This window comes from Mesobacillus selenatarsenatis SF-1, assembly GCF_000813125.1.
Taxonomy (GTDB): Bacteria; Bacillota; Bacilli; order Bacillales; family Cytobacillaceae; genus Mesobacillus; species Mesobacillus selenatarsenatis.
The window spans coordinates 1-47,769 of the sequence record NZ_BASE01000066.1; the positions used below are offsets into that span (position 1 = coordinate 1).

The 47,769-nt window shown below is 39.7% G+C and carries 52 protein-coding genes, 1 tRNA gene and 1 riboswitch; of the genes, 39 read left to right on the top strand and 14 right to left on the bottom strand.

Annotated elements, in window-relative coordinates; translation table 11 throughout:
* Positions 1-107: 107 nt before the first annotated feature.
* A complete protein-coding gene (locus tag TY49_RS13320) occupies positions 108-1,016 on the bottom strand; it encodes a nuclease-related domain-containing protein (protein ID WP_041966409.1) in 909 nt (302 codons plus the stop codon).
* Positions 1,017-1,152: 136 nt separating this feature from the next.
* On the opposite strand from TY49_RS13320, the gene TY49_RS13325 reads away from it, so the two are divergent.
* A complete protein-coding gene (locus TY49_RS13325) occupies positions 1,153-1,374 on the top strand; it encodes a hypothetical protein (RefSeq protein ID WP_041966410.1) in 222 nt (73 codons plus the stop codon).
* A gap of 27 nt (positions 1,375-1,401) precedes the next feature.
* On the opposite strand, the gene TY49_RS13330 is transcribed toward TY49_RS13325, so the two are convergent.
* Positions 1,402-1,692, bottom strand: a complete 291-nt coding sequence (locus TY49_RS13330) for a hypothetical protein (RefSeq protein ID WP_041966411.1) — start codon at positions 1,690-1,692, stop codon at positions 1,402-1,404.
* 86 nt (positions 1,693-1,778) lie between these two features.
* Here TY49_RS13330 and TY49_RS24685 point away from each other — a divergent pair, with 86 nt between their 5' ends.
* On the top strand, positions 1,779-1,955 hold the full coding sequence (locus TY49_RS24685; protein ID WP_156972683.1) for a hypothetical protein: 177 nt from the start codon (positions 1,779-1,781) through the stop codon (positions 1,953-1,955).
* Between the two features lie 18 nt (positions 1,956-1,973).
* Positions 1,974-2,498: a P-loop NTPase family protein gene (locus tag TY49_RS13335; RefSeq protein ID WP_041966412.1), complete on the top strand. Its 525-nt coding sequence runs from the start codon at positions 1,974-1,976 to the stop codon at positions 2,496-2,498.
* 30 nt (positions 2,499-2,528) lie between these two features.
* Here TY49_RS13335 and TY49_RS13340 read toward each other — a convergent pair whose 3' ends face one another.
* The gene (locus TY49_RS13340; protein ID WP_041966413.1) at positions 2,529-2,960 is read right to left on the bottom strand and encodes a DUF2621 domain-containing protein; all 432 of its coding nucleotides are present in this window, start codon (positions 2,958-2,960) and stop codon (positions 2,529-2,531) included.
* Positions 2,961-3,099: 139 nt separating this feature from the next.
* Between TY49_RS13340 and TY49_RS24690 the strand changes: the two genes are divergently transcribed.
* A tRNA-Sec gene (locus tag TY49_RS24690) sits at positions 3,100-3,196 on the top strand.
* Between the two features lie 519 nt (positions 3,197-3,715).
* Here TY49_RS24690 and TY49_RS13345 read toward each other — a convergent pair.
* Together TY49_RS13345 and TY49_RS13350 are read right to left on the bottom strand one after the other, a co-directional pair.
* Positions 3,716-4,126 (bottom strand): hypothetical protein, encoded by a 411-nt coding sequence (locus tag TY49_RS13345; protein WP_041966414.1) that lies wholly within the window; start codon positions 4,124-4,126, stop codon positions 3,716-3,718.
* The gene (locus TY49_RS13350; RefSeq protein ID WP_041966415.1) at positions 4,123-4,611 is read right to left on the bottom strand and encodes a hypothetical protein; all 489 of its coding nucleotides are present in this window, start codon (positions 4,609-4,611) and stop codon (positions 4,123-4,125) included. Before TY49_RS13350 ends, TY49_RS13345 begins: the two co-directional genes overlap by 4 nt.
* A 453-nt stretch (positions 4,612-5,064) precedes the next feature.
* Between TY49_RS13350 and TY49_RS13355 the strand changes: the two genes are divergently transcribed.
* From TY49_RS13355 to TY49_RS13370, 4 genes are all read left to right on the top strand, one after another.
* Complete coding sequence (locus tag TY49_RS13355; RefSeq protein WP_041966416.1) at positions 5,065-7,209, top strand: KAP family P-loop NTPase fold protein; 2,145 nt, start codon at positions 5,065-5,067, stop codon at positions 7,207-7,209.
* A 73-nt stretch (positions 7,210-7,282) separates the two neighbouring features.
* A complete protein-coding gene (locus tag TY49_RS13360) occupies positions 7,283-7,846 on the top strand; it encodes a hypothetical protein (protein ID WP_041966417.1) in 564 nt (187 codons plus the stop codon).
* A 55-nt stretch (positions 7,847-7,901) separates the two neighbouring features.
* Positions 7,902-8,597 (top strand): hypothetical protein, encoded by a 696-nt coding sequence (locus TY49_RS13365; protein ID WP_052442188.1) that lies wholly within the window; start codon positions 7,902-7,904, stop codon positions 8,595-8,597.
* Between the two features lie 807 nt (positions 8,598-9,404).
* Entirely contained in the window at positions 9,405-11,099 is a 1,695-nt protein-coding gene (locus TY49_RS13370; protein WP_041966418.1) for a M3 family oligoendopeptidase, read from the top strand.
* A 454-nt stretch (positions 11,100-11,553) separates the two neighbouring features.
* Here the strand turns inward: TY49_RS13370 and TY49_RS13375 are convergent, their stop codons facing one another.
* Positions 11,554-12,540 carry an L-lactate dehydrogenase gene (locus TY49_RS13375; RefSeq protein WP_041966419.1) on the bottom strand — a complete coding sequence of 329 codons (987 nt, stop codon included), beginning with the start codon at positions 12,538-12,540 and terminating at the stop codon, positions 11,554-11,556.
* A gap of 716 nt (positions 12,541-13,256) precedes the next feature.
* On the opposite strand from TY49_RS13375, the gene TY49_RS13380 reads away from it, so the two are divergent.
* Genes TY49_RS13380 through TY49_RS13390 form a run of 3 tightly spaced genes read left to right on the top strand, consistent with a single transcriptional unit; the run spans position 13,257 to position 16,931 of the window.
* Positions 13,257-14,342, top strand: a complete 1,086-nt coding sequence (locus tag TY49_RS13380) for a GerAB/ArcD/ProY family transporter (protein ID WP_041966420.1) — start codon at positions 13,257-13,259, stop codon at positions 14,340-14,342.
* A gap of 23 nt (positions 14,343-14,365) precedes the next feature.
* Positions 14,366-15,769 (top strand): spore germination protein, encoded by a 1,404-nt coding sequence (locus TY49_RS13385; RefSeq protein ID WP_232310454.1) that lies wholly within the window; start codon positions 14,366-14,368, stop codon positions 15,767-15,769.
* A gap of 1 nt (position 15,770) precedes the next feature.
* Positions 15,771-16,931, top strand: coding sequence for a Ger(x)C family spore germination protein (locus tag TY49_RS13390; RefSeq protein ID WP_041966422.1), 1,161 nt, complete (start codon positions 15,771-15,773; stop codon positions 16,929-16,931).
* A 161-nt stretch (positions 16,932-17,092) separates the two neighbouring features.
* Here the strand turns inward: TY49_RS13390 and TY49_RS13395 are convergent, their stop codons facing one another.
* A complete protein-coding gene (locus TY49_RS13395) occupies positions 17,093-18,022 on the bottom strand; it encodes an LCP family protein (RefSeq protein WP_232310455.1) in 930 nt (309 codons plus the stop codon).
* Positions 18,023-18,188: 166 nt separating this feature from the next.
* Positions 18,189-18,944 carry a DUF3891 family protein gene (locus TY49_RS13400; RefSeq protein ID WP_041966424.1) on the bottom strand — a complete coding sequence of 252 codons (756 nt, stop codon included), beginning with the start codon at positions 18,942-18,944 and terminating at the stop codon, positions 18,189-18,191.
* Positions 18,945-19,062: 118 nt separating this feature from the next.
* On the opposite strand from TY49_RS13400, the gene TY49_RS13405 reads away from it, so the two are divergent.
* On the top strand, positions 19,063-19,371 hold the full coding sequence (locus TY49_RS13405; RefSeq protein WP_041966425.1) for a DUF3817 domain-containing protein: 309 nt from the start codon (positions 19,063-19,065) through the stop codon (positions 19,369-19,371).
* Complete coding sequence (locus TY49_RS13410) at positions 19,372-19,638, top strand: DUF1450 domain-containing protein (protein WP_041966426.1); 267 nt, start codon at positions 19,372-19,374, stop codon at positions 19,636-19,638.
* 42 nt (positions 19,639-19,680) lie between these two features.
* Here the strand turns inward: TY49_RS13410 and TY49_RS13415 are convergent, their stop codons facing one another.
* Positions 19,681-19,866, bottom strand: a complete 186-nt coding sequence (locus tag TY49_RS13415; RefSeq protein ID WP_041966427.1) for a hypothetical protein — start codon at positions 19,864-19,866, stop codon at positions 19,681-19,683.
* 288 nt (positions 19,867-20,154) lie between these two features.
* Here TY49_RS13415 and TY49_RS13420 point away from each other — a divergent pair, with 288 nt between their 5' ends.
* The 7 genes from TY49_RS13420 (at position 20,155) to TY49_RS25030 (ending at position 24,824) form a co-directional block, all read left to right on the top strand.
* The gene (locus TY49_RS13420) at positions 20,155-20,508 is read left to right on the top strand and encodes a hypothetical protein (protein ID WP_041966428.1); all 354 of its coding nucleotides are present in this window, start codon (positions 20,155-20,157) and stop codon (positions 20,506-20,508) included.
* A gap of 210 nt (positions 20,509-20,718) precedes the next feature.
* On the top strand, positions 20,719-21,231 hold the full coding sequence (locus TY49_RS13425) for a cell wall hydrolase (RefSeq protein WP_041966429.1): 513 nt from the start codon (positions 20,719-20,721) through the stop codon (positions 21,229-21,231).
* 162 nt (positions 21,232-21,393) lie between these two features.
* Positions 21,394-22,173 (top strand): SGNH/GDSL hydrolase family protein, encoded by a 780-nt coding sequence (locus TY49_RS13430; RefSeq protein ID WP_041966430.1) that lies wholly within the window; start codon positions 21,394-21,396, stop codon positions 22,171-22,173.
* A gap of 12 nt (positions 22,174-22,185) precedes the next feature.
* Positions 22,186-23,097, top strand: coding sequence for an ABC transporter ATP-binding protein (locus TY49_RS13435; RefSeq protein ID WP_041966431.1), 912 nt, complete (start codon positions 22,186-22,188; stop codon positions 23,095-23,097).
* Entirely contained in the window at positions 23,090-24,070 is a 981-nt protein-coding gene (locus TY49_RS13440; RefSeq protein ID WP_041966432.1) for a DUF2705 family protein, read from the top strand. The genes TY49_RS13435 and TY49_RS13440 overlap by 8 nt, the downstream gene beginning before the upstream one ends.
* Positions 24,071-24,470: 400 nt before the next feature.
* Entirely contained in the window at positions 24,471-24,635 is a 165-nt protein-coding gene (locus tag TY49_RS13445; RefSeq protein ID WP_041966433.1) for a hypothetical protein, read from the top strand.
* A gap of 12 nt (positions 24,636-24,647) precedes the next feature.
* Positions 24,648-24,824, top strand: a complete 177-nt coding sequence (locus tag TY49_RS25030; RefSeq protein WP_198135622.1) for a hypothetical protein — start codon at positions 24,648-24,650, stop codon at positions 24,822-24,824.
* A 36-nt stretch (positions 24,825-24,860) separates the two neighbouring features.
* On the opposite strand, the gene TY49_RS13450 is transcribed toward TY49_RS25030, so the two are convergent.
* Positions 24,861-26,273: a glycoside hydrolase family 18 protein gene (locus TY49_RS13450; RefSeq protein ID WP_041966434.1), complete on the bottom strand. Its 1,413-nt coding sequence runs from the start codon at positions 26,271-26,273 to the stop codon at positions 24,861-24,863.
* Positions 26,274-26,437: 164 nt separating this feature from the next.
* Here TY49_RS13450 and TY49_RS13455 point away from each other — a divergent pair, with 164 nt between their 5' ends.
* From TY49_RS13455 to TY49_RS13525, 14 genes are all read left to right on the top strand, one after another.
* A complete protein-coding gene (locus TY49_RS13455) occupies positions 26,438-26,806 on the top strand; it encodes a hypothetical protein (protein ID WP_041966435.1) in 369 nt (122 codons plus the stop codon).
* Between the two features lie 103 nt (positions 26,807-26,909).
* Positions 26,910-27,248 carry a YolD-like family protein gene (locus TY49_RS24275; RefSeq protein ID WP_041966436.1) on the top strand — a complete coding sequence of 113 codons (339 nt, stop codon included), beginning with the start codon at positions 26,910-26,912 and terminating at the stop codon, positions 27,246-27,248.
* Between the two features lie 147 nt (positions 27,249-27,395).
* Entirely contained in the window at positions 27,396-28,061 is a 666-nt protein-coding gene (gene rpiA, locus TY49_RS13465) for a ribose-5-phosphate isomerase RpiA (protein ID WP_041966437.1), read from the top strand.
* Complete coding sequence (locus tag TY49_RS13470) at positions 28,045-28,851, top strand: AlkZ-related protein (protein WP_232310456.1); 807 nt, start codon at positions 28,045-28,047, stop codon at positions 28,849-28,851. Before rpiA ends, TY49_RS13470 begins: the two co-directional genes overlap by 17 nt.
* 2 nt (positions 28,852-28,853) lie before the next feature.
* Entirely contained in the window at positions 28,854-29,387 is a 534-nt protein-coding gene (locus TY49_RS13475; RefSeq protein WP_041966438.1) for a cysteine hydrolase family protein, read from the top strand.
* Between the two features lie 149 nt (positions 29,388-29,536).
* Positions 29,537-30,457 (top strand): DMT family transporter, encoded by a 921-nt coding sequence (locus TY49_RS13480; protein ID WP_269745745.1) that lies wholly within the window; start codon positions 29,537-29,539, stop codon positions 30,455-30,457.
* A gap of 413 nt (positions 30,458-30,870) precedes the next feature.
* Positions 30,871-31,560, top strand: coding sequence for a hypothetical protein (locus TY49_RS13490; RefSeq protein ID WP_041966440.1), 690 nt, complete (start codon positions 30,871-30,873; stop codon positions 31,558-31,560).
* Between the two features lie 112 nt (positions 31,561-31,672).
* On the top strand, positions 31,673-32,335 hold the full coding sequence (locus TY49_RS13495) for a sigma-70 family RNA polymerase sigma factor (protein WP_041966441.1): 663 nt from the start codon (positions 31,673-31,675) through the stop codon (positions 32,333-32,335).
* Between the two features lie 20 nt (positions 32,336-32,355).
* Positions 32,356-32,937: an ATP-dependent Clp endopeptidase proteolytic subunit ClpP gene (gene clpP, locus TY49_RS13500; RefSeq protein WP_041966442.1), complete on the top strand. Its 582-nt coding sequence runs from the start codon at positions 32,356-32,358 to the stop codon at positions 32,935-32,937.
* 313 nt (positions 32,938-33,250) lie between these two features.
* Entirely contained in the window at positions 33,251-34,522 is a 1,272-nt protein-coding gene (locus tag TY49_RS13505) for a YjiH family protein (protein WP_084135478.1), read from the top strand.
* 159 nt (positions 34,523-34,681) lie between these two features.
* Complete coding sequence (locus tag TY49_RS13510; protein ID WP_041966444.1) at positions 34,682-35,863, top strand: LL-diaminopimelate aminotransferase; 1,182 nt, start codon at positions 34,682-34,684, stop codon at positions 35,861-35,863.
* Between the two features lie 82 nt (positions 35,864-35,945).
* Positions 35,946-36,051: riboswitch (SAM riboswitch) on the top strand.
* Positions 36,052-36,193: 142 nt separating this feature from the next.
* Positions 36,194-37,243, top strand: coding sequence for an LLM class flavin-dependent oxidoreductase (locus TY49_RS13515; protein ID WP_041966445.1), 1,050 nt, complete (start codon positions 36,194-36,196; stop codon positions 37,241-37,243).
* 30 nt (positions 37,244-37,273) lie between these two features.
* Positions 37,274-38,227, top strand: a complete 954-nt coding sequence (locus tag TY49_RS13520) for an ATP-grasp domain-containing protein (protein WP_041966446.1) — start codon at positions 37,274-37,276, stop codon at positions 38,225-38,227.
* A gap of 70 nt (positions 38,228-38,297) precedes the next feature.
* The gene (locus TY49_RS13525) at positions 38,298-38,843 is read left to right on the top strand and encodes a hypothetical protein (RefSeq protein WP_041966447.1); all 546 of its coding nucleotides are present in this window, start codon (positions 38,298-38,300) and stop codon (positions 38,841-38,843) included.
* Positions 38,844-38,913: 70 nt separating this feature from the next.
* On the opposite strand, the gene TY49_RS13530 is transcribed toward TY49_RS13525, so the two are convergent.
* Positions 38,914-39,831, bottom strand: a complete 918-nt coding sequence (locus TY49_RS13530; protein WP_052442189.1) for a DUF2785 domain-containing protein — start codon at positions 39,829-39,831, stop codon at positions 38,914-38,916.
* 57 nt (positions 39,832-39,888) lie between these two features.
* Between TY49_RS13530 and TY49_RS13535 the strand changes: the two genes are divergently transcribed.
* Positions 39,889-40,182: a hypothetical protein gene (locus TY49_RS13535; RefSeq protein ID WP_041966448.1), complete on the top strand. Its 294-nt coding sequence runs from the start codon at positions 39,889-39,891 to the stop codon at positions 40,180-40,182.
* A 28-nt stretch (positions 40,183-40,210) separates the two neighbouring features.
* On the opposite strand, the gene TY49_RS13540 is transcribed toward TY49_RS13535, so the two are convergent.
* Complete coding sequence (locus tag TY49_RS13540) at positions 40,211-41,629, bottom strand: vWA domain-containing protein (RefSeq protein ID WP_041966449.1); 1,419 nt, start codon at positions 41,627-41,629, stop codon at positions 40,211-40,213.
* Between the two features lie 150 nt (positions 41,630-41,779).
* Between TY49_RS13540 and TY49_RS13545 the strand changes: the two genes are divergently transcribed.
* Entirely contained in the window at positions 41,780-42,352 is a 573-nt protein-coding gene (locus tag TY49_RS13545) for a cysteine hydrolase family protein (protein ID WP_041966450.1), read from the top strand.
* Between the two features lie 25 nt (positions 42,353-42,377).
* On the opposite strand, the gene TY49_RS13550 is transcribed toward TY49_RS13545, so the two are convergent.
* Positions 42,378-43,127 carry a YqcI/YcgG family protein gene (locus tag TY49_RS13550; RefSeq protein WP_041966451.1) on the bottom strand — a complete coding sequence of 250 codons (750 nt, stop codon included), beginning with the start codon at positions 43,125-43,127 and terminating at the stop codon, positions 42,378-42,380.
* 195 nt (positions 43,128-43,322) lie between these two features.
* On the opposite strand from TY49_RS13550, the gene TY49_RS13555 reads away from it, so the two are divergent.
* Together TY49_RS13555 and TY49_RS13560 are read left to right on the top strand one after the other, a co-directional pair.
* Positions 43,323-44,528 (top strand): NAD(P)/FAD-dependent oxidoreductase, encoded by a 1,206-nt coding sequence (locus tag TY49_RS13555; RefSeq protein ID WP_041966452.1) that lies wholly within the window; start codon positions 43,323-43,325, stop codon positions 44,526-44,528.
* Between the two features lie 130 nt (positions 44,529-44,658).
* Positions 44,659-45,048: a thiol-disulfide oxidoreductase DCC family protein gene (locus TY49_RS13560; protein ID WP_041966453.1), complete on the top strand. Its 390-nt coding sequence runs from the start codon at positions 44,659-44,661 to the stop codon at positions 45,046-45,048.
* 39 nt (positions 45,049-45,087) lie between these two features.
* Here the strand turns inward: TY49_RS13560 and TY49_RS13565 are convergent, their stop codons facing one another.
* A complete protein-coding gene (locus TY49_RS13565) occupies positions 45,088-46,410 on the bottom strand; it encodes a DUF3238 domain-containing protein (RefSeq protein WP_041966454.1) in 1,323 nt (440 codons plus the stop codon).
* 225 nt (positions 46,411-46,635) lie between these two features.
* Here TY49_RS13565 and TY49_RS13570 point away from each other — a divergent pair, with 225 nt between their 5' ends.
* Positions 46,636-47,565: a DMT family transporter gene (locus TY49_RS13570; RefSeq protein WP_041966455.1), complete on the top strand. Its 930-nt coding sequence runs from the start codon at positions 46,636-46,638 to the stop codon at positions 47,563-47,565.
* The last annotated feature ends 204 nt before the right edge of the window (positions 47,566-47,769 follow it).

A 47,769-nucleotide genomic window follows, 5' to 3' on the forward strand; every position in this document is an offset into this window, starting at 1 on the left:
AGGGTCATGACGGACAGAAATGGCTGAGAAAGCTAAAAAATGTCCGTCATAGAAGGATGAAATGCATAATTGTTAAGAAAGAAAGGTAGCAGGGCTTTATATCGAAGTTAGTGATATTTTGTCCATTGTTTACTACCTGTTGATTTTAAGTGCTTACTCAGGATCCTTCTAATACGTTTGTTTGAATCAATTATTGCACACCATTCATGAACCTCTGTTGATGTAATTGCTCGTTCCGGAAAAAGCAATCTAAACTCCTCCACCGTCCTCATTACTGCTGTTTCTACTAATTCTTTGCTCCCACATTCCCTACAAACTAAATACTTATGATTAACCTCTAACGAATATGATTCACACTCACTACAAGTGATGCCTTTCTTGAGTTCATCATAATTATACTTAGGCAGTTTATCGAATGAGGTGTCAATCCGATGGAGGGAGACTAGTTTGGTTGCAAGTTTTTTATGGTTGCTGGATACTTCTCCTGGCTGGTTATTGAGATTATCGAGGAGTCGTTTGATCTGGGTGGGGAATATAAATGGGAGATCTGGATCTGCGTGATACAGGGTAAACTGGGGGTTAACAAAAACGACTGAACCTTGTATTTTAAAATTGTAGCCTAGTTGATTTAATAGTTTCTTAAACAGCAGCTTAGTTCGGTTGAGTTGATCGAGTGGATTCTTGACTGTTACTCCAGTAGTTGTTGAGGTTAAACCTTCTTGTTTATATAGGTAATCCCCCTGGTTCGTCTTTATTTCAAATAGATATAATGTGCCGGCGAATATAATTAAAGTATCGATTTGGAAGGTTGTTTTTTCTACTTCGAGCAGTAGATCGTTCAGGATCAGACAGCTGCTTGTCAGTTTTTCCGTCATGGCATCGAATTGCAATTCGCCTTTATATCCCTTATCGAGGTATGAAAAATACCTTTTTTCCTCATCTGATAATTCAAGCCTTTTATTCAAGATTCTAAGCTTTGACAAAATAATAGGTTCCGTTCGTTCCTTAAAAGCCACAAGCATCTTCCTTCCGATTTTAGTCTACTTAATCATACTATTTTACCGAAATGAAAATATTGAATCTTTTGTGAATTTAGATGAGCCTGCTTGAATACAATGATAAAACCACTTGATTCAGTCAGGAGGAGTAGAAATGTCATTGAAGGTTTATGCGATTTTACTTAAAACTGCGGGCATTGCCGTTTTCCTTGTTCCAATGTTCATGAAGGGTATGGGATATATTGCGACCATTTCTCCAACGCTAATGTTTAGTTTGATCGGAATAGGAGTCGTTTTATTGATAGTCGGCAATGTGTTAGAAGCAAAGGCGATGCGGAACGGCGAATATTTTAGACGGAGAAGATTTAGGAAATGAGGAACGAGTTTCAGCATCTGAAACTCGTTATTTTTTTAACGAAAGAATGAACCAAACAAGTAGGTAGAGATACCCTGCAATGGTGAAAATCGCCCAAAGTGCGCCTTGCTTCAATTCCCTCGCTAGAAATTCGAATTCACTCATCTCCAAAGGCCTGTTGATACTATTCATCAGACTGACCATAGGCACCGAAATAATGACGAGGATCGCAATCATGGCCAGCGGAACTTGTTTTTTCTTAATGACACTATAAATAGCCCTTACAAAAATAATCATTAACAACAAATATAAGATAATCCAAATTACAACTTCAATCATAAAAATAACCTCCCTAAGGAATTCTATCATTTTTTTATCTCGGATGCCTGTTAGAATGTGGTAAAATTGCTTCAGAGGTGAGCAATTTGGTAGTAATCAATATTTGGTTAATCGTCATCCTGGCTATTACGTTTCTTATGGCAATTGGGGCTTGGTATAATACAAGAATCATCATAAAAGATTTGGCCGTATTAAAAGCGCAAATGGGGATTAAAGATGAAAAACCTCCTTCAGTTTTTGACAATGATCTCGATAAAGAATAATTAACAGGGTGGAAGACAGTGACGAGAATACATATTATTGGCGGACCCGGAAGCGGAAAATCTTACATAGCAGGAAAACTTTCAAAAATGCTTGGACTGCCTAAGCATGAATTGGACAACTTTTTTTGGGATCATGAGTCCGAGTATTTCGGTTCACAAACCCCTCCAGTAAAAAGGGCGGAAAAGCTGAATAAGGTGATAGGTCAGGAAAAGTGGATCATTGAAGGGGTGTACCATAGCTGGCTGGAAGAGAGTTTCCGCCAGTCAGATTATATTTTCATTCTAAAGACGAATGTCTATGTGCGTGACTGGAGAATTGTAAAGAGGTTCGTCCTCAGAAAGGTTAGACTGGTTTCTTCTCCACGAAAAGAGAATGTGAAGACGCTGACCGACTTGCTAAAATGGAACCATCAGTATGATGGGAACAATCTGGTAGAAGCTATCAAGCTGATGAAGCCGTACAAAGACAAGGTCATTATTCTCACTAAAAATGATGATGTATTCAAGCTTTTTAAAAAGCGGAAGAAGTCAGTGGGCAAGTAATGAAAAAAACTGCCTTATCACAAGGCAGTTTTAGAACAAGCTCTCATATGGTGCGGTGCTTATTTGCTTTTCAGCAAGCCGCTTTCGTAAAAATTTATGGTCACGCTTTGGTGTGGCGAGGATATAGCCACGGATGACAAGTTCCTGAGTGATCTTGTCTGCCTTTTCATTCAGCGCAATCTCACCAATTTTGCCTGCAATCTTGTGTCTCGCCACATCCCTGAACAATTCAGGAACTGGACTAACTAAATCCTCAAGCAAAGCCTTCTGCTCATCTGGCCACAAATGCCGCGTTTGATTCACATAATACTCTTCCCAGTCCATATCTGATTTCCCGTCGTTCTTAGGCAGCTTTTTCAAAAACTTGCGAAACATAAAATATCCACCGATCGCGAACAAACCAACCAATACAACGACCCAAAACATCATAAACCACAAAAACCAACCTTCAAGCTGATACATAACCCTTCACCCACGCATTTCTAATATCTTTCCTTATTATAGTACCAGCCCTTAAGGTAAGACAAGTCTTGTGACAATTTGAGTAACTCTCTTGTAAAATAGCCATCTTCTAAGTATAATAGACATTGTTCTTCAAAATGGGGCTGAATGGGGTACTGGTGTCCCCCACGGTCTTCAAAACCGCTTGTGACCTGCGTGCCAGGTTAGCTGGGTTCGATTCCCAGGCGGTCCCGCCAACCCAATGAAATCAAGGCTTTTTACTACCATACATAGAGCAGGAGATCGATAGAAATCGGTCTCTTTTTATTATGTGGTGCCATTGTAGCTGAAAAATGTCGACTCTTCACTTTATACCATGAGATCTATTTTCCTCTCTTTTAAATTGTTAATATAATTCTTTCTACAGCTAAAATATTTTCACCTTCGTTATATACATTGGCCAATTCGAAAGGTTACGAAGGTATAAATATTGCATGCCTTCTCACTTATTATCATGCAATCCTATAAGCTAAAGTTAAAGATATTACCAGTATATCCTTGAGCACCTTATTAAAGGCAAATCGAATGCAGTCGATGAATTTATCCCGGCTCTTTTTATGATTCGGAGAGTATAATTAATTAATCATGTGCAGAAAAAGTAGGGTTGTACTCTGAGTTTAGGATATAAAAAAAGAGGTTGCTTACCCAAAGGTTTGCAATCTCTTTTTGCAATAATTAAAGCTGCCAGAATTTTAAATCTGTCACAATGATTTACATTAATCGAACCAATTATCAATTTTTTCTTTTATCTTATTTGTTTTAATTTGTATTAACCTGTGTAACTTTCCTAACTCAATTTGAAAAGATAAACTAACCTCAGCCTGGTCAGAAAAGGTAGTAGGATAATTAAAAAAAGAGTCAGTAAAAGTTAGGAAGTAAATGTCATCATAATAATATTGATCTTCTTCATAATATACTTTTTTTTCTAGTTTCCCAACCACTACAACTTCACCCTGTTTGTTTTTACTGTAAAAAGGGTCTTTAATAGTTGTATAATTTGTGGAACGGTCTACCAGTTTCATTTGCTTATCTTTTAGAACTCTTTGCCATTTAACTTTGTCAGTATTTGTAGCATTTACTAATTTTTCCACGAATTCATTTAAGTCTAAATTTTCGTATACACTCACTTTGTCATCACCTCTAAATAATTTTCTTTTTCATCAAAATCACTTTCCAGCTTTTGAACTAATTCATAGATTAAAAATCCAATTTCTTCATCATAGTTTGTAAAATCAATAAAAGAGAGAAAACTTTTACTAGATGATCTTTTTAAAGTCTTCTTGAGTTTTTTTATTTTGACTTTTGTATCTTTGGATAATGCCTCGTTATATAAGCTTAAACTAATAATAGTCTCTTGAATACTCCAGATATCTATTACACGTTCTTCCTTAACCATCTTGTAGGATATACTTAAACTTTTAAGGATTGAACTCTTAGTTTTTTTATACTTTTCTTGAATGTGTCCCTTCATTAGGTTTTGTTTAATTTTATTAGCTGTCTTACTTATGTATATAGCAAAAATCAAACTAGCTATGCCAAATATGGTGCCAAGAAGTGTTAAGTAAAAACCGGCAACTGAATAAAAAACCATAATATCTTCAAATCCCAACATATTAATACCGCCATTTGAATAACTTTTTATTCCATTATAAATTATTTTAAAATATACCGGAAGACATTAATAAAGGGAGAATATAACTTTAACAATTTAGTGTTAAGATAAAAGGCTGCTGCGCAGCTGAATCAAGGTATAAAAGCTATTTATTTAATAATCAATAAACCGGATTACTTCCCGCATAAAGCAAATTGTAAAGAAGGAATTGGGAATATCGATTAATATACTTTCGCTGTACTTCCTTCCTTTTAATAGTAAGAATATCTGCTTTCATGAAATAGATATTTTCCTCTTTGCTGTAGCTATAGAAGGAGATTATGTTTGGCGAAGTAAATAGATTTGTCTTCGAAAATCATTTCGAATATGGTATGATTTTCCTGAATTATCAATTGAATTTTAATTTGAAAAGTGTTTTACTTATAAACACTTTAAATGAAAAGAGGATTTGAAATGACTTGTGAACACGAAATTTATTCTTCCGATTCCCCGGTACTAAATCACTCGCAAGATCAATTTAATAGATACCCATTTGCCAAACGGGTTGCAAGCGTAATATCTAAGAGGAAAGACCCTAGTAGTATTGTAATTGGAATTTATGGTGCATGGGGAGAAGGGAAAACTTCTGTTTTTAATTTTATAGATGGTGAACTTAATAAAGAAGAACATGTTGTGTGTATACGATTTAACCCGTGGCGTTACGGTGAGGAAGAGCAAATGCTAATAAACTTCTTTAATGAAATGGCCGCTTCAATAGATCGAACTATTGAAACAGGAAGTGAGAAGATAGGAGTATTTATAAACAAATTTGTAAAGCCAGCAGCTACCATCGTCGGTAAAGGGGATGTGGCAGAAGGAGTATCTTCTTTATTTACAAACGCAGATATAGAAAAACTAAGGGGAAGAATTGAAGCAGTTTTAGAAGAAGAAAAGAAGCGTGTTGTTATCTTAATAGATGATATAGATAGACTTGAAAAAAACGAAATTCACGCTGTCTTTAGATTAGTAAAGCTTACAGCAGATTTTAAATATACTGCGTATGTTTTAGCTTTTGATAAGGAAATGGTGTCATCAGCTCTTCAAGAAAGATATGGGGGAGGAAATCAAAATGCAGGAAAAGCATTTTTAGAGAAGATAATTCAAGTGCCTCTACAATTGCCAGCAATTGATAGTAACGATTTGCGAACTTTTTGCTTAAGGGGAGTAGATACTGCCCTGGAATTGGCTGAGATTAAATTGACTGAGGAACAGGTTCAATTATTTGTAAACAATTTTACCAGTATCGAAAAACAGCTAAAAACTCCCAGACAAGCAATGCTTTATTCAAATATACTTACTTTCTCTTTACCAATTCTTAAAGGAGAGGTTAGTCCAGTTGATTTAATGCTTATAGAAGGTCTTAGGGTGTTTTCGCCTGAGGTATATGAACTAATTAGAAATAATAAAGAAATATTCATCAATGAACCTTTATTTGGATATAGAAAAAGCGACGAAGAGGCACAAAGAAGAAAGCAAAAAATTGAAACAGTACTTAATGGATTCTCCTTGGAAATTGCAGAGGAAATTAAAAAGGTGTTATTGTTTCTTTTCCCAAGGCTAAACAATATATTTGGAAATACTCACTATGGAGCTGATTGGGAAAAATCTTGGAATAAAAATCAACGGATTTGTACAAATCAGTACTTCCAAAGATATTTTACCTACTCAATCCCTAGAAGGGATATATCAGACCAAGTAATAAGAGATTTAATGAGGTATACAGAAGATCTGAAATCTGAAGAGCTTGCTAAGGAATTAGATACTAAAATAACCCCTGATAATGTTGATATTCTCATTTTGAAAATTAGAAGCGAAGTTAGAACTTTAACAAAAGAACAAGCAGGTAATTTAGCCATAGCTGTTTCAAAGCTTGGTCATAAGTTCCCTAATCCTGTCACATTTCTTTCGGCTAATACATTTGTACAAGGGGCAATGTTAATTACTGACTGTATAGAATCAATTGATGGAAAAGAAGAACAAATTAATTTAGCAATAAAAATATGCAAAATAGGTGAACCTTTAAATTTTGCGGTGGAATGTTTTAGATGGCTAAGAAGAGACACAGAAAAACATCCCAATCCAAAAGGTTTCTCAGATCAGGAAATAGAGGTCATAGGTAAAGAGCTAGCTGGGCGGATATCAGAAGAATTTGAAGATAAAAGTCTGCTATTTGACGGAGATATTTCAATGAAATTCCCTCAAATATTCTATATTTGGAATAAGTTTGGAGAGCCAAGTCAACAGAGTGAATTTCTAAGAAAGCTATTAGAGGAAAATTCGAATTTCGCTCAGGATTTATTAGAGAGTTACTTAGGTACAACTTGGGGGTCAGATGGAATTCCAAAGAAGTCTAATTTTGAAAGAAGTGAGTATGAATCTATTATACAAGTGATTGACCCTGAATTTTTAGTATCAGCAATAAAAAAAGTTTATGGAGAATTACCAATAGAGAAAGATTACCCTGATTTTATTGATGTTCCGTTTAAAGAAAAGCTAGTTAAACAGTTTTTATGGATACATCATTTCGTAATAAATGAGGTAGAGAGAAAAAATATTTAAAAAATTATTTGATATTGTTAATCATTCAATAGAAATAGTTACTTGATTTTAAAATATATCTTGAGGTGTAAAAATGAAAAAAAATGAGAATAAAGCTTTACTGCCAACTGAGAATCTAAACAGTGCAATAAATTCCTCATTGCTATCTATGTCAACTGGTATAGCAATGATGCAATTCGATCAAAGTTTAAAAAATCTAACGTCTCTTCCAACTGAGAATCTAAACCGTGTAATGGAATCCTCATTGCTATCTATGTCAACAGGTTTAGCAATGAAGCAATTCGATCAAAGTTTAAAAAAACTAACGGCTTTTCCAACTGAGAATCTAAACAGTGTAATAAATTCCTCATTGCTATCTATGTCAACTGGTATAGTAATGAAGCAATTCGATCAAAGCTTAAAAAAACTAACGGCTCTTCCAACTAAGAATTTAAACCGTCTATTGAATTCCTCATTGCTATCTATGTCAACTGGTATAGCAATGAAGCAATTCGATCAAAGCTTAAAAAATCTGACGTCTCTTCCAACTGAGAATTTAAACAGTGTAATAAATTCCTCATTGCTATCTATGTCAACTGGTATAGCAATGAAAGAATTCAATCAAAGCTTAAAAAAATCTAACGTCTCTTCCAACTGAGAATTTAAACAGTGTTTTGAATTCTTCATTGTTATCTATGTCGTCTGGTAAAGCGATGAAACAGCTCAATCAAAGCTTAAAAAATCTAGGAGCACTGTCAACTGAGAATTTAAACAGTGTATTACATAGGTCTCTTGGAGAAGTTAACATACCAAATGATTTTATTGATAATTTAATAGGTCTTTCTACAATAGATATTTCTATAGGAAATATTTATTCTGATGATATCAATGATGTTATCGAACAAGAAGATACTGATCAACTTTATCAAGAAAATAATAGAGATAGTATATATGACTGGGTTAACAATTTGTGTGAAAAGATAATTAATTTTCCTACTAAACTAAAACAACAGCATCCAGCATTGTATATTTTATATTATATATTCGGTATTATTATAGTTTGGAATATCGTTATATTACCTATATTACAGGATTCAGTTAAAAATCAAGTTTTCAATGAGATACAGATAGATCAACAAAACCCAAAAAATAGCGTTAAAGAGTTAAAGAAATCTTTATCACAAAAGTTAGATTATGAATATAAAACCTTTAATGCTGTCCGGGTTACAACTAGACCAACTGTTGTGTATCGTTCTAATAAAAGAAAAAGTGGTTCTATTGATTTAATATCATCTAATAAACCTGTAATAATTTTAAATAAGAAAAAGAATTGGTCTTTAGTTCTATATACTAACTATAATAATGAAGAAGTAACAGGATGGGTTTTTACAGGTAATTTAGCAAAATAGTATATCCAATGGACAATTTAATAGGCAGTGACAGGGGAGTACAGACTCATATGTTGCCCAAAGGGGCTTATTACGGTGATGATAATAGAAATATTGGTGTCATACTTGGTGCCCAATGTTTACAAAACATAAGAAAGTATTAGATAGCAATTAACTTCAATTCCGCTTTAGTGCAGTATAGTATTTTGTTGTCGAGGTGAACACCACTACATAAAATGATTTGTCAATATTCCCAACACACGTGTGTTGGGAATATTATAACCCGAACTGTCATCACAGGAGGTATGCTAATCCGCAATCTCAATTCATGAAATGGATATAAATATTTTCTGGTTGGAGGTGGTGCCAAGCTTGGTGCTCATATTTTTAAAATTAGAATCATTTGGAAACATGAGAAAGCAAAAACCTTGATTTATCGAAACTTAGAGACACATCAAGGTACCAGAAAAACAAATGCTAGCAAAATTCAAAACCGCTTGTGACCTGCGTGCCAGGTCAGGTGGGTTCGATTCCCACGCAGTCCCGCCAACATACATAAATTAGTAACCGCTCAGCATGCTGGGCGGTTTTTTTGTGTATAGAAATGTTGATCCAGTGTAACTTGGTAATATGAGGTGCCTTTTTCTATTTAGGAGCATAAGGTACGTCCCTGTGCTTCTGTGCTTCTGCTTTAGATAGTACTTAAAAACACGGCAGAAATTATATTTCGAATAACGAAATTTTTTTATTGAATTAAAAGGAGATTGTCTTACTTTGTCGAAATAGGTAATTTACAAGAAATTTTTATTACATAAGGAGGATTCTTTCATGCAGTTTAACGATTATCCATATACGAGACCGAATATTGAAGAGGTGGAGGGGAACTTTAATCAATTACTAGAGAGGTTCCAATCTGCTGAGTCCTTTGAGGTTCAGGACGGAGTAATGAAAGAGATCAATGAGTTACGCTCTGAGTTTGAAAGCATGAGGCAGATTGTACAAATTCGTCAGACGGTTGATACAACGGATGAGTATTATAAGAAAGAAAAGGATTTTTTCAATGAAGTAGGACCGGCCTACAAGGGTCTAATTACAAAATATTACGAGGCACTTACAGGTTCTACATTCCGCTCTCAGTTAGAAGGAAAGTGGGGTAAACAATTATTCTTATTAGCTGACAGTCAATTAAAGACGTTCTCTCCTGATGTGTTGAAAGACATGCAGGAAGAAAACAAACTAGTTAGTGAGTATGTTGATTTACTTGCTTCAGCTAAAATCCCGTTTGATGGGGAAGTAAAAAATCTTGCACAGTTAGTTCCTTATCAGCAATCACCTGACCGTACCGTTAGGAAGGAATCAAATGAAGCGAAGTACAACTTTTTCGTTGAGCATGCCGATCAATTAGATGATTTATACGACAAGCTTGTAAAAGTACGTACTAATATTGCTAAGAAGCTAGGATTCTCTTCTTTTACAGAGTTAGCCTATGCTCGGCTTTCTCGTACTGATTATGATGCTGAAATGGTAGCAAAGTTCCGTGACCAAGTGAAAGAGTACATCGTTCCTTTAGCTACGAAACTAAAACAAAGACAGCAGGAACGTATTGGTGTCGATACATTTAAATATTACGATGACAGCTTCAGCTTTAAGACAGGAAATCCTGATCCTAAAGGAGATGCGGAGTGGATTGTACATCAAGCGAAGAAAATGTACGAGGAAATGTCTTCTGAAACGAATGAGTTCTACACTTATATGGTAGAAAACAACCTAATGGACCTATTAAGTAAAGCAGGTAAGGCTGGAGGTGGATACTGCACCTATATTAGCAAACATAAGTCACCATACATTTTCGCAAACTTTAATGGAACAAAAGGCGATGTTCGTGTATTAAAGCATGAAGTAGGACATGCGTTTCAAGTATTTGAAAGTCGTGTTTTTGAAGTACCTGAGTACGGGTTCCCTACACTAGAAGCTTGTGAAATCCACTCGATGAGTATGGAATTCTTTGCTTGGCCTTGGATGAATCTTTTCTTCGAGGAAGATACGGATAAGTACAAGTTCTCTCATTTAAGTGAAGCGGTCTTGTTCATTCCTTATGGTGTAGCAGTCGATGAATTCCAGCATTTTGTGTATGCCAACCCAGAAGCAACTCCAACTGAGCGCAAGCAAGCTTGGAGAGAAATCGAGAAGAAGTACCTGCCACATCGCAATTATGAAGGAAATGACTTCCTGGAAAACGGTGGTTTCTGGCAACAGCAGGGACATATTTACAAGGTTCCATTCTATTATATTGATTACACACTAGCTCAAATTTGTGCGTTGCAATTCTGGAAACGTACGCAGGAAAATACAGAGGATGCGTGGAAAGATTACCTGCACCTATGTAAGCAAGGTGGAAGCCAATCATTCACAGAGCTTGTCAAAGAAGCAAACTTAATATCTCCATTTGAAGATGGTTGTGTGAAATCTGTGATTGATGAGATTGAAGCTTATTTGAATACAGTTGATGATAAGGCTCTTTAATGCAGATGCTAGCAAACTTTAAAACCGCTTGTGACCTGCGTGCCAGGTCAAGTGGGTTCAATTCCCACGCAGTTCCGCCAAGTTAAGATTTTCAATCATTTACATTACTTCTCACCTACAACCTACACAGTTTTTATATTCGTTTTGAACGACACTGTGTGTTTTCAGAGCCTTCAAATTATTATATTTGGAGGTTTTTGTATGCGTAAAAGTGTGAGAAAACATTGAAGAGTTGTAACAACGAGTACGGTCACTTAAAGCTTTGAGTGGTTTATGTTTAACAGTCTGAGGGTTTAGTAACTCATACAACTAGGGAATACTTGATACTCTTTAAATGGCTACTGGATTATCTGAAGTGTCGTGGAGATTAACATTTATGCCGTAAGAATTTAAATAAAAAGACGAACAGTACAAATCCTGTTCGTCTAAAAGGAAAATGTAAGTTGTAATCACCCTAGATTTTAGAATTATGATTTCTGCCTGTCTTTGCAACTTTCATGGTTTCTTTAATATATTCCGCTGATTGATGTAGCCATTCAAGTTCTTGTGAGTCGAGAGTAATTTCTAATTGTTTTTCTACTCCATTCCTCCCGATAATACATGGAATACTTAATGCAACATCTCCATCATATCCATATTGTCCGTGTAATGATGTGGACACCGGATAAACACTGCGTTCATCCAGCATAACCGCCTTTGCTAGTGTAACAGCAGCTTGGGCTACACCTGCATTTGTCCACCCTTTCCCATTTAAAACATCAAAGGCTGCCTTTACAACTTGTTTTTTCAAACCGTCCCTACTTAAAGGTTCTTTTCCTTGAAAAACTAGGTCCAATTCTTTTTCACCAAATCCTTGCACACTTAAGCGACTTAATACTGGGAAAGCTGTGTGTCCGTGTTCGCCCATCATATAACCTGTTACACTTTTTGGATCGATATCATAATTAGTAGCAATTATTTTACGGAGACGTGCAGAATCAAGCATAGTGCCGGTTCCGAATATGCGACCCTTCGTATAGTCGAATTCATTTTCTGCTATGTACACCATGGTATCTAACGGATTTGTTATTAGAATAATGATTGCATCTTTCGTATAGTTAGTAATTCCAGTCATAACTTCACGAATTACCTCTGAATTGACAACAGCTAATTGTGCCCTGTCCGGCATAGCATCTTCATCACTCTTTATCATACTGGGACCAGCAGCACAGATAATCACATCAGCATTAGCACATTCGGAATAATCTCCAGCATGTACCGTTGTATTTGACATATATGTTAGAGCAGTTGCATGTTCTTGATCAAGAGCTTCGCCGTAAGCAACATCCTTATCTATGTCAATGACAGCTATTTCCGCAAAAAGTCCTAATTTCATGGCATCTGCCAGAACATAAGAACCAACATGGCCTACTCCTACAATCACTAACTTATTTCTTTTCATGGTTTCCCCCCCTAATCAATTGATATCTATACTTTAACATAATTTAGAAAATACTGAATATTTTTAATTATTTTTTTGACCCGTTGCTAGAAGCTGTAAAAAGGGTCTTGTCAGGGAAGATGAAATTTATGGGTTTTGTTTGAATATGTCGCTCTTTTCAGTAGGAAATAGGATTACGAATCGACATTCTTGTAAATCAAGAATGAAATTCGTAATGGTTGAGCGAAAACCGTATCAGAATTAATAAGAAATCTGATTTGGTAGGCTTAAGAATTTTGATTTAACGGAATTTTGTTCCTGAGCATTAGGGTACTGATGTCTTCCACCGTTTTCACAATCCGCTTGTGACCTGCGTGCCAGGTCAGGTGGGTTCGATGCCCACGCAGTCCCGCCATATATACATAGTCAACCATACAGGTGATTTTCACTTGTGCGGTTTTTGGTATCTACCATAAAATCAGTCTAGGTTTGTAAGTAGCAACTAACTATCTTTTTAGAGATTAATGGAACCCTTCAGCTGTCCTGGATCTTTTACTTGAAGGGGAACGGGATATCGTCTCTTAATAGAAAGTTTTTTTCTTTTTTGAGCTGTTTTCTCTTCCTTATATTGAAGCTTTTTTAAGAGCAACATATATCTTCTCATCCCCTTAACTATGCATATTTTGCCATAACCAGCAAAACCTAACTGTGGTGGGAAATTATTTGGTGGTGTTAGGATGCGCTTCTCTCGTGCTCAGTTAATGTTTGTATTGATTCTTTATATAGGAATTTCCAACCATGTTCTCATCATGCCTCATTTGTTATCGGTGGGTAAGCGAGATGCATGGATATCTGTATTGGTTGCCTATCCCATTTTATTGTTTTGGGGTTTTACTCTTTATTTGATTATGAGAAAAAACAAGCAGCGGCTATGTCTTTATGACTGGATCGAAGCACGGGCAGGGGGTGCGGTTTCCCAAGTGATAATGGCCATCCTAGCGATTTATGTTTTTTCAATCAGTGCGCTATCTTTTTATGATTTGATTCAATCGATTAATATTTATTTTCTGCCCCGTACACCATCTTTTGTAGTGATGCTCCCGTTCTTGTTGATTAGTGTGTGGTCAGCTTATAGCGGTTTAAAGTCGATTGTCTATGTTTCGGCGGTTTTATTGCCGATGGTATGGATGTTAGGGATATTTGTAGCATGGTTTACTTTACCAGAAAAAGATTATTCTTATCTTTTCCCGATCCTTGCAAATGGCTACCAGCCTATTATAAAAGGGACCACGATAATACTTGGTGGCAGTGCAGATTTGCTCGTACTTTTGCTTCTTCAGCACCATTTAAAGAAGCCATTGACATTGTTTAACCTTTTCCTGTTCATCACCATTTTAGTTGGTCTGATTCTCGGTCCGACCATGGGATCACTATCGTCATTTGGTCCATCGGTTGCATCTGATATGCGGTTCCCGGCTTTTGAACAGTGGCGCCTTATTACTCTCGGAGAATATATTTCCCATGTTGATTTTTTGGCGGTATTTCAGTTATTGAGCGGTGAAATCATCCGTGTTTCATTAGGCCTTTATTTAATCGGGAATATGCTTAAGGGTCAGTCACCTGCTTCAAAGAAAAAACGTATACTAGTTGTCGCTTCGCTTATCTTAGGTTCATTGACTGTAATTCCTTTGAGTGACATCTGGGTTCAGACGTTGGTCGGCAGATACTTTTATCCAGCTGCTTTTTTATTTGGAATCTTTATTTCATTGGCATTATTAATTATTAGCTACTTGCCTGTGAGGAAAGGAACACAAAACATATGAACACGGACAAGCTTGATCAGTTTTTGGCAAAAAGAAAGTTAACTAGCGATGAATTAAAAAGTTTCTTTCGGAATTATTCCGATATTGAATTTATTTCTATTGAGGAAAATAAGAATCTGCAGGCATTTTATTGCAAAGGGATGCTTGATTCGACTCAATTGAATAAGTATTTTAACCCTATTCTCATAAGTATCAGTAACAAAGAACCGCGAGACCATTTTGAAATGCTTCCGCCTGTCCAGCATATAAAAAGTATGAATGAAATTGTAAACCTTGTGTTTTCAGGTTCGCTGATTGTTTTTCGAGAAGGAACGCCGTTTTTTTATGTGTTTAATATCAGCAAGGTACCACAGCGAAGTCCGCAAGAATCGTCAACAGAAGTTTCAATTAAAGGACCGAAGGATAGCTTTACCGAAGAGATGAACATCAATATCTCCTTGATACGCAAAAGAATAAAGTCTGAACAGCTTTATTGTGAATCCTTTACCTTAGGGTCACTAAGTAAAACAGAGGTTTCACTGCTTTATTTGCATGATAAAGCCAATTGGGACATTATTCAAGAAGTCAGGCAGCGGCTTGCAGATTTTCAAGGCGAAAGTGTTGTCAGCAGTGGTCAATTAGAGCAATGGCTTTCAGAACGGTCGCTTTCTTTGTTTCCTTTATTTGATTATGTTACTCGATCAGATTATGTTATCGAATCCATGTTACGAGGAAGGTTTGTACTAATTGTCAATGGATCCCCTTCTGTATTAATTGGACCATCCAATATGTTTGAGCTGATTAAATCACCTGAAGATGTTCATTTTCCTTACTACCTTGTTCTTTTAGGACGTCTTATTCGTATTGTCGGTTTAGTGGTAGCAGTTTTCCTGCCGGGATTTTGGGTTTCTTTGTCTTCTGTCAATATCGACCAGCTGCCTTTTGCCTTATTGGCCACGGTCGTTGTCTCTCGTGAAGGATTACCGTTACCAATCGCACTAGAAGCAATTTTTATTCTGGGGTTGTTTGAGTTATTGAGAGAAGCGGGTGTTCGAATGCCGTCCGTTCTCGGACAAACGGTTTCGATTGTTGGTGGAATTATAATCGGTGATGCAGCGATTCGAGCGGGACTTGCTTCTCCAACTATGATTGTTATCATTGCATTAGCAGCGGTTGCGAGTTACACTCTTGTGAATCAATCACTAGTTGGTACAGTAAGTGTACTGCGAGTCTATACTTTACTCCTATCAATTTTTTTAGGAATTTACGGGCTTTTTATTGGGTTTTTTAGCATACTCATTTACCTTTCAATATTGGAATCATTTAAAGTGGCCTATCTCGAACCAATTGCCTCGTTAAAATTCAAAGAGTATTTAGCGGCATTGTTTGTGAACCCATTTGACAGGAAAAAGTATGGAATTTCTTTTATTCAGAGGCGGAGTAAATAGTATGAAAAGAAAATTGATGATAGCTTTTTCCACGATCTTTCTCTTTTTTATGACGGCTTGTGAGAACGACATCGGAGAAATCGAAAACCAAAACTTTGCAACCGCCATTGGTGTTGACTATAGGGATGGGAAATATCATGTTTATATTCAAATGCTGGGACTGGGCTCTGTTGCGAAAAGTGAGGGCGGTGCAAAAGCGCCGCCTGAGATTTTTGTATCCGAAACGAGCGGGGCAACGTTCATCGATGCATTCTTTAAAGCTTACCATACAGCCCAAGAACGGATTCTGTGGGCACATGTCACTGCTATTGTTTTGAGTGATGCTGCACTAGAACAAGGACTCGATAGTGTCTTTGATGGCTTGACTCGCTATTATGAGTTTCGGCCAACTCCTTGGATATTTGGAACAAAGAATTCGTTGGATGATATTTTATCAACAACCGGATTCTTCAATCAAACCTCCTTGAATACAATTTTGCACAGTCCAAAAAGTTCTTACGAGCAAAGCTCGACCATTAAGCCCGTAAAATTAAATCAATTTGCGCGGGAGTTTTTCGATCCAGGCCGTACTACTTATATTCCTTCACTTACGATTGATGATAATCAGTGGAAGAAAAATAAAAAAAATGAAGATAAATTAGCGATTGATGGAGCGTTCTTTCTGGATAATCAAAAGTATAAGGGCTTTTTTCCTTTTGAAGAGATAAAAGGTATACGCTGGATTACTCCAGAAACCGTGCGTGCTTCTCTATTATTGCCTAACGATAAAAATCCTGAATTTTTGGCGGTTCTCGAAGACCAAATGGTAAAGGTCCAGCCAGTAAAGGTTGATGGAAACTTCGGCTTTACAATCCATTATCTTGCCAATGGTGTTGTGAGTAATCGTATGAAAAATAACACGATTGAAGTAGAGGCCATGGAGGAGTTCGTAAAAAAAGGGATAATATCTGAGGTAAAACAATTGTATCAATTAGGTTTAGAACATGATATCGATTTCTTGAATTTGGAGCACCAACTCTACAGAAAACATCATGCTGATTGGAAAAAGCTGGAAAATCAGGCTTCATTGCTTCAGGAAGACAGCATAAAATCAATTGAAGTGAGTATCACACTAGAACACTCGGGGTCGTTTAAAAATCGGAAAATCAAGATTAAGGAATGATTGTCTATTAAGACTATATATAGTAAAAAACAATTTAAATCTGGCAAGATGGTGCTTCATTAATCTCTGGGTATTCGCCAGAATAGAGCTAAAGCATTAAAGGATTGGACCTTTAATGCTTTAACTTACCCTTAACTGAAATATTATGTTGTTAACCCATACTACTTTCGGTCTCCTTCTAGGAAATCCTTTAATGCATCTTTGTTTTCAGCTAAATCCACTTCCAACACTTCACCAATTCCGTCAAGGCGTGTGTTTTCGAAGCTGCCATCTTCTGGGATCCGGATTGTTTGTATTTCTCCTCCTTCATTAGTCAGAACGTCTTTTCCAATGGCTAAAAGGGTGGGGGAGTCGATATTCGTATCAATATGAGCATGTAAAAGGTCCAGCAGGTCAGGCAGCTTGGTCATGCTATTAAGACTTACCGCTTCTTCTTTTAATTTTGAAATCACTTCTTGCTGCCGCTGGACTCGTCCAAAATCACTTAGCCGGTCCTGGCGGAAACGTACGTATCCTAGCAGTTCTTCTCCATGCAGCTTTTGGGTTCCTTTTTCCAATGTCATACCTATTCCATCGGACATTTCATAAGGTATGTCTACTTCTATTCCTTCGGGAACAAGAATGTCGACTGCTTTTTCGAAGCCTTTAAAATCAACAATGGCATAATGATGGATGTCTAACCCGAAATTCATTTTTATCGTTTTCCTCAGTAATTCGGTTCCACCAATGGAGTATGCCGCATTTAATTTTTGCTTTCCGTGATCGGGGATAGAGACGTACATATCCCGCATTAGTGATATAAGTTTTACATTTTCAGATTGGGGGTTGTAATGTGCAACCATGATGGTATCCGTTCGGGCACCTTGTTCCCCTCGTGAATCACTTCCGAGTAAAAGAACGTTAACTTCTTCTGTGGTATCCTTCTCTCCATGAAAGGAATCTGCTTCAGCTTTTTTAAATGGTTGATTTATTGCTTTATAAGTTCCTTCTATGTACTGAAATATCGTATTTAGACCAACCATAAATATGCCAATTATCAAAAGGGCCAGAAATACTCGAGACCATCTAACTTTTTTTCTTTTTAATACCATTTTAACACCACCAACATCTATTCCACCCATATTGTGAAGTAGTCATTATCCCATAGTTAGATTTCAATCTTGGTATGATTTGATTACATTTGTTTAAAAATCTGCTGACAAATAGATTTGGTGATGTAATAAAAAATCCGCACGGCGATGTTCTCCGGGCGGATTTTCAGACAAATGTAACCTCTCTCCAACAAACTGAACTATCTTGATAAGCTGCAGTCAATCCAATTTCTTTGATGAGTTCCTTATCAACCGCTTTATATGGTAGTCTGACATGGAGTTTATTCTTGAAGGGTGAAACGGAAAGAGAAACTGTATGTTGATCAAGCCACTCTGCAAGGATGGTTTGGTCATTAGCGAACGAAAATTTCTGCGGAAAGCCATTACGGTAAAAATAATGTTCTTGTGATTTTGGTGTTCCGGGGGCATTCAGACAAATATACAATGATAGATTGTCGCAGAATTTTAATAGATTTAACTGGAAGGAGAGAACCTTATCATTATCAATCTCTAATTCCTTCAGCAACTTCTGCTGTCTTTGTTTTTCCGCGACCCAAAAATTCTTCCCGATCGTGCTTGTTGCATCCTTCAGGAATGAAGCGTAGTGAAGGCTGCACAGAAGTCTTGCGTATGGATCCATTTGGACGATCTCGTCGATTCCTTTTGTATAAAAGGCAAGCTTCGGCCGTCCTGGGTAATCCATAAAGGAGTAGGGTTGCTGAGTTTGTTCATTCCATAAAGGTTCCTCGTCTGGTTCAATCCAGCACCTGTCGTGTTCCCGAACGGCGAGGACCACCGAATATATCCTCTCTATTCCGAGAAAATAATCATCTCTCCAATTCTGTGCTGCATCCCGAGAAACCCCGGCATGGTCGTGCTGGGCAACCATGACAAATTCATTTTCCCGTTCATGGATAATCATTTCATATCACCCCTCTATACCTAGCATATTTTAATAGGTAGTCATATGCTAGAATTTAGTATTTCTAGTCATTGATAAAAAATGTTATAATTTCTTGGTTAGGAAGTAGGTGTTAAGTATGCAAAATACAGCTATCAGTCATTTTCGTCTGATGGGTTTGCTTGAGGGTGGATCATTGTTGGTGCTTGTGTTCATCGCGATGCCGCTTAAGTATGGGGCTGGTTTTCCCGAGGCTGTTCGATTCGTAGGTTCTTTGCACGGTTTTTTATTTGTTTTATATGTGCTTATGATTATATATACGACTTTTAAGGTCAGGTGGTCGTTTTTATGGGCCGTAAGTGCATTTGCCGTAGCGTTCATTCCTTTTGGAAACATGGTTTTGGATCGCTTTTTACAGAGGACTTTTCCAGTAAAGGAAGTCTCATAAATGAATGTAATCAAGAAGCTTTTTTCCAAACAAAAGAAAGCAAAAATTGAATTCTGTCAGCGGAATTTGGAACAGTTTTTACAGGAAGAGAATTATACTGCATATAATGAATTTTTAAGCCGGAAAAATGTGGTGTATAAGGAATTCGAATGCCAGAGCAGATGTAAGGAATGCAGGATGTCTCCATATGCAATGGTCAATGGCGATTTCGTAACTGCAGAGAATTCAGATGAGTTGCTTAAGAAAATGGCTGAATATATAGACTGAAAAAGCATCGGTTAGTTACGATGCTTTTTAACATGCTGTCGCTTATTGGTTATTCGGTGGTCCATCTCCGCCTGGAAAAATGAAAGACTTGTCGTGCAGGGCTTGGTCTTGTTCAATTCTGTGATTTTCAGAATCAAGTTTTGGGTCACCGGTCCCTTTTTTTCTATCCATATAAAAAGCAAGGGGAACCAATACAATTAACGGTGAAAACAGTGCTAACCAAAGCATTTTCATTTCTCCTTTCGTTTATAACCAGTCAATATACAGATTTAAAATAAAAACCACAATAACAACAAGAGAAATTATATTGATCAATAAAGAAAAGCGCTCTTGTTCGGTTTTCTTGCCGACTTCTTCCAGGTATTTCTATTGGATTTTTCTCTTTTGAAAATTTGATTTCATAAAGAACGACCCCTAGTGGTTTTCTTTATTTTAACATAAATATCCAAATGGCGGTTTGGAAGTTGTAAAATTCCTGACTGAAACATATTTGTTTTATAGAAGGAGTTGGTGAGAGTGAATTTTGAGATGCAAAAAGCCAACCTGCTGGCGGAAAATATCAAGGGTTTTGCGGATTTCGTCCAAAAATGTTATAAAAGTAAGTCTGGATTGATTATGAACCATGATAAGCTGTATCAAGTCGAGCTCTGGGTGGAGGAGTATAAATTTAATCAGCTCGCTGAGGAGCTTACGAGAATCAATAAGTTTGAGTGGGATGAAAAATATACATTATTGCTTGTGGAGCGGTTTTGGAAAGGTCTGAGAATCATTGAAGATTATGTGGAGCATAATCAGTCTGACTTATTTATCTTGACAGCGAGAATTCATACACTTAAAAATTTGAGTGCACTTTTTTCGGTAAAAGATTGATTTTTGCTTATTAATGGAGACCTCATTTGATGTTAAAATTGTAACAAAGGTTACGATTAAACCTTATTTCGTAATAATAAATACAGTTTTTACCCGTGTTGGTATGAAGTTTAAAATTAACCCAGTCATTAACTAGTGTGATAAGATTGTAAACCTGTTAGCCTAATATAGGGCCTGTTCAGTCTAATAAACAAAAACAGGAGGTTTACAATGAAAAAAATTCTTATGCTAGTTTCACTCCTTACATTAGTAATTGGTTCATATACAGTTTATGCAGAATCAACGAAAACGACCAAACCGGCTGAGACTTTGACAGCCAAAAAGGTCGATGTTGATACGAAGGAGTCTTCGGTCACAGATAAACGCTTCATTAAGGAAGAAGAAGTAAAGCTTCTTGCCCGCCTGGTCCATGCGGAAGCAAAAGGTGAGCCTTATGAAGGCAAGGTTGCCGTTGCCGAAGTCGTGCTGAACCGAGTGGAGCACAAACAATTTCCTGATACAGTAAAAGCAGTGATTTATCAAAGAAACGCATTCCAGCCGGTCCAGAATGGTGCGATTAATAAACCGGCAAGTGAAGAAGCAGTCAAAGCAGTTGAAGATGCCCTAGAAAATGAAAATAAAATTGATTGTCTATATTTCTATAATCCGGAGACTGCGACAAGTCAGTGGATTTTCACTCGAGATGTCGTTAAAACAATCGGAAAACATGCATTTGCCATCTAAAAGCGCGTACAGCATATAAAGCTGCGCGCTTTTTTGCGTTTAGAATGTAAGTTTGCGGGGTTTTTACGATAATCCAGCACATCGCCACAGTATTATCATTTTTATTCCGTTCGAAATTATTATAAAATAAAGCTTACCAATTAGTGGAACGAGGGTGGTCAGGTGAAAAAGTATTCGGTTAGATTAACACTGGTATTTTCAGTGCTTTCATTGATATTGATGCTATTTGGTCTTGGATGGACAATTCAAAATCAATTTTTCAGCAAAGGAGCATCTGAAGCAATTGAAGAGAAAGAGCCAGTAGATGTAGATGAGGATAAAGACGGGAAGGTGGTTGTAGCACTCGGAGATTCGCTGACACGTGGAACTGGGGATGACTCAGGCAAAGGCTATATTGGCTATCTGGTTGATGAGCTTGAGGAGAAATCAAAAGAAAAAATCACAATACATAACTTCGGTGTTAAAGGATACCGTTCGAATCAGCTATTGGATCAGCTGAAGCAACGTGAAATCCAGAGGAAGATCCAGAGTGCAGACTACATCCTGATAACGATTGGCGGCAATGATTTGTTCCAGAGTGGTCAAACGTTCTTGCAAATGGATGAGCAGAAAATAGCTCAGGCCAAGGAAAGTTATATGAAAAACCTAGAAGCCATTTTAAAAGAAGTGCGGACCATGAATGACTCGGCTGTCATTTTTCATATTGGCCTGTATAATCCGTTCATTGATTTGAATGACTCAAAGCTGACAACTAAGATTGTCCGTGATTGGAATTATGATAGTAATCAGCTGCTTGACCAGAATGAAAAGGCGGTTTATGTACCGACATTTGACTTATTCCAGCTTAGTGTGAACGATTATTTGTACACAGATAAATTTCATCCGAATGCTGAAGGCTACAGGCTGATCGCGGAACGGGTTGCTTCATTGATTACATGGTAAGGGGGGAGAACGATGAGTGAGATTACGCTCTCTGTAAAAGGGCTGAAAAAGACGATTGGTAAAAAAGAGATCATCAAAGGCATCGACTTTGATCTAAAAAGAGGCGAAGTGTTTGGCTTTCTTGGTCCGAACGGCGCTGGTAAAACAACAACCATCAGAATGCTGGTCGGTTTGATCAAACCGAGTGCAGGAACAATCGAAATAGGCGGCTACAATGTCAGGAAGAATTTTACGAAAGCGATGGCGCAAATGGGCTGTATTGTTGAAAATCCGGAGCTATATTCCTATCTGACGGGCTGGGAAAATCTCGAGCATTTTGCGAGGATGCTGCCTGAAGTCGACCGGGATTATATGAATTATGTGGTAGAGCTTGTGCGATTGGATGAACGTATTCATGATCGTGTCAGTACGTATTCACTTGGGATGCGGCAGCGACTTGGGATTGCTCAAGCCTTGCTGGGGAAACCAAAGGTCTTGATTCTGGATGAGCCCACAAACGGACTCGATCCAATGGGGATAAGAGAGATGCGGAATTTCATTCGTTATCTGGCCGAAGAAGAGGGGTTAACTGTGCTTGTATCAAGCCATCTTCTCAGCGAAATCCAGCTGATGTGCGACCGGGTCGCGATTATTTCAAAAGGATCAGTTATCAAAGTGGACTATGTTGAAAATCTGCTGGCACTTCAGGAAAAAGTCATCTGGCATGCCGAACCGCGTGATACTGCGAAAGAGATTCTGGGTGGAGTGACGACGGTTTCGGATGGGGCAGACGGAGCTTTGGTTACTCCTTATTTTGAAAATGAAAGTGCTATTTGGAACCGGATGCTGGTGGAAAAGGGAGTCCAGGTGAATGAAATGAACAGGAAACTGCCTGCACTTGAGGACCTTTTCCTTGAGCTGACTGGGGGTGAGACGATTGATTAACCTGGTCAGGAATGAAATGTTGAAGATCGTCCGCAAAAAAAGAATCCTTATAGTGGCTGGGATCATCGCGGTGCTTGTCGCGCTTTTTACATACTCTCAATACAGGGAAATTGAAAGAAGACTTGAGCGGTTTGGGGATGTTGATTGGCGGACTACCCTGCAGCAGCAAATCATAGATACACAAAACCGGATCACAAGCAGCGGCATTTCAGATGAATGGAAAAGTGAGCTTCAGCTTCGCATCCAACAACAACAGTATTACCTTGATAACAATGTGAATCCGATGGAGCCGGGAGCACCTAGTTTCGCCCGTGTTTTCGCGGAGCATTCAATCAATTTGTTCCTGCCATTGATGATCATGGTGGTGGCTGCCGATATTGTGTCATCTGAACGCAGTGCCGGGACAGTAAAGCTTTTGCTGACAAGACCGGTGAAGCGCTGGAGAATCTTGATGAGCAAATACATCACCTTGATTTTATCTGTTTCAACAATTGTTGTGTTGTTTGGAGTGCTGTCCTATTTGATATCCGGCCTTATTTTTGGCTATCAAGGCTGGGCCGCTCCAGTCATAACCGGATTTAATGTCGAAGGGAATGAACTCAACACCAATGCAGTCCAGATGATTCCCCAGTGGCAGTACCTGTTGATGGAGTTCAGCCTTGTGTGGTTCGTGGCACTGATTGTCGGAACGATCACATTCATGCTATCTGTTCTGATCCGGAATACGCCTGCAGGAATGGGGGTCATGCTTGCTGCACTAATTTCCGGAGCAATCCTCAGCAATATGGTCTCTTCATGGGAACAAGCCAAATATCTGTTTATGATCAATTTGAATCTGACCGGCTACCTGTCTGGCCAAGCGCCTCCTATTGAAGGGATGACGCTTGGGTTTTCGCTTGTTGTTCTTGCGGTCTGGGGATTGGCTGCGTTGATTGTTTCGTTTGCTGTGTTTATTAGGCAGGATATATATTAATTTGATAGAACCCTGGCCAGTTTTCGGTCAGGGTTTTGTTGATTCTAGAGGTTTGAAGTGATTGTTTTGGCTGTTAGAGAGAAATATTAACGGTTGCCGCCGTTTATTTAACGGTTGGAGGGAATAATTTAACGGTTGTGGCCATTTTTTTAACGGTTGGAGAGAATAATTTAACGGTTTGATTAGTTTTATTACAGAGTGAAAGGTTTTTTTGAGGAAGAAAAAAGTATTAATGATTAAGTAAGTTAACTCCAGTTGTGACGCATTTAAAACCACTTAAGAAAAATATCGCTGATTTAAAACCAGTTGCCATAGATTTAATACGGCTGGTTTTAATATTTTGAAAAACAGGCGAAACTTTTTTGCGGAAAAAAACGTATTTAAAACCGAGGTGATGGCCATGTTCAAAATCACGCCACAGTGCTCGGTATGCAAGAAAGAAATTCAGGCGAATGAGGATATTTTCGTTAAGATGAAGTATCCGAAATCGAAGGGGATGACGGAAATCAAAGCCTTCATCGAGTATCAGGGTAAGATTATTTGCGAAGAGTGCAACAATAAATAGGAGGAACCGGAGATGTTTGTAGAAAAACGGTCAGAAAAAAGAAGGAAAAAGAAGCAGGATGGCAGCTATAATTTTTGGGACTTTGTTTTTGATATTCTGTTTTGGATACCGGAATTGATTATCCTTCCATTCCGACTGGTTTTCTATTTGTTCAGGTTCCTTGCGAGATCGATATTTGATGGTATTTAAAAATCCTGCGATTCCACTAATCGCAGGATTTTCTATTTACAGCTTCCTCACCTGAAAGTTATTGTGCAGTACTGGCCAGTTCTGCGGGAACGATGGACCAAGAGTCCAGAAGCTGACACCACGCAATCCATATTCTTTTACGGTGTCATATTTCGCCTGAACACTTCTTGCGTCTTCGAACCAGACTTCATGCTGCTGTCCGTCTGCGTCGGTGTAGCGGAAGAATGGAGATTGGTACGTATCATTAAATTGGATATTGACGCCCTGTTGTGCGGCGAGATCCACTGCTCCTTTTGGGCTGACTGTTCGAGCATAGGTTCCTTGCACCCATGGTATACGCCAGTCTCTTCCGTATAAAGGTACACCCATCAGGATTTTATCACGCGGAATGGCTGTTATGGCATATTCTAACACTTTCCTTACTTCATTTAGCGGTGCGATTGCCCACGGCCTGCCGCCGGACCAGCCCCATTCGTATGTCATGATCACGACAAAATCAACAATTTCCCCGTGCGCATCGTAGTCGTGGGCTTCATATAGCAAACCTTCCTGATCAGCTCTTTGTTTTGGAGCCAGTGCAGTTGAGACGGTATAGCCTTCAGGATGCATGCGGGCAACAGCTTTTCTTAAAAAGTTATTATAGTTTTCGCGGTCTTCTGGATAGACGTATTCGAAATCGATATTCAAGCCTGTATAGCCTTTTTCCTTCATTTTTGCGAGGATGTTGTTCAGCAATGTGTCCTGGACGGCTGGATTCCGCAGGATTGCGGCTGCCCGGTCAGAGCTGAATGAGCCATCCGCTTCATTCGTAATTGTCAACAATGGTGACGTGTTGGTCATCTTTGCCGCTTGAAGAACATTAGTATCCTGGAGGTTCAGGAGTGAACCATCTTCACCCATCTTATAGGAAAACGGAGCAAGATACGTGAAAAGGTGACCACGTGACAGAACATTTCTTCTACCTGTATCATCCATCCTCGTTATATAGGAATTCACTTCAATTACAGGCTTTTGAGGCGCTGGAATCCTCAGAACCCCACCAGGATAAATGACTGCTGGATTAGAAATATTGTTGGCCGCTGCTATTTGGTTCACAGTCACCCCATATTGCTGGGCAATCGCCCACATGGTTTCACCAGACTGGATGGAATGCATTAGATATGGCATCTGAAGCATTTGGCCGACAAAAATCAGCGAAGGGTCCGCGATATTGTTATAGGCAGCGAGCTCCTGAACGGTAACCCCGTAACGAGAGGCAATAGCCCATAAGCTGTCACCCTGCTGGACGATATACTCCCGGTTAGTTTCCGGTATCACAAGGGACTGCCCAACAACTAATACATTAGGGTTATCAAGTTCATTCGCTAAAATAATCTGGTTAATGGCAGTTTGGTAGCCTTGCGAAATGGCCCATAAAGTGTCACCCGGTCTTACAACATGTATTTTCATATTTAATCATCCTCCAAGTTATGGTGCCTTTTATCATGATATGCCAGCAAAAGATGTCCTATCTGTAAAACGGTTTATTTCAGAATATTTAGAATAAGTGTATAAACTTTAAAAAATACCGATATAATAGAGAGAAAAACTATAAAGATAAAAGGGGAAAATGTATGGTTACGTATGGCACTTTTTTACTTTTAGTAGAAGAGGCGGAGAAGTTGAACTGCAAGGTGATTTATGACTCTAAGAAGAAAATCAATTTTAATCCTAACATGTCCATAACGATTCCATTATCGACTACACTGGAAAATGTATATGCTTTTGCTCATGAGATTGGCCATTGTATTGATTTTGTTAATGGCGAACTCGACTATGAAAAATGGTTGAATGATTGGTCTTATCGTATTACGGCTGAAATGAGCGCATGGGTTCATGCCTATAAAATATTGAAAAAATTGAATGTGCCATTAGACGGATGGAAGGATCACGTTGATTCCAAGCTCTCGACTTATTTTAAATATCATGAAGTGACTGCATAAACTGGCTTAGGCCAGTTTTTTTGTTTAAATATAAATTTTATATAGTTTACGAACGTTTGTTCGGGATATAATAGCTTTAAGTACTCCCGAAAGGATGGTCAGCATGAGAATACGAGACAGAGGAAAGCTGAAATTCATGCCTGCGCACTTTATGCCGGAGCATCGGGCATTATTGAGAGAGCTAGCCAGGGATGCGTTGCGGCAGCCGAAGCCGTTGCTCGATGAATACGAAATTCTTGAGATGGAAAATCGGATTTGCTACGCCATGGAATATACATATCAAGTGAAAATTACAAAGTGGGATGATGGATTCTCATATGAAGAAAAAGGCCATGTTCATTTTCTTGATCCGATCAGGAAGGAAGTTCGGATGGTAACAGGTGATGGTAGCGCTATTGCCATTAAGTTTGCTGATATTATAGCTGTCGAGGTGGTAGAATAACCAGGGAACATTTCCTTAAAAGAACCCTATGAAAACTAAATGTTGTTTCTGCATTACGAACTAATCCATATACTCGCTTAAAGGCGAGTTTTTTCTGTTAAAAGGGTAAAATGAACAGAGAATTCAAATTCTACCGAGGTGAAATTTATGAATGAAAAACAAATGGTTGGTGAAAAAGCTGCTGAATACATAAAAGATGGAATGGTGGTTGGATTGGGAACAGGTTCAACCGCTTATTATACAATTAAAAAACTGGGGGAGTTAGTGAGAAACGGTCTAAACATCACCGGGATCCCGACTTCGGAGCAAACCGCCAAACTTGCTGTAGAGCAAGGGATCACTCTGGTGGATTTTAAAGATGTAAAACAGATTGATGTAGCGATTGATGGTGCGGATGAGTTTGATACCAATTTGAACTTGATAAAAGGTGGGGGAGGAGCACTGCTAAGGGAAAAAATTATTGGTAATGCTGCTTCAACCTTCATAGTCATAGCAGATTCATCCAAAGGGGCAGAGAAATTAGGAGCCTTCCCGTTACCGGTTGAAATTGTAAAGTTCGGATCCGAAATGACATCCAGGAAGATTGCCGAGCTTGGCTGTGAACCGATATTAAGACTAAATGGGAATCGGCCATTTATAACAGACAATGGGAATTATATTCTCGACTGCGATTTTAAACAGATAGATTCGCCTGATGAGCTGGAATTGCAGCTGAATATGATTCCGGGAGTGGTTGAAAACGGTTTGTTTGTGAATATGGCGAAAAGGCTGATCACGATCGAAAATGGTGAGCTAGTTGAAAAAACAAGATGAATTTTTAACGGTGCTTCTGGTTGAAGTACCGTTTTTCGTTTTAGGGAAAGGGGAATTGTGCCAGGTTATCGAATTACAATGTAGTTTAGTTTTCTTGAAGGAGCTGTCTGAATTGAAGAATTACCAAATAAAAACTTATGAAGAAGCGATTCAGGTCATTGAAGAGGTTGGCTTACTTCCGCTAGCACCTTTGGTACCAGATTTCCCGGCTTTGAATACTATTACTACTCCTGAGTCCTGGCATTCGGATACGGAATATGATCCATGGATTTGGAGGACAAGGTTTTCTGTTGATGGTGTCGCTGGTTATGGAAAGTTCATTAAGAAAAAGTCCATCCTGATTTCACGTGATTTTCTGCCATATTTTAAGGTGGTTATTGGCCATGATGAAACGGTTGAGGACCGCTATCAAAAAGGACATGTATCAAGGGAAGCGTTGAATCTTTACAGAATCATTAGAGAGGAAGGGGTCATCGATACAAGAGAGTTGAGGACTCGCGCGGGATTAAGGGATAAAGAGCATAAAAAGGTGTTCGACAATGGCATATTAGAGCTGCAGGGAGCAATGGACATTGTCATTTCGGGGATCAAGGAAAAAATAAACGCGGAAGGCGAAAAGAATGGCTGGAGCAGCACATTCTTTGAAACATACGATTCCTGGGCAAGCAGAAATAAAATTGCATCTATCGCTGTGGATAAGGGAAGGGCGAGGGAATACATTGTGAATCATTTTCGCGGTTTTGCCACTGATAAAGCCTTTCAAAAACTGCAGAAAATACTGGGGGAATGAGCATGGAAAACAGTGCATTGGTAATCATCGACGTTCAAAACGGAATGTTCCTGGAAGGGGAAGAAGTCTTCAATGGGAAAGAGCTGCTGCAAGGTATTAAGGGACTGATTAAACAGGCACGTTTAGCCAATATACCAATCGTATATATCCAACACAATGAATCAGCTGGATATCCTTTGGAAAACGGGACATATGGATGGGAAATCCATTCAGAAATTAGCCCGGACGAGGGAGATATAATTATTCAAAAAACCACACCGGACTCCTTTTTAAAAACAAGCCTGGACCAGGAGTTGAAAGAAAAGGGGATCGAACATCTCTATCTAGCTGGCATTCAAACGGAAGTTTGTGTAGATACGACATGCAGAAGCGCATTCAGTAAGGGATATAAAGTAACTTTAGTTTCTGATTTACATAGCACATGGGATGGCAATGAATTAACAGCACAGCAAATCATCAAACATCACAATGGAACATTGCGCTGGTTTGCAGATGTGCGGTCTAGCGATGAGATAAGGTTCAGCGCGAAAGCCTAGGAATGAACACTACACCAACTTCTGAACTAGCTGAACACACTGTAGCTTAGAGACTATTAATATCTCTAAGCTTTTTTATATGTGAAAAATCATAAAGGGAATTTCACCCCTTAAGCAGAATATATTCTCTGTAAAAGGGAGGGACCGTTTTGGAAAAACCGAATCTTCATCCATTCACGTTTATTGCGCTAGTCGTTGTCACTACATTTCTCATGGGTTCTTCCTTTACCGTCGGGAAGATTGGTTTGAACTATGTCTCCCCTTTGTTATTAGTTGGTTTGCGGTTCACGATTGCTGGTCTGCTGATGGCAGTCCTTGTAAGGAAAAAACTGAAGCCGGAAAAACTGGCAGATAGGGCAAGGATTTTCACCATCGGTTTGGTACAGACTGCAGGCGTCATGGGCTGTATCTTCCTCAGTTTACGGACGATCACCGCTGGCGAGTCCTCGATTTTAACATTTACTAATCCATTAATGGTGGTAATGATGGGGACCGTGTTCCTGGGAATTCGTTACAGGCTTCTTCAATGGATTGGTGCGATTGTTGGTTTTATCGGTGTTTTCATTACATTGGGTTTCCACCTGCAACTGACAGTGGGTACACTTTTCGGTCTGGGAGCTGCTGTTTTTTGGTCAATAGGGACCATTCTGATCAAACAATGGGGCAACCGCTTCAATGTCTGGGTGTTGACAGCATATCAAATGCTTTTTGGAGGCAGTGTTCTTTTATTGATGGGTCTTACGCTGGAAACACCGAAGCTGACGATAACCCCGGTTTCATTAACGGTTATTTTATGGCTGGCAATCATGGCCTCGATCGTTCAGTTTGCGATCTGGTTCTATCTGATCAATCAAGGCGATCCAGGCAAGACAAGTGCCTTCCTGTTCCTTGCACCTTTCTTCGGGGTGCTTACCGGCTGGGTGCTGCTTGGTGAGGTTGTGGAATGGTATGTCTATGCGGGAGGGGCACTGATTTTTACAGGGATTTTCCTGGTGAACTGGACTTTTGAAAAGAGGGCAGTGAATCGGAAGGTTGATATTGCCGATATTGCAAAGTCTTTTAATGACTAGGCTTTTTTCATCATATTGTTGTTTTTTCGGAAAGAGTTTACTTGTCAGACTACAAAAAGTAACATCTACTGTGTATGTATCCAATTGTTCGAGGGGATATGATGATGTATAGATTTTACGAAAAACTAAAAAGTTTATTTGGCGGGGTATTTTTTCTTTTTGCTTTTTTTATTTGCCTGTCTTCCTCTATATCGTTCTTCATAGAAGGTGACCTTCTATATGGTATAGCTCTTTCGGTGTTAACACCGTTTTCACTGGGAGTAAGTGTGATGTTTTTTTCGGATCTAAGGAGTAAAAAGGATGAATCAATTTAAGCTTGGGGATTTTACTTCTTAGCTTGTTTAGTGAGTTGGTAAGGGAGTAATTTTTGTAAGGGTTTATCTATAGATAGGCAAGTAAAGGGAGAAATGATCATGCAGAAAAGTGGCTTCTTATTACTAGTGATAATGGTGTTAATGGGTTTTAGCTCTATTGAGGTGAATCGTCATGTCCCGCCTGAAGTAATCGAGACAGCAAATGATAATTACCGAGAATTTCTTTCATTTGTGATCAATGATGGAAATCCAGAAGACTGGAGGGTAGGACAGTTTGTAGCCGTAAACCAATTGGAGATTGATAATAAACTGAATCTGGCGATAAAACCACTCGATGAGTGGGTTGCGCCGGTGTTAAACAATGGAGTAATCATCAATGCAATGAGTGTGTATAAACCTTTAGAGGGTAGATACGAAATCAATGAATATGGTTTTTCAAAATCTTTTTCAGAGTCCCTTGTCCAGTTAAGGCCAGACGAATATTTTCTATTCAATAGACAGTTTGATCTTGAGTTAGGATATACTCCATCCAAAGATAACATCCGTCCATTTGGAGATACAGGAGTCAGACTCTTTGATGAATGGGGAGTCGATGAGGACGGAATCTCAATAAATGAGTTTGAAGTATTGGTCAAGCAGCATTTAAAAGAAACTTATCCTGATCGTTTTCCCGAAAAAACGCCAGTGTCCAAATTGTACTTGCTGCCTTTTATACTAATAACTCTTATTCCATTAGCCTTCATACTGTTAAGGTTAAGAAAAAATAAAAGGACTGAAGAAGCTGGCTAAATTCATTCACAACATATACTGAAAAAAGAATCAAAAAAATTTTTTTAAGGCCGTATCTTTTCTTCTCCCTAAATCCGTTTAAGGGGCAGAGAGGTTCAAAGGAGTGAACAGGATGTCGATCGATAAACTCAGGAGATTGAATAGAGCAGAGGATTCCGGGATCATGACCCACTATGAAAGTCTGCAGCAATATTGCCGGTTCCTCACTAAGAGCAGGTGGGACGGTGACGACCTTGTCCAGGAAGTTACGGTGAAGGCAATCCGCCATTATGAGCCGTCACAAATCAGCTCGCCTTTACTGAAAAAAATTGCTTATCACCAATGGGTGGATACGATTAGGAAGCAAGGTCGAGAGATTACGGGTATTCCAGAAAATCTTGCTTCATTCAATCAGGGGAGCGTAAGGGATACAGTTGAGATGGTTATGTCCAAATTGACGCCGAAGCAGGCAGTGATTTTTATCCTGAAGGAAGCGTTTCGCTTTCAATCGCGCGAGATCGCCGAGCACTTGGATTCAACGGAAATGGCCGTTAAAGCAGCACTCCATCGTGCCAGGAAAAGGCTTGATAGGGAAGGAAACCTGCGTGAAGTGGACCAGGAACTGAACGAGGACGAAGAAAAGCTGCTGTCAGACTTGCTTTGTGAATCGCTTCAGTCTGAGGATCCGACTGTGTTGCTAGAAAATATCCAGGAAATCCCGGCACTTGCTCCATGTTCACCGGAAATGTCTCTCCACACCCGTTCACCTCTCTCTAGTTTTAAAATGGCTGCGTAAGCAGGAAAGGGAGGAACATGATGAGTACGATTCCTTATGTCATAGAACAATCCAACCGGGGAGAGCGTTCATACGACATTTATTCCCGGCTGTTAAAAGACCGAATCATCATGCTTGGAGATGAAATCAATGACCAGGTGGCAAACAGCGTTATTGCTCAGCTGCTATTTCTTGAAGCAGATAATCCTGAAAAGGATATCTCCATCTATATTAATAGTCCTGGAGGTTCAACCACAGCAGGCTTCGCAATTTTTGATACGATGGAATACATCAAGCCCGACATCAGCACAATCTGCATCGGAATGGCCGCATCTTTTGGAGCCATGCTGCTGCTTGCCGGTACAAAAGGGAAACGATTTGCACTCCCAAACAGTGAAATCATGATTCATCAGCCGCTGGGAGGTGCAAGGGGCCAGGCGACAGAGATTGAGATTTCCGCCAAAAGAATTCTTAAGCTGCGGGATCATGTGAATCAGATTATATCCAATAGAACTGGCCAGCCGGTAGAAAAAATCGAAAAGGATACAGACCGGGATTATTTCATGAGTGCACAGGAAGCTTTGGAGTATGGGATTATTGATAAGATAATTACACGAACATAATGAAGGGCTGCCTAGGCAGCTCTTTTTGTTTTGAAGCTATTAAACAGAATTGGTAAAAGCAAGAGGATTTCCCTACTCAAAAATCGAATGTAATTTAAAAGGTTTTTAATAAATGTGCCATGTGACAACCTAATTTCATGATGTTGTGAATAAAGTTTATATAGGTACCACTCCTATCTGTAACTAGAAGAGCATAAGAATGCTCCTCTCTTACAAATAATCTGAATAATCAAATAAAGGAGGAAATTATGTGCAGAACACCCCTGAAGTAAACACCGGAAAACAGCCAGAAATACCATCATCAACCCTAAGTATGATAAAGTTTTTCGTATTTAGTGCGATTGGCATTTTCATGTTTTTTGTTCCGATCACTGTTGGAGAAAAATCATCAATCCCGCTCGATCACTTAGTTACTTGGTTTAATACCACTTTTTCTGCAGCCGTTCCGTATTATGCATTCATTGTTATTTTATTGGGAGCCATTTATCCTTTTTACAGAAAAACGTGGAACAAAAATACGACGACTATCGTTTTTTCTTTGCTAAAAGTACTAGGAGTAGTAGTAGCGTTGATGCTACTGACGAAGGTCGGGCCAGCATGGCTCTTTGAACCAAGCATGGGGCCGTTCTTGTATGAAAAGCTCGTTATACCAGTTGGTGTCCTCGTGCCAATCGGATCTGTATTTTTGGCGCTGCTAGTTGGCTATGGACTGCTTGAATTTCTTGGCGTATTATTGCAGCCAATCATGAGGCCTGTCTGGAAGACACCAGGACGGGCTGCGATTGACGCTGTTGCTTCCTTTGTAGGAAGCTATTCGATTGGCCTTCTGATCACCAACCGCGTGTTCAAGGAAGGCAAGTATACTATAAAAGAAGCCACTATTATCGCAACAGGTTTCTCTACCGTTTCAGCGACGTTTATGATTGTAGTTGCGAAAACATTAGGATTAATGGAAGTATGGAATACCTATTTCTGGACTACGCTTTTCGTTACATTTCTTGTAACCGCTATCACGGTCAGGTTGCGCCCTCTACGAACGGTTAGTGATGAATATTATGAGGGCAAAGGTGTACCTGAGGAACCAGTGACTGAAAATCGCTTGAAAACGGCGTGGACTGGAGCTATGAGCGCATCAAACAAAGCACCTTCTCTTGGCAAAAACATACTGGATAACTTGCGAGATGGATTTATCATGACGATGGGAATTTTGCCTTCGATTCTGTCTGTAGGATTGTTGGGGCTTGTTTTAGCAGAATTCACCCCAGTGTTTGATCTTATTGGCTACATTTTCTATCCATTCACATTGATTCTCCAGATTCCAGAGCCAATGCTGGCAGCGAAGGCATCCGCTATTGAAATTGCCGAAATGTTCCTGCCTGCTTTGCTTGTAACAGAAGCTCCAATGATCACAAAGTTTGTCATCGGCGTTGTTTCTGTTTCAGCTATTATCTTTTTCTCCGCGCTGATTCCAAGCATTATGTCGACAGAAATACCAATCAGCCTGCGGAAATTGGTAGTCATCTGGATACAGAGGACCATCCTGACGCTCATCATAGTAGCACCGATTGCACATCTTTTGTTTTGATATGGAAGTTATTTAGTGGGCTGCTTTGCAGCTCATTTTTATTTTTTTCTAGAACTGATAAAGCGAAACTGTTATAATCGAATTTATATTTTTAAAATTCAGAGCAATCAATCTCAAAAAACACAGCATGAAGTAAATGAACGGTAAAGGGGAATGACCATGAATCTCTACGGATCAGAAAAGATTAGAAAAATGACATCAAGTATTTTTCAGGAAGTGGTTGACCGTAAGCAGGCTGCCTTGATGGATGGGAAAGATGTGATTGACTTGAGTATAGGGAGTCCAGATTTTGCGCCGCCTTCTTTTGTTATGGAGGAGCTTGCAAAATATTCGATGGATCCAGGGAAGTACGGATACACGTTAAAGGGAATTAGTGAATTTAATGACGCTGTTAAATATTTTTACCAGCAGCGTTATTCGGTTGAACTAGAAGCTGATAGTGAGGTACTACAGCTAATGGGCTCCCAGGATGGGCTTGCGCATCTTGCTACTGCGATCATTGATCCTGGTGATTATGTACTGGTTCCAGATCCGGGATACCCAATCTATGAAGCTAGCGTAACTATCGCAGGAGGAACTATTTATCCTATGCCTTTGCTGGAGGAAAATAATTTCCTTCCGCAGCTGAATGAAATTCCTCTTGAAGTTTTACAAAAGACGAAAATGATGATCTTGAGCTATCCCGGAAATCCTGTCACTGCACTCGCTGACCGAAGTTTTTTTGAACAAGTTGTCGAATTCGCCAAAGTACATAACATCCTGGTCGTACATGACTTCGCCTATTCTGAATTGATTTATGATAATAACCCGCAAATCAGTTTCTTATCTGTTCAGGGTGCTAAGGAAGTGGGGGTTGAGTTCAATTCGCTCTCGAAAACTTTCAATATGGCAGGATGCCGTATTGGCTACGTTGCTGGAAATGCACAGGTTATCAGTATTCTTGCTTCCTTCAAATCACATATCGATTACGGAATCTTTTACCCAATCCAAAAAGCAGCGATTGCCGCACTGACTTCTGATTACTCTTTCCTGAAGGATCAGCTAAAGCAGTATGAAGCACGGCGAGATGCTTTAGTATCAGGGTTTCGGGACAGTGGGTGGCAAGTGGCCAATTCTCCTGCAACGATGTTTGTGTGGGCAAAAATTCCTGCCGGCTGGAAATCACGGGATTTTGCCTTCAAGCTAATTGATGAGGAAGGGATTGCCGTCGTTCCTGGTGGCGCTTTTGGCGAGCAAGGCGAAGGGTATGTCAGAATCGCTATGGTTCAGCCGCCGGAAAGATTAATGGAAGCCTCTCAGCGGGTAAATAAATTCTTGTCAGGCTTTCCAATCGGAATTTAAAATATATTTCGATAAACGAATTGACTTTTAAATGAATTTGGAATATTATCACTTTAACGAATTAAAACTTAATAATTTTGTCTTCTTATCAAGAGAGGTGGAGGGAAAGGCCCTGCGAAACCTCGGCAACAGGTTCTGATTGAATACTGTGCCAATTCCTGCGGACGATTAAGTCTGAAAGATGAGAAGAGAGTATGATATGGCTCTCTTCTTTAAGAAGGGAGCTTTTTGTTATTAGGAGGCTTATTTATGAGTCTCTATTGTTTTTTCTTTAAAACCAACTTAACAGGTTGGTTAAGTTGTGATTAAATATGCAGAGGAGAGATTAGGATGAAATATGGCTTTTGGCTGCCGATTTTTGGCGGATGGCTTAGGAATGTAGAGGATGAAAATATGCCGCCTACCTTCGATTATGCGAAGCAGGTGATTCAATCAGCAGAACAATGGGGCTACTCTACCACTTTGATAGCAGAGTTATATCTAAATGATATCAAAGGTCCTGAGCACGATTCCCTTGAAGCATGGACTACGGCTGCTGCTCTGGCTTCTGTTACTGAAAAAATAGAAATTATGGCTGCAGTTAGACCCGGTTTCCATAATCCTGCAGTCACAGCAAAGATGGCGGCGAATATAGACCAAATCAGCAAAGGGCGTTTTACCCTTAATGTAGTTTCAGCATGGTGGGAGGAAGAGGCACGCCAGTACGGCGGGATTTTTACCGAGCATGATGAGCGATATGATCGTACTACTGAATTCATTGATGTACTAAAAGGACTATGGAGTGAAGACAGCTATACTTATGAAGGTAAGTTTTATCAGCTAAAGGATGCAAAGTTGTTCCCGAAACCTGTTCAGCGTCCAAATCCAATTCTATATGCTGGCGGGGAAAGTCCAAAGGGAAAGCAAACGATTGTTGAAAAATGCGATGCCTATGTCATGCATGGTGGGACAGTCGAAGAAATACATCGAAAAATAACAGATATGAAGACGCGCAGGACTGCTACGTCAAATCCTGATCTGTCAGAGTTCGGAATGGCCGCATACGTCATTTGCCGGGATACCGATGAGGAGGCATTTGCTGAATTGGAACGTATTACGGATGTTAAAGAATCCAGTGCCTATGCAGGCTTTAAAGATTTTACGAGCAAATCTCAGCTTGAACAGCAAATCCAGCTGCAGGATTATTCAGTATCCAACAGAGGGTTGCGACCGAATTTGGTTGGCACTCCGGAGCAAATTGCCGAGCGGATTTTACAGTATGAAGAAGCCGGATTGGGTTTGCTGTTGCTGCAATTCTCTCCGCAGCTAGACGAAATGAAACGCTTTGCTAGTCAGGTAATGCCGCTTGTTGAGGAAAAAAGGAAGCAAGTGATTGTTTGATAGATATTAGACTAAGGAGATGAAGGAATAATGAGCAAAGTATACATCATCCATGAAAATAGCGAATGGACAGTCCATTTGACAAAGCGGCTGGAAGAGCTGGGAGTTCCATATGAAGAATGGCATCTAGACGAGGGGCTGCTAGAATTGTCGAAAGAACCTCCTGAAGGTATCTATTATAGCAGAATGAGCGCTTCGTCTCACACAAGAGGCCATCGTTTCGCTCCTGAATATACAGCTCAGGTATTATCATGGCTTGAGATCCACGGCCGGAAAGTATTCAACGGATCTCGCGCGCTTGAACTGGAGGTAAGCAAGGTTAAGCAATATCTTGAGCTGAACAAGCATGGAGTAAGGACTCCAAGAACAATTGCGGCTGTGGGTAAAAAACAGCTACTAGTGGCAGCCAGGAAATTTGACGGGATACCATTTATAACTAAGCACAATCGGGCAGGAAAAGGTCTTGGCGTTCAGCTATTTCAATCGATTGAAGCACTGAAGGCATATGTTGAGGGACCTTCTTTTGAAGAACCTGTCGATGGTGTGACGCTTATTCAGGAATATATCCAATCCCCGGATAGCTATATAACAAGATGCGAGTTTGTCGGCGGCGAGTTTGTTTATGCGGTGAGAGTGGATACATCTGAAGGATTTGAACTATGTCCGGCTGATGCCTGCCAGATTGGGGACCTTTTCTGCCCTGTTGGCGAAGAAGTTGAAGAGAAGCCAAAATTCCAGGTTATCGAAGGATTTAGTGATCCAATCATTGATCAATATAAGAGAGTACTAGAAGCAAATAATATTAATGTTGCTGGAATTGAATTCATCAAAAATGAGTCAGGTGAAATCTTCACTTACGATATCAATACAAATACGAATTATAATTCTGATGCTGAAGCAAAAGCTGGGAAGTTCGGCATGATGCAGCTGGCAAAGTTTTTAGGAGAAGAGCTGGCTGCGGAGTATGGGGTTGTGACAAAATAATTTATAAATTTGGATAAATTTTGAAACTTTCCTGAGATTCCTCCGTATTAAAACGTAAGGGGGAGATCAGATGAAAAAGTTAGCGTTTATTCCTTTAATTCTTGTGTTACTGCTTTTCGGCTGCCAGCAAAAACAAAATGCAGCGCTCGATACTAGTAAAATTGAGAAAGTTGAACCAACTGGGAATGCCACCGAGGAACAATTGAAAAGTATTCCCATTCTATATAATGTACCATCTCTAAAAGTAGGATTAGATGCATTGCCATTTGAAGTAAACCCACCCAAAGATTTTCCATTTAAGGCAATGCCGCTGAAAATGACCATTGAAGATTTTAAGCACGACGGGAAAGAGTTACGAGTCAATTTTGAGAGTTTTTCAAAAAACAAAGAGGATAAAATCATTTTCTTAATCACTGTCCATAATTTTAAAGTTGAATATGCAGAAGGTCCAGGGGAGGAAGTTGAGTTAGCTGGTGGGACGGTAGGAGATTATATGAAAGGAACTCTCGTTTTTGAAAGGGATGGAATCTATTATAGTGTTGGCTATTACAATCCGAGTATCTCAGAAGAGCAGTCGAAGAAAGACACTATTGCATTGGCCAATCAAATGTTATAACGGTGAGAAGAACGCAAAAAGTTTTGCGTTCTTTTTTAGTAGTTACAGTTAACGACTCACCAAAAAAATCTTAGTCAGCGATGATTTGAGATTTTAGTATACCTTCAATCTCCTGTCTCGTTTGAAAACCGTCGTTCAAAAACAGTAGGCGGAAATAAAACGATTTTATAAACTGATTTAAGTTCGTGTTTTTCCGAAAGAAATAGGGTGTATATCCAGTTTTGTTTTTGATATCCGTTACTTTTTTTGATAGATTCGCAATCCACTCTTTTAATAGATTTTCATCCATCCCTTTTTCTAGTAGGGCTATTACAGCATAAATTAGCCGCTCATCTTCTTCATCGACATAGGCTGTGTCTTTCAAGATGCAACCGCCGATTGTATTAAGGCATTCGCTTGCTAAAGCAAGATCAAATAACGGATGTTTGACTGCCTCAGCCAATAAGTCTGCACCATGTGCTATAGAGTGGGCCCAGCCTTTTTCTTCGACGTAGCCTCGCGTATCTTCTTCTTTTTGTAAGTATAGAATGCTGCTCTCTATGGCTTTAAGGGCCATCTCTTCCGAAAGGAATTGTTCTTCACGATCCCTGTCTAAAATTAGAGCTATGACTAGCGTTGAAAATGCCCTCGTAAATACGGAATCATCATTCGTCGAACCGATGCCTAAAAATAAGTGCTTTTGGTCAAGGCATGTCTCGATTAAATATTCCATTTGCTTATGATTCAAATAACCATCTTTCGTAAAATAATAAAACGAAGTATAAATCAGTTTGTCCCTTAATTGCGCTTCAGTTGAGCCGATATGCTCAACCATCTGTATAATAAGCTGATCAAGATCCTTGCTTTTAATCGTTTCAGGTTTTTTAAAATCTAATTCTTTTAATACTACCTTTAATTGTTCAGCAGTCATCAGTTCATACTCATCCTTCGCTTGAGTTATCATATTGATTTTAGCATATTTTACCTGCTTGAAAATATTACCTACCAACCAATTTTCCGGAGTAGATCTTTCTAATTCACCGCACACTAAATATAGGTGATATTGATGAAAAAAATACTATATTTCATAATTTGGATAAGCTGCATTGGCCTTTTGTCTTTCGCGTATGAGGATTACCTCTATTTTCAATTTAAGGTGGATTCTGCACAAGGGATTGTGGAGGATAAAGGGGTAGGTATTACAACCAAGAATTTCTATGGGAATTTTACCGAGGAACGGGAATACTGGATTCAGCTTGATGGGAAAAGAATTGTGGTCTCTAAAGCAATTTACGAGCATGCGCAGCAACACAAGGAGATTAATTTTATGAAGACTCAGCATGGCATGGTGATTGAATAAAAAAGATGGCCCGATAGGACCATCTTTTTTACCACGTATCGCCGCGCTCTTTCTTCAATTCTTTCATTTTCGCTACCCAATCGTCGACTCTTTGCCTGATTTCCTTGCTTTCGGTGTCGGCTTTTTCGCGGTTGGTTTTGCTCATGGCATAATGCAGTTCCTTCATGGCTTCGCTGCGTTCGAAGCCCCAATCTCTTAGTTCGGAATATTGTTCATCGGTAATCCAGCCATTCTCTGACATGATGGCGGCTGCGTCGATGATTCGGTGTGCTTCTTTCCTTCCGACGGTCCATAATTCCAGCGGATATTTATCGGCTATTTTATATTCCGCTACCATATCCCATCCGTCTGGTGCCATCGTAAAAGCAAACGCCAGGTCGAGGGTGGAAGGGAGCCACTCGTATTGGATTGTATTTTTTAATTCCTCAGGGTTGTCGGCTTTAAAGTATTCTCCGTTTCCAGCTTCAGCAACTGCTTTTAACTGATTTTCCGCTTCACCATCTACATCAAATCCGATGATGTTTACCGAACTATCAGTGTTCTTTGCAATCAAATCCTTACTGGTCTGGACAGGATCGCCGTCACAGGTTTCGGCGCCATCGCTGACAATGTAAATCGTTGTATTGCCATCATAGCTGCTGCTCATCTCACCGGCCTTTTGGATGGCGCCAGCAAGTGGAGTCCAGCCCTTGCTTTCAAAGGAATCGACTGCTCCGTGGAATTCTTCCTTGGCGTATTTACCCATTGGGTACACCTCTTCGATTCCTGAGCAGGAAACTCCCTTATCAGCATCTGAATCGGATCCTTTGTGCCCGTAGACTAAAAGTGAGACTTCACTGAACTGGCCGATGGTTTTCGCGAAACTTTTAACGGCATCTTTCGCGATTTCCATTTTGACACGTCCGTCAGCCTGTTGAAGCATGCTTGAGCTTGCGTCAAGGAGAATGATCGCTTTTTCAGCAGGTTTTGTTTCCTCTCCGCCATCAGTTTTTGTCGGGTCTGGCAGGAAAGGCTCTTCGAAATGTGGTTCATAGGCACTGGCATTCTCGATAATTTCTTTATAATGCGGACTGGCTAGCATGGAAACAAGTCCTTTTTTAATGGTTTCCAAATCATCCGTCTGATTAGAAAGTTCTTCGAGTTTCGCCGGTAGCATATTTTTTAGCTCGGGGTCCAATTCCGGTGTATTGAAACCTATATCTTCTATATCCTTTTCATAGCTCAAATCACCCATCATTGATCCAGACTTCAATGCCATCAGGCTTTCCTCTGTAACCTCTAAACTTATATTCTTCAAGTGCTCAAATTTACTCTGCTTTGTTTCTTCTTTTTTGACAACTTCCTTAGCCGGTTGTTCGGCTACAACTTCTTCATCCGGTTCATCACTGCTGCACGCAGATAATGCGAGCGAAGTGATTAAGAATAATAAAAGCGAATACCGTTTCACAAAAATCCTCCTCATCAAGTTTTCGCTATGTAAAAAACATCTTCATAGAGTTTACCATGATTAGTGAGAAGATTTGAAGTAATTTCCATGATAGAGAGAGTAAAAAACCTTGAACTGACAAAGAATGTGAAATAAGTAAGGAGGTATATGATGAATAATTTGCTTGAGCTTCCTGGGCTTCTTATTTTGGATGTTCAAAAAGGCTTCGACGACTCATATTGGGGTACTAGGAACAATCCTGAAGCTGAGGGAAATATGGCCCGACTTTTAACGGAATGGAGAAACAGGAAGGGGCATGTCATTTACACGAAGCATCTGTCGCTCGACCCAGCGTCTCCTTTGCATCATCGAAACAAATTAGGGACTGAATTTAAGGAAATCATCCAGCCTATGGATGGGGAAATTGTTTTTACGAAAAATGTGAACAGCGGTTTCATTGGGACCGAGCTGGAAGCGTACTTAAAGCAGAAACAAATAAAGTCAGTGGTTATAACCGGATTATCTACGCAGCACTGCGTTTCTACAACAACAAGAATGAGCGGTAATCTTGGCTTCAATACCTTCCTGGTGTCTGACGCGATTGCTGCCTTTGAAATAACGGATCATAAGGGAGTTCGCCATACAGCGGCTTCGATTCAGGAAAATGAATTGGCGATGCTGCAAAAGGAGTTTGCAACCATTATTACCACCAATGAAATTATTAGTCAGTTTAAACAACAGTAAAGCGCAGGCGCCATCATCCTGCGCTTTATTTGTCGATTCCTAGAAATTTAAGAACCCTATGGTAAGGGCATTTCGTTAAAGAAGTGTCATCATCATGGAGGAAATACTGGCGCCATTCAAAATTATTTTCAGCCCCGTATGTGTTCAGGTCAGGGTGGATTGAAATGGTATCATATTTAGCAAGCCGTTCTCTTACTTGAGTCTTAATTCTCTCGGCAAAGCTTTGCGACTTGTTAAATTCCTGCAGAACCCATCTCGGCGTGATCGCGAGCATCATCACGTCAAAATGTCGGCTTTTCCTGTTTTTATGTGCAGGGGTTGCACAATACATAAAGTATTTTTCACCATTAAAACAAAATTCCCAGATTGGATTATGCGGGTCTGTGGGTATATCCTCTGGCCAATCGAACGTATCTAAGGTACTAAGTCCATTTAAGTGTTTCCAGAATAACTGTTCAAATTTTTCTACGGTCTCTTCCTGTATGGACTCTGGTGTCTCGTAAAATACAATCAATGATGTGTAGTTGCCAATCTGCCTTGACACCTCTGTATAGTTTGTCAAAAGATCTGCAAGTTCATTTATTGTAGAAAGTTTTCTTGGATCGCCAACAAATCCATAACGAAGCTGATTTGTAGAAAAGCCAATCGTTGCCGGTATGCAGGGAAAAGGCTTTTCCTTATCACCCATTTTAGCGAAAAATCTCTCAAGTGCCTGCTTTTCCCAATTCAGCAGTTGATCCCGCGGCGAGGAACCATGTGTATACAAGCAATTCATCATAGTCACCTCCAATAGCTTCTACAATATATTCAAAGCAGGGAGGGTAGGATAGATGTCCCCGTACAATTGGGCGGCCAACCGGAGTATCATGATTTAAAGAAAAATAAATTGAAATATTCAGAAAAATTTATTATAATTTTCATAGTGGTAATAGTAATACCTGCAAGGGTATATAAGAAAATATAATTATTCATGGGGAAGGTGTACGAGGTGAAATACGAAGTTGTAATCGTGGGTGGAGGATCTGCTGGTATTTCTGTAGCGGCCCGGCTTGTAAAAGGGGCACCGGAATTAAAAGAGAAAATTGTAATTGTCGACCCGGCCAAAAAGCATTATTACCAACCTCTGTGGACTCTGGCTGGAGCTGGGGCAGTGAAGAAGGAAGTCACGGAAAGGGAACAGAAGTCGCTCATTCCAGATGGTGTCGACTTGATTCAGGAAGCCGTCACATCAATTGATCCTGATGCAAACTCTCTAACGGCGGGAAAGAGCACAAAAATTCACTATGATTACCTCGTCATGGCGGCAGGCATCCAGATCAACTGGGACAAAGTCAAAGGATTAAAGGAAGCGATTGGCAAGGATGGTGTCTGCAGCAATTACTCATACGATTATGTTGATTCCACCTGGGAAAGTATCCAAAATTTCAAAGGCGGCAATGCCATTTTCACGCACCCTAACACACCGATCAAATGTGGCGGGGCACCACAGAAAATCATGTACCTCGCAGACGATGCCTTCAGAAAAGCAGACGTCAGAGACAAAAGCCAAATTATTTTCGCCTCGGCATCTGACAGTATTTTTGCCGTGAAGAAATACGCAAATACACTTGAAAAAGTCATCGCAAGGAAAGGGATTACTACTAAATATAAAATGAACTTAATCGAAGTAGATTCAGCTAATAAACTTGCAGTCTTTGAAAACTCAGGGACAGGAGAAAGGGAAAGAATCCCTTATAACATGTTGCATGTTGTTCCGCCAATGTCTGCACCTGATTTCATAGCAAAGAGCAAATTGGCTGATGCAGGGGGCTGGGTAGACGTGGATTCTTCAACACTCCAGTCCAGGAAATATTCAAATGTTTTTGGCGTCGGGGATTGTGCGAACCTTCCAACCTCCAAAACCGGCGCGGCAATCAGGAAGCAGGCACCTGTTGCAGCAGGGAACTTACTGAGTGTTATGAAAAGCCAACCGCTGAAAAATACGTACGATGGATATACTTCTTGTCCGCTCATTACTGGCTACAACAAGCTGGTTCTGGCTGAATTCCTCTATGAAAATAAACCAGCTGAAACTTTCCCATTCGATCAATCAAAAGAACGTTTCAGCATGTATGTACTAAAGAAGAATATTCTTCCTGTCATGTATTGGAAAGGAATGCTTAAGGGCATCATGTAAAAATAAATCTCAATTGCCAGCAGTCTATAAATCGGCTGCCGGCATTTTTTTGTGTTTGATCCTTTGTTTCATTTTGAACAAAGAGGATAAATGTTAATATAAAAGTAGGTAGTGTAAGGAGGGATGTTCCATGCATCCTGTCATTTTATTTGACGGTGTTTGCAACTTTTGTGATGCGAGTGTCCAATTTATTCTGAATCGTGATCCAAATGAAACGTTCCACTTTGCTTCGTTGCAGAGTGAAGCGGGACAGGAACTGCTGAAAAAGTATCATGTACGTGACGATGTGGACAGCATGATTTTAATTGAGAATGATAAGGTTTATTATAAGTCGTCCGCTGCCCTGAGGATCAGCCGCCATTTGCATGGGGCCTGGAAGCTTCTATATGTGTTCATGGTCGTTCCAGCTCCAATCAGGAATATTGTGTATGACTTCATCGCCAGGAACCGATACAAATGGTTCGGCCAGAAGGAAAGCTGTATGCTGCCGCCGCCGAATGTGCGGAAGCGATTTTTATAAGAAAAAACGGAAAAGCTGGCAGTCAGCTTTTCCGTTTTTTTAGTTAGTGAAAGTAGAGTAACGCCAGTAATGATTGGCCATCGGGTCTGCCATCATTTCAAGGCCTTTGCTGTGAGCCTGATGAATGACTTGCCACTCGTCCGTGCCTGGTTCTTTAAGGTAAATCTCATGTTCTGGTGCCTGGTCATGAATGCCAACTAAATCGAATTCGTTGTCCTTATAGAAGGTTCCGCAAACATGATAATCAATGGCAGGTGAAACGACGAGCGGATTGCTGACAGAATGATTCAGGTGAAATTGAACTCTGTCGTCTTCTGTAAGCACCTTTTCCAATTGGATTCCTTCGTCAGAGGCGCTCGCGGATTCTAACTGTTCATGCTTCTTCGTGAATGCTTCCGTGTTACCGGTAGCCTTACTCAAAAGGGCAGATGGATTGTCAGTGTCGATAAATACATCGCTTCTTGTCCTGAATTCCGATGACTCAGGATCAAATGTGCGGTGATCTCCTTTAAAAATCTGGTCCTCAGATGCAGCATTCGGATTTTTAAGCCATTCTTCTTTTAAAAATGTGGTGTATCTTAGCTGCCAGTTGCCGCTTTTATGTTTGCTTTCCTGGGGAGATTTCAACAAGTCCTTAAGAGGTCCAATCCTTTTAGTGATAGTAAACTCTTCATCAGCAGCCATCTCAGTGGAAGAATCTTTTTTGATAGCGCCCACCGCATTGGCGACAACTGATTTAAGTTCCCATTTAATCTTGTCCGAACGCTGCAAAGGACGTCTGGCCTTGATGGTGTAATTATAATCATCGTCATCATTGATATTTTTATCGGTAAAAGCACAGGAAGTTACTGTTTCCAACTTAATGCCATTCCTGAAAATACTATACTCTGAAACACCCTCGATCGGTTCCCATTCAAAACCGATTTGGCCATGGGTAACAATCGTTGTAATCAGTAAATCCTCAAGAATATTGTCTCTTTCCTTGAGATCCACTGATGTAGTTGTCTGGATTCGCATTTTAACCTCTACATTGCCATGATCATCAAGGGCTTCTATACAGTAAGTGTAAAGGGTACCTGGAACAAGATTTTGGTCCACCAGCTTTGGCTCTAATCCTTCGTAAATCAGCTCCTCGCCTCTGAACACACGGTATGGTCTTCTGGGACCCTTCCATTCCAGTTTGATTTGTTTGGCGTCTTGTTCGATATTTTTTAGCATCCTTGAGTGAGAGGAAGCGGCAGTCTTTCGCCGGCGATTCAGATTGACAGCATAAAGAGTTCCTGCGATGCCAAGTGCGGCAATCGGTAAAAACTTTCCAGTCCGTGTTGTTTTTAATGTTTTTAGTTGAGTTTGACTGTTCATGCATCCACCACCTTTAGTTTTTTTACTAGCCTGACAATTATTTACCCAAAGTTACTGTATTTTAATAGAATTGATATGCTGAAAGGGGTGGTAAAATAAGGATTAGTAGAACTTCACTATCTATTTATGGATTCCTTTTGTGATTTGTATGCTAATATAATATTTAATTAATTAGATTAGGAACTTTACATTTTACAAGCCTAACAAACGATAGGAGCGTTCGCGATGTTACGGTTAAAAGGAATACTTATGATTGTCATTGGAGCCATGCTTTGGGGGATGACTGGTTCGATCACCGAGTGGGTGCTCGCTAATACGGAATTGTCGGTTCCTTTTATCCTGACGATCCGGATGATTATTGCTGGAAGCAGCATCCTGACGTTCCTGGCTATTAAAAAAGAGGATATTTTCACAGTCGTGAAGACGCCTTACTGGCGGAATCAGCTGATTATTTTCAGCATTCTTGGGATGGTAGGGTTACAGTACACTTTTACGATGGCCATTGAAGCGAGCAATGCTGTAGTGGCAACATTGCTGCAATTCTCGGCTCCTATTTTTGTTGTCCTCTATGTTTCTTTTAATCATAAAAAATGGCCGCCACGCTATCAAATGCTGGGCATTGGGGGTACATTGGCCGGGCTTTCCCTGTTATTGACGAATGGGTCGATTAGCAGTTTGCTTGTAAGTCCGACGGCATTGCTATGGGGAGTCGCGGTGGGTCTTACGTTTGCTTTCTATACACTTTACCCGGCACGCTTGATGAAGGAATGGAGCGTATTGGCAATCGTAGGTTGGAGTATGCTATTCGGAGGCATTGTTCTTGGAGTAATCAACCGAGTTTGGCTTAGCAATGAATGGCTTATTATAGCTCAGCCAAGGATGATTTTTATCATGGTCATCTTGATTTTCTTTGGCACACTGGCGTTCCTTCTATTCTTAAGCAGCATGAACTATATCACCGCTGTCGAAACGAGCATTCTTTCAAGTGTCGAGCCTTTAACCGTTATGGTCATTTCAGTTATATGGTTCGATACCATGCTCCAAAGCGTCCAGCTGATGGGTGCGATGATCATGCTCATATTCGTCACCTGGCTATCGATTGGCGATAAGAAAGCGTCAATTGAAGGACAAGTTGTTAAGGAAAATAATAGTTAATTAGTAGAGTCGCCAAGGTTGGCGGCTCTTTATTTGGTTTAACGAATTAAATTTTGTTGGCAGAGTAGGACTTCAGAAAATATCAGAGGAAGCCGCGGGTAATTTGTCTGAACCTAAGGCAACTTCGGACAAAACAAGAGGACGCTGCCGGAAATTTGTCTGAACTCAATGCAACTTCGGACAAAACAAGAGGAAGCCGCGGGC

Bases quoted from the DNA above. Each gene is read 5' to 3' on its own strand.
- TY49_RS13475 (WP_041966438.1), top strand. From the start codon at position 28,854: ATGGAAAACAGTGCATTGGTAATCATCGACGTTCAAAACGGAATGTTC.
- TY49_RS25030 (WP_198135622.1), top strand. From the start codon at position 24,648: ATGTTTGTAGAAAAACGGTCAGAAAAAAGAAGGAAAAAGAAGCAGGAT.
- TY49_RS13450 (WP_041966434.1), bottom strand. From the start codon at position 26,273: ATGAAAATACATGTTGTAAGACCGGGTGACACTTTATGGGCCATTTCG.
- TY49_RS13495 (WP_041966441.1), top strand. From the start codon at position 31,673: ATGTCGATCGATAAACTCAGGAGATTGAATAGAGCAGAGGATTCCGGG.
- TY49_RS13490 (WP_041966440.1), top strand. From the start codon at position 30,871: ATGCAGAAAAGTGGCTTCTTATTACTAGTGATAATGGTGTTAATGGGT.
- TY49_RS24275 (WP_041966436.1), top strand. From the start codon at position 26,910: ATGAGAATACGAGACAGAGGAAAGCTGAAATTCATGCCTGCGCACTTT.
- TY49_RS13455 (WP_041966435.1), top strand. From the start codon at position 26,438: ATGGTTACGTATGGCACTTTTTTACTTTTAGTAGAAGAGGCGGAGAAG.
- TY49_RS13435 (WP_041966431.1), top strand. From the start codon at position 22,186: ATGAGTGAGATTACGCTCTCTGTAAAAGGGCTGAAAAAGACGATTGGT.
- TY49_RS13510 (WP_041966444.1), top strand. From the start codon at position 34,682: ATGAATCTCTACGGATCAGAAAAGATTAGAAAAATGACATCAAGTATT.
- TY49_RS13365 (WP_052442188.1), top strand. From the start codon at position 7,902: ATGAAACAGCTCAATCAAAGCTTAAAAAATCTAGGAGCACTGTCAACT.
- TY49_RS13380 (WP_041966420.1), top strand. From the start codon at position 13,257: ATGCGCTTCTCTCGTGCTCAGTTAATGTTTGTATTGATTCTTTATATA.
- TY49_RS13355 (WP_041966416.1), top strand. From the start codon at position 5,065: ATGACTTGTGAACACGAAATTTATTCTTCCGATTCCCCGGTACTAAAT.
- rpiA (WP_041966437.1), top strand. From the start codon at position 27,396: ATGAATGAAAAACAAATGGTTGGTGAAAAAGCTGCTGAATACATAAAA.
- TY49_RS13515 (WP_041966445.1), top strand. From the start codon at position 36,194: ATGAAATATGGCTTTTGGCTGCCGATTTTTGGCGGATGGCTTAGGAAT.
- TY49_RS13370 (WP_041966418.1), top strand. From the start codon at position 9,405: ATGCAGTTTAACGATTATCCATATACGAGACCGAATATTGAAGAGGTG.
- TY49_RS13565 (WP_041966454.1), bottom strand. From the start codon at position 46,410: ATGAACAGTCAAACTCAACTAAAAACATTAAAAACAACACGGACTGGA.
- TY49_RS13550 (WP_041966451.1), bottom strand. From the start codon at position 43,127: ATGAATTGCTTGTATACACATGGTTCCTCGCCGCGGGATCAACTGCTG.
- TY49_RS13535 (WP_041966448.1), top strand. From the start codon at position 39,889: ATGAAAAAAATACTATATTTCATAATTTGGATAAGCTGCATTGGCCTT.
- TY49_RS13445 (WP_041966433.1), top strand. From the start codon at position 24,471: ATGTTCAAAATCACGCCACAGTGCTCGGTATGCAAGAAAGAAATTCAG.
- TY49_RS13505 (WP_084135478.1), top strand. From the start codon at position 33,251: ATGATAAAGTTTTTCGTATTTAGTGCGATTGGCATTTTCATGTTTTTT.
- TY49_RS13570 (WP_041966455.1), top strand. From the start codon at position 46,636: ATGTTACGGTTAAAAGGAATACTTATGATTGTCATTGGAGCCATGCTT.
- TY49_RS13330 (WP_041966411.1), bottom strand. From the start codon at position 1,692: ATGATTGAAGTTGTAATTTGGATTATCTTATATTTGTTGTTAATGATT.
- TY49_RS13340 (WP_041966413.1), bottom strand. From the start codon at position 2,960: ATGTATCAGCTTGAAGGTTGGTTTTTGTGGTTTATGATGTTTTGGGTC.
- TY49_RS13360 (WP_041966417.1), top strand. From the start codon at position 7,283: ATGAAAAAAAATGAGAATAAAGCTTTACTGCCAACTGAGAATCTAAAC.
- TY49_RS13405 (WP_041966425.1), top strand. From the start codon at position 19,063: ATGCAAAATACAGCTATCAGTCATTTTCGTCTGATGGGTTTGCTTGAG.
- TY49_RS13525 (WP_041966447.1), top strand. From the start codon at position 38,298: ATGAAAAAGTTAGCGTTTATTCCTTTAATTCTTGTGTTACTGCTTTTC.
- TY49_RS13390 (WP_041966422.1), top strand. From the start codon at position 15,771: ATGAAAAGAAAATTGATGATAGCTTTTTCCACGATCTTTCTCTTTTTT.
- TY49_RS13400 (WP_041966424.1), bottom strand. From the start codon at position 18,944: ATGATTATCCATGAACGGGAAAATGAATTTGTCATGGTTGCCCAGCAC.
- TY49_RS13520 (WP_041966446.1), top strand. From the start codon at position 37,274: ATGAGCAAAGTATACATCATCCATGAAAATAGCGAATGGACAGTCCAT.
- TY49_RS13325 (WP_041966410.1), top strand. From the start codon at position 1,153: ATGTCATTGAAGGTTTATGCGATTTTACTTAAAACTGCGGGCATTGCC.
- TY49_RS13425 (WP_041966429.1), top strand. From the start codon at position 20,719: ATGAAAAAAATTCTTATGCTAGTTTCACTCCTTACATTAGTAATTGGT.
- TY49_RS13415 (WP_041966427.1), bottom strand. From the start codon at position 19,866: ATGCTTTGGTTAGCACTGTTTTCACCGTTAATTGTATTGGTTCCCCTT.
- TY49_RS13375 (WP_041966419.1), bottom strand. From the start codon at position 12,540: ATGAAAAGAAATAAGTTAGTGATTGTAGGAGTAGGCCATGTTGGTTCT.
- TY49_RS13560 (WP_041966453.1), top strand. From the start codon at position 44,659: ATGCATCCTGTCATTTTATTTGACGGTGTTTGCAACTTTTGTGATGCG.
- TY49_RS13395 (WP_232310455.1), bottom strand. From the start codon at position 18,022: ATGGTATTAAAAAGAAAAAAAGTTAGATGGTCTCGAGTATTTCTGGCC.
- TY49_RS13410 (WP_041966426.1), top strand. From the start codon at position 19,372: ATGAATGTAATCAAGAAGCTTTTTTCCAAACAAAAGAAAGCAAAAATT.
- TY49_RS13555 (WP_041966452.1), top strand. From the start codon at position 43,323: ATGGGGAAGGTGTACGAGGTGAAATACGAAGTTGTAATCGTGGGTGGA.
- TY49_RS13350 (WP_041966415.1), bottom strand. From the start codon at position 4,611: ATGTTGGGATTTGAAGATATTATGGTTTTTTATTCAGTTGCCGGTTTT.
- TY49_RS13545 (WP_041966450.1), top strand. From the start codon at position 41,780: ATGAATAATTTGCTTGAGCTTCCTGGGCTTCTTATTTTGGATGTTCAA.
- clpP (WP_041966442.1), top strand. From the start codon at position 32,356: ATGAGTACGATTCCTTATGTCATAGAACAATCCAACCGGGGAGAGCGT.